The organism is Exiguobacterium sp. ZOR0005 (assembly GCF_000798975.1).
GTDB classification, from domain to species: domain Bacteria; phylum Bacillota; class Bacilli; order Exiguobacteriales; family Exiguobacteriaceae; genus Exiguobacterium; species Exiguobacterium aurantiacum.
Genome location: NZ_JTLB01000003.1, coordinates 1 through 57,671 on the forward strand (window position 1 = coordinate 1; position 57,671 = coordinate 57,671).

Here is a 57,671-nt window from a genome sequence, read left to right on the forward strand (position 1 = left end):
GGGGACCGGCGATTCATCTCCCACCTACGCTGGGCCATGCCCTGAGACGCTTAGAGGTGGGAGAATTCTCGCCTAAATCACTTAAATCTCTCGAAAGCCGAATCCTCGGCTTCTTTTTTGTAGCTTTCTGAATCGTTCTGAAGGATAATTATTATTAGCTAATAAGAATCGAGGACTTATCCATATGTGGAAAAATCGCAACGTCTGGATCATCTTGACCGGCGAGTTCGTCGCCGGTCTCGGGCTTTGGCTCGGCATCATCGGCAACTTGGAGTTCATGCAGGAGAAAGTGCCGTCTGACTTCGTCAAGGCACTCATCTTAGCCGGTGGATTGCTCGCCGGGGTCGCCATCGGGCCGCTCGCGGGTCGACTCACCGATCAAGGCTCGAAAAAGAAAATCATGCTCATCTCAAGCATCGTCCGGGCGCTCAGCGTCCTGTTCATGTTCGTCGCCATCGAGACGGGCAGCGTCCTCTGGATGGTCGTCTTCCTCGTCTTCCTGCAAGGGTCGGCCGCGTTCTATTTCCCGGCGCTCCAGGCGGCCATCCCCCTCATCGTCAAAGAACGGGAACTGCTCGCCTTGAACGGCATCCATATGAACGTGTCGACGTTGTCGCGCGTCATCGGGACGGCTATCGCCGGGATTTTGCTCACGCTCATCTCGCTCCGGGACGTGTATGCACTCTCGCTCGTCGCCTACCTGCTCCTCGCTGTGGCGACATGGTTCCTGAAGATCGACGAGACGGCCGTACCGTCCGCGAAGAAAGTCGACAAGTCGTCCGGTGGCTTCAAGGACGTCTTCCCGATCATCAAGTCAATCCCGGTCATCTTCATGACGCTCGTCATGACACTCATCCCGCTCCTCTTCATCGGCGGGTTCAACTTGCTCGTCATCAACATCAGTGAACTGCAAGACTCGACGGCGATCAAAGGCTGGATTTATACAGCGGAAGGGATTGCCTTCATGATTGGCGCGTTCGTCATCAAACGGATCGGCGAGAAGTTCTCCGTCTTCTCGATTCTATTCACGTTCTCGTTCTTGATCGGCGTCGCCCAACTCATGCTCTACTTCGCTGACATCCCGGCCGTCTCGATCGCGGCGTTCGTCTTGTTCGGCTTCTCGGTCGGCTGTTTCTTCCCGACCGCGGTGACGATTTTCCAAACACGGATGCCGAAGGACTATCACGGCCGCTTCTTCTCGTTCCGGAACATGCTCGACCGGATCGTCTTCCAAGTCGTCCTGCTCGTCACGGGCTTCTTCCTCGACTTAATCGGCTTACAACTCATGGTCATCTTGTTCGGGATCAGCTCCATCCTCATGACGGGGGCGTTCCTCGTCTATACGCGGAAACATGAACTGCATATCGAGAAAGAGGAGGCCGAACGCCTCTCTTCCTAAAGACAAGCGGTGACCGATTCGGTCACCGCTTGTTCGCGTCTTCGATTTCCCGCCACCACGTTTTCGTGTCGTTCCGTCCGTCGAGCGTGATGCGTTCGCCGATCACCGGCGTCAAGACGTCGTCTTTCGGTAAGAGCGTGACCATCTGTTCGGCCGGGTCGAACCAATCATGGAACGACAAGGTGAACGCCCCCCAGTGAATCGGGAGCACTTTGTCGGCCCGCACATCATGAAACGCCTGCGCCGTCTCATGCGGCTGCATGTGCACGTCCGGCCAGCGTTCATCGTATTGGCCACACTCGAGCGCCGCGAAATCGAACGGGCCATAAGTGTCACCGATCTCTTTGAAATGCGGGCCATAGCCACCGTCCCCGCTGAAGAACAGACGATCCGTCTCGCCGATGACGACCCACGACGCCCAAAGCGTCGCATTCCGGTCCGTGAGCGAGCGTCCTGAGAAGTGACGGGCCGGTGTACAGACGAACGTCCATGACCCGAACGTATACGAATCGCCCCAATCACGTTCGACGATGCGTTCGGCCCCGATGCCCCACCGTTTCAAGTGACTGCCGACGCCGAGTGGGACGATGAACGTCGCGACCCGGTCTTGAATCGCTTGAATCGATGCATAGTCCAAATGGTCGTAATGGTCGTGCGTGAGCAAGACGACGTCAATCTCCGGTAAGTCATCGAGTTCGAACGGCAAGTCTTCACTGAACCGTTCATTCTTCGCGAACGGGAGCGGTGACGGGCTACGGCCGAACATCGGGTCGACGAGCATCGTCTTCCCGTCCATTTGAACGAGCAGCGCCGAATGGCCGAGCCAGTAGACGCGCGTGAAGCTCGACCCGAGTTTCTCCGTGAAATCGATCGGCACGACCGGGAGCGGCTCGCTCGGTTTCCGCCGCGAGTTCACGTTCACATAGTCTCGTGTCATCGAAATCATGTCATCTGATGAGAATCGCATCGGCGTATCGAGCAAGTTACGGAACTTGCCGTTCACCAGATGCGGCGACTCGAGCGCCTTCGGCTTACGTCCGAGCGGTTTATACTGCGTGAGCACGGTACCGGTCACGGCGGCCATGCCAATCAATGAAAACAATAGCGTCTTTTTCACGTTCATCCTCTTCCCCATATGATAATGTTTGTCTCATTATACGATGAAGTAGCGGAATGCGCATGATTCTTCATTTACTGAACGTGTCGAACCTCCGCTTATGCCGCCTTTCGTTTATATGGATTCGCTTGGCTCCTGTTTGAGATCAAAGAGCCTATCCACAGTCCGAACCAACCCCCTAAGGAATTCAACAGAAGATCATCGACATTGAATCCTCGATCTATGAAACCGAACTTTGTTAAGACAAGTTGAGTCAGTTCAATGACGACCGTTGTCAGAATGACAAGCACGAGTCCCCGTCTAGGTCGAAGTTTATAAAGTGAGGTGAGATATATTCCAAGCGGAATCAGTAACAGAAAGTTATACGTAGTCAACTTGACCGAGTTCCAAAAGAACCACGACCCGCGCATACTGACCATGTACCAATCGTACACAAATCGGAACGGGACGAGTTGAACGCGATCAATCATCAGCGTTTGTGCCGGAAATTGAAGATAACCGATGGTGAGGTGAACGACTACAATCATATAGACGATCGAACTATGAATGAATGCGCGACGCCATAGGTTTGTAAATCGATATTTGTACAGATCGATGAGGAAATAGATTCCCCATCCGATTATGCCGATGAGCGTGAAGACTGGTATGGCGATATACATTGTTTGTTCTCCATTCTAATTTTCAATTGGTAATAAGATGAAAAAGTTAATTACTTTTATTACTATAATAGTTTTAAACTTACAATTCAATCGGACATCCAAAAAAAATCCTGATGCTCATGCATCAGGACTTCTGCAAAATCTTAATATCGTTGATAATGTCTTCATACGGCACGTCTTGGAAGCCCGGGTACGCTTTCACGATCTTCCCGTCCTGGTCGACGAGATAGAACCACGTCGCATGGTCGACTTGCGTCCCTTCTTCCGGTTTCCGGACGAGCGCTTTGAAGTTTTCTTGGGCGAACGCCTCAATCTCTTCTTGCGAGTAGCCCGTCAAGAACTGCCAGTCAGCCTCAGCCAAGTCGTAGTTCGCCATGAAATCTTTAATCTTGTCTGGCGTGTCGACGGTCGGGTCGACGCTGAACGAGACGAATTGGACGTCCTCCACCCCTTCTTCGACGAGCGCATCATTTAATTTTGACATGTTGAACGTCATCGGCGGACAGACCGTCTCACAGTTCGTGAACACGAAATCGGCCATCCATACCTTCCCTTTCAAATCGTCTAGACTGACCGTCTCTTCATTCTGATTCATATAGTCGAACGATTCGATATCCCAGTTGAGCGGGTCTTCGATCTCGTTGCCGCACGCGGCGAGTACGACGAACGCGCTCATGAGCGCCGCAAGTATTCCTTTTTTCAATCCATCCAACTCCTTAACGTTTTTTCACGGTGAGCAAGAGTAACGTGATGATCGTGAACGCCGTCAAAGCGAGGAACGGGATCGTCACGAACCCGAACCAATTGATGTATTGGACGTTGCACGGCACCCCTTGGGTACACGGCTTGATGTCGGCGAAACCGGGTACTTTTTGTACTAAATAATGGTAAAGTGAAATGAGACCGCCGACAATCGACAGCGGCAATACATATTTCTTCACCGAACGGTCATCTGTGAACACGGCGATGCCGAGCAGGAACACGAGCGGATACATAAAGATGCGTTGCACCCAACATAGTTCGCACGGGACGAACCCCCGGATCTCACTGAAATATAGACTGCCGAGCGTCGCCGTCAGCGAGACGAGCCAAGCTACGTAAAGCCCATACCGATTAAAGAACGATCTCATCATAAGTCGTTCTCGATCAATCGCGTGATTGCCTCATAATCGAACGGATTATCGAGGATGACGCCATTGATCATGATCGTCGGGGTGAGCCGGACGTCGTTTTCTTTGACGAGTCCGTCATCGAGGCTCACTTCTTCGAGCACGGTCGAGTTTTCACTCAAGTCCGTTTTGAGCTGTGCGACATCGACCGACGTCGTCGCTTCGGCGATCTCGGTCAACCGCTCGACCGTCACCCACACCTCATCGTGGTGCTGGCTCGCCGGTTGCGCGTCATAGACGGCCTTGTGGAAATCCCAGAACGAATCCGGGTCCTGGACGTACACCGATTCCGAGGCGAGCGCCGCTAAAATCGATTCTTGTCCATGGAAGAGGACGTTAATGTAGCTGAAACTCGCCTTGCCCGTGTCGATATAGTCTTCTTTTAGTTTTGGATAGACCGTCTCACCCCACTGTTTACAAGACGGGCACTTGTAGTCACCGAACTCGACGACCGATACCGGGGCGTCAGCGTCTCCGATCGTCGGCTGCCCGTCCGTTGAGACGTGCTCGCCTTTTGACGCCGTCTCGGCTTGGTCTTCCGGCTGGTTCAACATGACGACGACCGCCGCGATGAGCACGACTGCGACGAGTGTCAGGAGGACCAACAATTTATTCTGTTTCACTGTCTTCACCTCTATGTATTTGTGTCGTCTCCATTATAACGAAAGCGCTATCTGTTTCCACGAAATCAACCTATCTTTTTCAAAACTTCACTTCATCTCGATGCGCTTTGGCCGATGAGAAGAATGACTGTGTCCATGTAGGAGGAATTATTAATATGAAATTTGTTACGATGCGCCTCGGTCTCATCTTGGCGCTCAGCATCGCCACGCTCGTGTTTTTACTCACCGTCACGTTGACGTATACGATCAGCCAGCGCTCAGGTGCTTCGCTCGAGGAAGAAATCGGCGAACGGTTATCGATGACGTCGCACCAGCTCGTCGACAAGCTCGACTTTTACATGTGGTCGCGATATCAGGAAGTGCAGCTGCTTCAAGGGCTCGACGCCTTGAACGACCCTGACTCGAGCCAGGCGCTGCTCGACCAAGTTCAGACGAACATCCCCGCCTTCTCGTGGATGGGCGTGACCGACGCATCTGGAAACGTCGTCGCCTCGACGAACGGCATATTGGAAGGGGCCAACATCGGGGCCCGCCCCGTCTTTCTAGAAGCGCAAACCGAACCGTTCATCGGTGACGTCCACGAGGCGGTGTTACTTGCCGAGCTGTTGCCGAACCCGAGCGGCGAACCGCTTCAATTCGTCGATATTAGCGTACCGCTCTTCCGTGACGGCGCGTTCCAAGGTGTGTTGGCGACGCATCTCAGTTGGGAATGGGGCAAAGAAGTGCTCCGCCACTTTGACAGGACGCTCCACCATCAGTCTGGCTATACCGATTTGTTCGTCATGAGCGAGCGAGACAATCTCGTCTTGCTCGGACCGGACGAACTCGTCGGGAAGCCGCTCGGCTTAACACTTGAAGACGGTTGGCACGTCGTGACGTGGCCGGACGGGACGGACTATTTGACCGGCATCACCAAAGGGGAAGGCTATGACGATTACTCCGGGCTCGGCTGGAGCGTCGTCGTGCGGCAACCGGTCGACGTCGCCTTCGCCCCGGTCGCCTCGCTCGAACGGAACATCTTGTCGTTCGGGCTTATCGCAGCGCTCGTCACCGCCATTCTAGGATGGCTCCTCGCCTCGTTCATCACGCGTCCGCTCCAAAAGATAACGGAAACGGCCGCCCTCATGGAACAAGGAAAAGTGAAGACGTTCCCGCATCAATCCGGGATTCACGAAATCGAATCGCTCGCCTCCGCCCTTGAATCACTCGTGACATCGCTCACACAGGCCGAGACCGAACGCATCCATTTCGAGACGCTCGCCAACCGTGACGTCTTGACCGGGCTCGCCAACCGGACGGCGCTCCGGCATTATTTGAATGAAGCACAAACGGGTCAACACGAATACGTCTGTTTCTACATCGACCTGGACGGGTTCAAGGCAATCAACGATACGTACGGTCATGCTTCAGGCGATGACGTGCTCATCGAGATTGCTAGACGTTTAAACGAAACGTCGCTCGACAGCGCTTACCCAGTCCGGTTGAGCGGAGACGAGTTCTTCCTCTTGTTTGAACGGAACGGACGGAGCCACCGGGCAATCGCACGGATCGGAGACGACATCATCACGGCACTGTCACAACCGATCTCGTTCGAAAATGGAACGGCACGTGTCGGGGCGAGTATCGGGGCGGCGCTCTGGAGCTCGGACACGGTGCCGCATACGGCAATCGAACGGGCCGACCAGGCGCTCTACCGTTCAAAAGCGAACGGCAAAAATCAAATCACGCTCGATGAGACGCTCATCGCATAAGAGAAGGTCCATGCCGCTTGATCGGCATGGACCTTCTTGTTTACGCTTCGAACAACAACTGTTCTGGGTCTTCAATCATATCTTTAATGTGTTTGAGGAACGTCACGGCCTCACGACCGTCGACGATCCGATGGTCGTACGAGAGCGCCACATACATCATCGGGCGGTTCTCCATCGTCTCCGCGTCGATGGCGATCGGACGGAGTTGAATCGAGTGCATCCCGAGGATGGCGACTTGCGGCCCGTTCAAGATCGGTGTCGACAAGAGTGAACCGAACACGCCACCGTTCGTGATCGTGAACGTGCCACCTGTGAGATCGCTAAGCCCGAGCTTGTTGTTGCGTGCCTTGTCAGCGAGGTGGAGGATATCCTTCTCGATTTCGCCGAAGTTTTTACGATCCGCTTCACGGACGACCGGGACGACGAGTCCGTCTGGTGCCGAGACGGCGATGCCGATATCGTAATACTTCTTCAAGACGATCTCGTTCCCTTGAATCTCAGCGTTCAAGTACGGCATCCGCTTGAGTGCCGCGACGGCCGCTTTCGTGAAGAACGACATGAAACCGAGTTTGACGTCGTTGTCTTTGACGAACTTCTCTTGACGGCGTTTGCGGAGTGCCATCACCGCTGACATATCGATCTCGTTGAACGTCGTGAGCATCGCGGCCGTCTGCTGGACTTCGACGAGACGGTTCGCGATCGTCTGGCGACGGCGTGTCATTTTGATGCGCTCTTCTTCTTTGCCGCTCGCCGCCGGTTGCGGTGGTGCAGCCGGTGCTTTCGGGGCTTCTTGTTTCGGAGCCGGTTTTGACTCGTGGCTCGTCACGTCATGGACGTTAATGCGGCCGATCGGATCGCTCGTTTGAACGGCTGAGAGATCGATCCCTTTCTCACGCGCGAGCTTACGGGCTGCCGGTGTCGCGATTGGACCTTTGCCCGGACTTGCGACGTGTTCTTCGCGGCGCTCGACTTTCTTCGCTTCCCCGACCGCCTCGACTTTCGTCTCAGCCGGAGCTGGAGCCGTCTCGGCAGGTGTTTCCGTCTTCGTCTTCGTCGCGACCGCCGTACCGCCGCCTGAACCTGAACCGAGGCGGGCGATGACTTGTCCGACTTGGACCGTGTCGCCTTCTCCGGCGAGTTGTTCTTCTAACACGCCCGCTTCATCTGCCGGCACTTCGATATTGACTTTGTCTGTCTCGAGTTCGACGATGGCTTCCCCTTTTTCGACGTGGTCGCCTGGCTGTTTGAGCCACGAGGCGACCGTTCCTTCCGTAATGGACTCTGCTAACTCCGGTACTTTGATTTCGATCACAATGAGTTCCCCCTTAACTTATTTACGATCTTTTTGGTATGTGCTCGTGCCCGCCGCGCTTGAGACGGCGTCACGCGATAATGCGTCACGGATGATGCGTGCTTGCTCTTGTTTGTGGGCTGTCGGATTTCCTTCGGCCGGACTTGACCGGCGGCGACGACCGATATAACGGACGTTCAAGCGGTTCGATGTGACTGCTTCGAGGCGCGGCTCGATGTACGTCCATGCCCCCATGTTTTTCGGTTCTTCTTGTACCCAGACGATTTCTTTCGCGTTCGGATAACGGCTGATGACGTCACGAATCTCACGCACCGGGAACGGATAAATCTCTTCGACACGGATGATGTGCAAGAAGTCGAGCGACTCCTCAGACTTCATCGTCGCTTCTTGGAGATCGATCGCCATCTTCCCTGAACAGAAGACGAGACGTTCGACTTTGTCCGGCGTCTCCCCGAGACCTGGTTGCTCGACGATCGGGCAGAAGCTGCCGTCTGCCAAATCTTCGACCGGCGAGGCTGCGAGCGGATGACGAAGCAGGCTCTTCGGTGTCATGATGATCATCGGACGAACTTGTTCTGTCCCGAGCATCTTCGCTTGGCGGCGTAAGATGTGGAAGTACTGTGCGGCCGTCGAAAGGTTCGCGACTGTCCAGTTTTTCTCTCCGGCGAGTGTCAAATAACGTTCCATCCGGGCACTCGAGTGCTCAGGGCCTTGTCCTTCATAGCCGTGCGGCAAGAGCATGACGAGACCAGACTTCTGTCCCCACTTGGCCCGTCCGGCCGAGATGAACTGGTCGAACATGACTTGCGCGGAGTTGGCGAAGTCACCGTACTGCGCTTCCCACAAGACGAGCGTGTCTTGGGCGAAGACGTTGTATCCGTACTCGAAACCGAGCACCGATCCTTCCGAGAGCGGGCTGTTGAACACAGAGAACGAGGCGTTCGCCGTCGACAAATGGTGGAGCGGCGAGAACTTCTTGCCGGTCTCGACGTCGTTCAACATGATGTTGCGCTGGGCGAACGTACCGCGTTCAGAGTCTTGACCGCTCAAGCGGATCGGTGTCCCGTCCGAGATGATGGACGCATAGGCGAGCGTCTCGGCATGACCCCAGTCGACTTTTCCATTTTCCCCGAACGCGTCACGGCGACGATTGAGCACTTTTTGAAGTTTGTGGAACACGCCGAACCCTTCCGGCCATTCGAGAAGATCGTCGTTCAATCGTTTGAGTACATCACGGTCGACGGACGTCTCGACAGACGGGAAGCCTTTATGGACCGCTTCCGGCAAGACGATGTCCGCGTCTTCTTCTTCGGCCGGTACGAGGTCTCTGGCCGACTTGAGCCGTTCCTCGATCGATTGCTCGATTTTCGTCTTGTCTTCTTTCGTCATGACGCCTTCGGATTCAAGACGGTCAGCGTAGACGTGACGGACCGATTGGTGGCCTTTGATTGCTTTGTAGAGCACCGGGTTCGTGTTCATCGGCTCGTCCATCTCATTATGGCCGTAACGGCGGTAGCCGACCAAGTCGACGAGGATGTCTTTATGGAATGTGGCACGGTATTCGCTGCATAGCTTGGCGACGGCGATACAAGCTTCCGGATCATCGGCGTTGACGTGGAACACCGGGATCTCATATCCTTTGGCGATGTCACTCGCGTAACGCGTCGAGCGCGAGTCGCTCGGGTCGGTCGTGAAGCCGATCGTGTTGTTGGCGATGACGTGAACCGTTCCGGCCGTGCGATACCCTTTCAAGTTCGTCATGTTGAGTGTCTCAGCGACGATGCCTTGGCCTGGGAAGGCGGCATCCCCGTGAATCAAAATCGAGGCGGCTTTGTCGTCGTGCTGGACGGCCATCCCTTTTTCAGAGCGATCGTCTTGCGCGGCACGTGTGTATCCTTCGACGACGGCACCGACGAACTCGAGGTGACTCGGGTTGTTGGCGAGGTTCAAACGGACTTCTTTTTTCTCTTCAAGTACTTTCCGGTCGAGGCCGAGGTGATACTTGACATCCCCTGACCAACCGAAGTTGATGCCGATCGAGCCTTCTGACGGGATCAACTCTTTGTTCGGCGCGTGTTGGAACTCGGCAAAAATCATCTCATACGGTTTCCCGAGCACGTGCGCGAGGACGTTCAAGCGTCCCCGGTGCGCCATCCCGATGTTGATATGTTCCGACCCGCTCGAGATGAGTCTGCCGACCATCGCGTCAAGGAGTGGTACCATCGCGTCGAGCCCCTCGATTGAGAACCGTTTTTGACCGACGTACGTCTTATGAAGGAACGACTCGAACAGTTCTGTCTCGGCAAGGCGTTCAAACAATTCGATTTTCTCGTTCTTCGACAGTTTCGCTTTGAGCGCCCCTTGCTCGATGCGACGGCGAATCCATCGTTTCTCTTCCATGTCATCTAAATGACGGAGCTCGATGGCGACCGTGTCCGTGTAGACGTCAAGCAAGTGACGGACGAGCTCGAGCGCGTTCGCGCCGGCCTTCGGCACATCTTCTGTCAATAAGTGGGCCGGGATCTGTGTCAAGTCCGCTTCTTCTAACCCGTACCGATCGAACACAAACAAGCCGTGTTCGCGCGGGTGGTCTTTGAGCGGGTAGATGTCAGCCGCTTTATGGCCGAGTGCCCGAATGTCATTGACCAGCCGTGTCGCTGCCACGACTTTCTCTAAATCAAATGAAGCGGCGGCCGGAGTTTCTGGCAATGCCGTTTCCGGTGCCCCATGCTCGTCAAAGTAACGACGCGTCTCCGCATCGACTGATTCTGGGTCTTCCAAATATTGCTCGTACAATTCAACGATATAGCCTAAGTTTGGACCATAAAATGATTGCAACGCTTCGTGACCGTTCGACGACTCTCCCATTGAATAAATCCCCCTATCCGTTCCTATGCGCCCTTGTGTGTGAACGCTTTCATTTTAACATTAAGCACGAAGCAGTTCATCCTTCTGATTCGCACTAGATAAAGAGCCAAATCTTGCCTCTTACTCTCCCCTCCATACTACACCTTTCCAGCTCGAAAGACCCATTCAAATTCACAATTCGTCCATACTATTTCAATAAGTTTTCCTTATCGATAAAATGTGAACCGACAGCTCCGTTTCATCCATTTCAAAAAAAGGTGAAACCTTGTTTCAGTCTGCTCCGTAATACCGTTGTAAGCAAGTTGGTAAATACTCTCAACGAAAGCTAGGTGACAGCATGTTAACCGTACAAAACGTACACAAAAAGATGGGTAAGACGAACGTATTGACGAACGTCAGTTTCGAAGTCGTGCCGGGTGAGATTTTTGGGTTCCTCGGTCCGAACGGCGCCGGGAAGACGACGACGATTCGCATCATTACCGGCCTCATGCCGGCGACACATGGCTCCGTGACCGTCGATGGTTTCGACGTCGCGACCGAGCGCCAAGAGGCACTCAGCCGTATCGGGGCAATCGTCGAGAATCCGGCTTTCTATCCGTACTTGACGGGTCGTGAAAACTTGATTCATGCGATGAATTTGATTCCTGGTCTAAAGAAAGTAGATTTGAACGCTCTCGGTGCTCTCGTCGGCCTTGAGATGAAGCTCGATATGAAAGTGAAGCAGTACTCACTCGGGATGAAACAACGGCTCGGGATCGCCCGGGCGCTCTTGCATAACCCGAAAGTACTCATCTTGGATGAACCGACGAACGGTCTCGACCCGGCTGGCATCGCCGACCTTCGCCAGTACTTGCGACACCTCGCCGACCATCGCGGCATCGCCATCTTGATTTCGAGCCATCTGCTCAGCGAGATGGAAATGATCACGGACCGTTTTGCCATCATCGACCAAGGGCAAATCAAATCCGTCCAAGGCGGCGAAGGCGAACCGAAGACCGAAAGCGTCATCCTTTGTAAAGTCGACCGGGCGCATATGTCCGAAGCGCTCGATGTGGCGGCGCTCGCGTTCGATGACGTCAAGATCATCCAACAGTCGGCCGAGACGTTCATCGTTCCACGTCCGGAAGCCGACATCCCCCATTTGTTGAAACATCTCATCGACCGAGGGATCGGGGTTTATCAAATCGGGATGAAGCACGAGACGCTCGAAGAACAGTTCTTGAAATTGACGAAGAAAGAAGGAGGCACGAACAATGCGTTCATTACTAGCCAATGAGTTCATGAAGTGGCGACGGACGATCAAACCGCTCGTCGCACTCGGAATGTACACCGGGATCATCGTCTTGACGTATTTCATCGTCCGAAGCGGAAATGAGCCAGGGGATGCCGCCACGTTCGTCAACTATGCGACGATGGCCGCCATGACATTCCTCGGCATCTTCACAATCGTCTTCACGGCCGAGATGATCGGGAACGAGTTAAAGTTCGACACGTTGAAGCATTTGCTCATGAGCCCTTACTCACGCGACCGCATCCTTTTATCCAAACTCGTGGCCGCCCTTCTGATCATGCTCGTCCAATTCGTGTTTATCATCGCCGTTTCGTACGGCTTCGCCCTCACGCTGGACGGGAACTTGACGTTCGAGCAGTTCCGAAACATCTTACTGAGCGTATCGAGCGGCGTGTTCGTCATCTTCTTGACGCTCATGTTCTCGGTCGTCTTCAAGTCGGTCGGTGTCGTCATCGGGTTTACCGTGCTCGCGAACTTCCTGTCGACGATGATCGGTGGGCTCCTCATCACGTGGAAGCCGGCCATCGCCAAATGGATCGTCTTCCTGCACACGGACTTGTCCGTCTATTACCAAAGTCCCGGCTTCATGGAGACGATGGACGTGACGATTTGGTTCTCGGCGCTGTACGTGTTGATTCATATCATCGCGTTTTATATCGTCACGGCGTTCATGTTCCGCAGTAAAACGTTCGCCGAATAACGGTTAAACGGTCGGATGAAGTGGTACTTCCTATTAGAGATTAGTTTCTAGCGAGGAGGAACCTGTATGTCAAAAACCGCTTTACTCATCATCGACATGTTCAACGACTTCGATTTTGTCGGCGGGGACGACCTATTGCGTAACACGGAACCGATCGTCGACCCGATTTTGAAGCTGAAGCGCCACTTTAAAGACGCGGACTTGCCGGTCATCTACTGTAACGATAACTTTGGCCAGTGGAAAGACAGCACTGAGGACATCGTCCGTCACGTCGAGGCGTCGAAAGGGCGGGACATCGCCAAACGTATCGAGCCGGAAGACAAAGAGTACTTTATCATCAAGCCCCGCCATTCAGCGTTTTACGGGACGCAGCTCGACATCTTGCTTCGACAACTCGATGTCGAAAAGATCGTGATGACCGGTGTCGCCTCGGACATCTGCATCTTGTTCTCGGCGAACGACGGCTATATGCGCGAATATGAGCTTCATGTCCCGCGCGACTGTGTCGCCGCAGAGACAGATAAACGGAACGATAGCGCCCTCACCGTCATCCACGAGGCGCTCGGCATTCCGATCGATGACGCGAAAACGTACATCCACGACCAAAAATCGTGACAAAAGCCTCTGCTTGTTGGACACATAATCCCAACATTTCAGAGGCTTTTTTGTTTGTTTTTCAGCTATGCTGAATATATGAAGAAACAATGAAGGATGTGACAACATGTATCTCACGATTGGATTATCGCTACTCGTCTGCTTGATCGCCCTCATCTTCACGATCATGGTCGGCCTCGGCAAAGACAAATCCGAGTATAGCCAGAAAAAGAGTTGGTCAATGGTTTCCTGGATTTATATCATCTTATTGCCGCTCTCGTTTATCGGGCTCGGGCTCCTCTACTATTTCATCACCCGTTGACACGTTCATCGGGATTTTTTTATTTGACCGCGACCGCGATCCCAAACGGGTAATGACGGCCTGTCCGCTTCGGTTCAACGAGCACCCCTCGTTGATAGTAGTATTCGACTGACGTGAAGCGTTCGAACAGCGCTTCAAATTCCGTTTCCGTGAACTGATGCGCGTGAAACGGTTCATTCGTCGGCTGCCCAACGCCTTGTCCGAACGGTGTCGACAAGACAAGTGTCCCTCCCGGCTTTAACAACGCCCACACGTTTTCCATAAACCTCTCAAAATCCGCGACGTGTTCAATCGTCTCAAAGCTGACGATACAATCAAATTGACCGAGCTGTTCAGGGAGCGTCCGGTCGAGTACGTCCCCGACGACGTAGGTGACGTTCGGATGATGATAGCGACCTTTCGCATAGTGAATCGAGGTATCGGATACGTCGACGCCGACGACTTCTTTCACGGCCCCTTTTAAGTTTTTCGCGATCAGTTGTCCGCCGTAGCCGCTCCCTGTCGCGAAGTCGAGCACGCGCCCGTTCAAATACAATAATGAAAACTGATAACGGGCGATATGTTCGAGCAACATCCCGTTCATCGGGCTCATTTGATCGGGAATGACCCGTTCTCCCGTATACTCCATTCGCTTCACTCTCTCCTGTTATGACTCCTGTCATCTTACCACGTTCATTCGCGTACTGATTCAAGACAACAAAAAAAAGAGAGATGGCACTCTCTCTTTTTCATCATTCATTCTGTTCTTTAAAGCGAAGCAAGTCCGAGTAAATGATCGCGTCGTTCATCTCGAGCACTTTGTTTGCTTCTTCTTCGAGCGGTGTGCACACATCACGGTCGGCGGCGACTTCACCCGTCTCCGCTTCGTAACAAATCGACTGCGTGAAGACATGGTCTTTCGTCACAATCGTCCCGTCACGGAAGATGGCGCGGTCGTTCCGCTCCGGCGCGAACAAATCGTTCCCGAACCCGATTTGGTCCGACGTGTCGATTCCGAGCAAATGCTGGATCGTCGGGTTCATGTCGATTTGGCTGCCGACGCCGTCATGGACGACACCTTCTTCTTGTCCCGGTAAGTGAATCGCGAATGGGACTTGTTGGAGCTTCGCGACGTCATAAGGGGTGATTTCATCTTTCCCAAGCAAGTCGGCCATCGCGGCGTTATGGTTCGTCGAGATGCCGTTATGGTCGCCGTAGACGATGAAGATCGTGTCTTCCCACATGCCGTTCGCCTTCAACTCGTCGATGAACAGTCCGAGCGCGTAGTCCTGATAGGCGAGCGCTTGCGGGAAGTTGTTGAGCGTCGTCGAGTTCGTCTCGAACTTCGGCACGAGCTCATGCTCCTCACTCGGCATCGTGAACGGGAAGTGGTTCGTCAGCGTGATGAGTTTCGCAAAGAACGGCTCCGGTAACTCTTCAATCATCGGCACCGACTGTAAGAAGAACTCATCGTCGAGTAGTCCCCATTCGGTCATGTCGGCCGGGTCCCCGAGGTCGTAACTGTCTTGGTCATAAAACTCGTCGATCCCGATGTTGGCGTACATCTGGTCGCGGTTCCAGAACGATTTGTTGTTCGCATGGAACACGGCCGAGTGATAGCCGTCTTGCTTGAGACGTTCCGGCAACGCATTGTACTCGTTATCGGCGTTCGTGAAGTAGACCCCGCCACGCGGCAAGCCGAAGAGTGAGTTGTCGAGCGCGAACTCAGAGTCCGACGTCTTCCCTTGGCCGGTCGTATGGTAGAAGTTAGGCCAGAAGTGCGACTCTTCGATCAGTTTGTTCAAGTTCGGCGTGATGTACTCGCCGTTCGGTGCTTTCATGTGGTTCGTAAAGTTTTGAGCCGACTCGAACGAGACAGCGATGACGTTCTTGCCTTTATACTTGCCGAACATCTCCGGGTCCGGCGCTGCATAATTCTGACGCGTATACGATTCAATCTCCGCGAGCTCGGAACCGTCGGCCATCGCTTTTTGCGCCGACGTCTTCGTCTGGAGCATCGCGTCGTACACGTGGAAATTGAACGTCCCAAGATTTTTAACTAATAGTTCACGGTCGAACGAGCGCGTGAGCAGCTCTGGACGCTCCGTCTCGGCAAGCGCCAAGTTGAAGCCGAACATAGCGGCAGCCGCTGTGAACGTCGCGATGACACGTTTGCGTGACGCCTTGCCCGTCTCGTTCATCTTCCAAAGCAAGAACGGCAAGACGATCAAGTCTCCTAATAGAAGCAAGTCCTTCCAGGCAAGCAATGATAAAAAGGACGACGATAGCGTCTCTATGTTCGAAGACTGGAACAACACCGGGACGGTCAAAAAGTCCGTAAACTCTCGGTAATATGTCGTGTCAGCGAACAAGATGAGCGATGAAATGGCGTACAAAATATAGAGCGCCCACTTTCGCTTGTTCCCTCCGAAGAAGAAACTGAACGCGAACAAGAATAGCGTCGAACTGAGCGGATTGATCAATAAGATGAACGACTGCATCGCATTGTCAATCGGGATGTTGAAAAAGAACTGATAGGCGATGGTCGACTTCGTCCAAAGTAGCAAGGTGAACAGCCAAAACAGACGATGTGTCTGGAACGAGTTGACTGTCGCTTGCCGGAACCGAGCCATCTTTCCTTTCGATTGATTCATGGGATTCATTCAAAAACACTCCTTCATGTGTAGATCCATATAGTCAAATCGTGTCTCCACGATTGAACGCACAAACGTATGAGTCGTATTTTAACGTTCCTTTGACCTTAAATCAACCGAAGGAATGTGGGAAATCATCGCAGAGCCCGATATATATTTGACACTCCCACGGCTAAAGCCGCAAGCTCACCCTTCGGGATGAGTGGGATTCTGAAGTACTTGTGCGAGCGCAGTCCATTTCTGTTTTGCTCAAACCTTCAGATGAGGGTGTGCCATCACCCCTCCTGAGACAGACCATATAGGTTCTCAGGCTGATTGACTATTACCATCAACCACAGGTGCGTATCGGATGTTCATCGCACCGACTAAATCTCGATGTTTCTTGAATCCGCATTTACAGACATAAGTTCGGTCTTTCGCTTTATTCCGGCTTCCGCAAGAAGGACATGTCTGAGATGTGTACGCAGGGTTCACATATTCGACCTTGATTCCTTCTAACTTCGCCTTGTACTCGATAAATAGTGCCAAGCGATAGAACGACCATGTATGCAGATTCTTATTGTTTTTACGGCTTGTTCTTGCCGTCTGTCGGATGTTCGCCAATTTCTCGAGGCGAATGACAGAAATGTTGTTCTCTTTTGCGAAATCGACAATATCACGGCTAACCTTGTGATCTTTGTCTTTCATCCAACGCTGTTCTTTGTTGTTCAGCTTTTTGATTGCGTTCAGCTTCTTCTTTTGACCGAGCTCTTTTCGTTTTGCTCGAAACTTGCGTTTCATATACTTGTTCTCGCGCCCGTTTCCGAAGAATCGCACCTTGTCACGATCGGTCGATGCAACCGCTGGTACTTTTAAACCTAAATCCACACCTAGAACCTTAGAGCCGGTCTTCTCAGTAGTAAGGATTGTGACGGCAATCTGAGCAATCCACTTATTTGATTTCTTCGTGATACGAAGTGCACCCAGCTTGTTGTTCAAGAGCGAAAAGTTACGATTGTGTTTATCGACCATTTCTGCTTTAATTGGCGTTTTCTTTGCCTTTCCATCCACCATGATCGGAAGAAAGATCGACTCAAAATCGAACGAATAGTTCTGGTTGTTCCATGTGCAATAAGGTTTTTTCAAAATAGGCACGACTTTATATTTCGATTTCTTCGCCTTTTTAAATACACTCTGTGCGTCTTTAATAGCCTGATTCTTAACGGCGCTAGGCAAGGGCGAGGAGACACTCTTACTCGTTAGTTTGAGTGTCGCCTGGGCTTTCACCATGTCAGAGACAAGTCGGTTGGTCGTCTCAATGTATGTGGTCATCATCTTTTTCAAGACAACTTCCTGTTTTTTTGTTGGCTTCAGTTTAATGTTGACTGTCAGCGTTTGAGACACAGTGTCACCCCCTCGTTTTTTGTTGTTCGACATAGCGTTTGATTGTTTCGCTCGATACGTTCCCGGCAGTAGAGACGAAGTAGGAACGCGTCCAGAGGCTCGGCAAATGTTGAAGGTGAGGAAACTCCTCTCTTAACTTTTTAGATGTCACTCCCTTGATTTTTGCCATGATGTCGGCAGGGCTAAGTGTCGGCAGGGCATTAAGAAACATATGTGTATGATCTTTATCGCATTCTAAAGCTATCATATTGATATTCAGATCTTCACATATTTCAGATACAAGCTCCTTGAAACGTACTTCTACATCATTACGAAGGAATATCTTCCTTCTGTATCGAGGGCAAAATACGAAATGATAGTTGATTAGAGAAACAGTAGTATGGGTTTTTCTATAGTTGTTTTCCATAACATTATTGTATCAGTTAAACTAATTAATTGAAACAAAACCTTTCGGATACATGAAGTGTCAAAACCGGCGGTTTATTACTGCCACTCCGTATCCGACATAGCTTTCATCCAACCCCTAAAGGAGTGGGATGAAAGCTATGAAGTTCTGTAATGAAAAAACTACCGGCCGATGCGAGGATACTGAAAAACCTCCGCCCTATCCAATCCCCCTTTTTCATTGCCCTTATCCTGTTTTTTTCTTTTCGGAGGGCAATGATTCGCTTCAGGTTGACCGCGACGATGGCCATCACGCTCTGTAACGTCATGCCTTTCAGGTCTGGCGTCTTGTTGCGCGCCAGACCGTGCGGGTTCTTCAGTTGGCTGTTCTTCGCCTCGATGGTGAAGCGTTTCCGGCGATGGTCCTTGCAATCATCCGTCTACTCATAGTCGAGTTGGTCGCTGTGTTGCAGTCAGCATAGTCCGAAATGCCAGACGCGTACAGCGCCGCCCGAGGGCACGCCGACTCCCGGGGAATCAGCGGGCAAGGCGAGACCCAGCAGCGACGACGTCGCGATGCGGCTCGACGCCCGCCCCCAGGAAAGCGGCGTGCTGGACAGGGCGGCTGAAGGGAAATGAAAACAGAGGAGCGCCATCCCTGCCAGGGCGACGCTCCTCTGCTCAAAAACATTTAAAGTTTTTCAGTGCCCTCGCCGATGCCGGTAGTTTTCATTAACCGATGATGTCCATCCAAATCTTGACCGTGCTCGCTAAAATGAGGAGCGCCAAAATAAGTTGGAGCGACTTCGTCTTCATGTTCTTCCCGACACTCGCCCCGATCGGTGCCGCGATCAAGCTGGCGATGATCATGATGAAGGCCGGCTCCCACACGATTTGGTCGGTGATGATTTTACCGGCTGTCGATCCGATCGATGAGATGAAGGTGATGGCGAGCGAACTCGCAATCGCCATTTTCGTCGGAATGCGCAAGACGACGAGCATGATCGGCATTAAGATGAACGCCCCCGCTGCGCCGACGATGCCTGAGGCGATCCCGACGACGAACGCTGACCCGGCGGCGATGACTTTGTTGAACGTCACTTGATCGAGCGGGACGTTCTCGACGTTCGCTTTCGGCAGGAACATCATGACCGTCGCGATCGTGGCCAGGACGGCGTACACGACGTTAATCAAGTTCTCCGACAAGAGCGTCGACCCGTAACCGCCGATGAAACTCCCGATCAACACCGCGACACCCATATAAAGGATGAGCTGCTTGTTCAAGTACCCACCTTTTCGGTACGCGTAGATCCCCCCGATCGTCGCGAAGAATACTTGAATCGCGCTGATCCCGGATACCTCATGCGCGCTGAACGCGGCAAACCCAAGGAGCGGCGGAATGTACAATAACATCGGATATTTGATGATCGAACCGCCGATGCCGACCATCCCCGAGATGAACGATCCGATGAATCCGATTAAAAAGATGGTAATGATAAACCCTAACTCCATAAACAATCCTCCAGTTCCCTACTTGCGAGAAGTAAGTTCTATTTCTGTTCCCAGGCGATCATGCCGCCGGTCACGTCATAAATTTCAGTATACCCCCGGTCGTTCAACAAGCGTGCAGCTTGGGCGCTCCGGCTTCCGCTTCGACAGATGATATAGATCGGTTCGTCTTTCGCATAGGGCAATTCGGTCTCATTTAATGTAGAAAGTGGTGCGTTCACCGCTCCCTCGATATGCCCCCCCATCGTATTCATCCACTTCACGGACGTCAATCAATGTGATATCACTGTTTTCCAATCTATTTTGTAATGTTTCAACATCGATTTTAGTAATTTCTCCCTTATTTGATGTGAATAGTACGATTAAAAGGGTCCCAACTACTAAAAGTGACAACAACATCACGATTTTACGCATTTATTTCGCCTCCAATCTTTCTGCTTGCATTGAGTATACCTTAGGGGGTATATTAAAGCCAACGAAAGATTCTCGTTGCCAAAAAAACCTGATCAATGAAAAGGAGATTATGACCACATGAAAACCATTTCTACGACTGAACTCGAAACGTTGCTAAACGCTGATGACTCGCTCAACTTGATTGACGTTCGTGAAACGGACGAATATGCGGGCGGTCACATTAAACAAGCGAAAAACGTACCGCTCTCTGAATTCGGGGCGAAAGTCGATGAGCTTGACCGTTCGAAACCGATTCACGTCATTTGCGCGGCCGGTGGACGCAGCATGAACGCGGCGACTTATCTCGATTCGCTCGGCTTCGACGTCATCAACGTCGACGGTGGCATGATGAGCTGGACGGGTGAAACAGTCTAATTACTTCTTTATATAAAATTCAACGAAACTACTGATGTTTACAGTCAACTATTCTAGGGGGTACTTCACATGTTATTACGTTATTTCTATGATGAAAAATTAGCACAAGCTTCATATATGGTCGGTTGCCAGATGACAGGCGAGGCCGTCGTCATCGATCCGGCCCGCAATATCACACCTTACTTGCAAGAAGCCGAAAAAGAAGGCATGAAGATCGTCGCCACGGCAGAGACACACATTCACGCCGACTTCGTCTCAGGATCACTCGAGCTCGCCAAGCGCACTGGTTCGAAAGCGTACTTGTCAGATGAAGGCGACGCTTCTTGGAAATACGCGTTCGCGAAAGACATCGACTCACAACTCGTCAAAGAAGGCGACACGTTCAAAGTCGGTAACGTGACGCTCGAAGTCATGCACACACCAGGTCACACGCCAGAACATATCTCGTTCTTGCTCTACGACCGCAACCAGACGCAACCGATGGGAATCTTCACAGGCGACTTCGTCTTCGTCGGCGACATCGGTCGTCCTGACTTGCTCGAAGAAGCAGCCGGTGTGAAAGGCACGACAGCGATCGGTGCCGAGCAAATGTTCGATTCGCTAAACAAATTCAAAGCTCTTCCTGACTTCGTCCAAGTATGGCCTGGCCACGGTGCCGGCAGTGCTTGCGGAAAAGCGCTCGGCGCGATCCCAACATCGACGGTCGGTTACGAGAAAGCGACGAACTGGGCGCTTCAAATGACAGACAAAGATGCGTTCATCAAAGAGTTGACGACGGACCAACCGGAGCCGCCGAACTACTTCGCGATGATGAAGAAAGTGAACAAGGAAGGGATCGAAGTGACGAACACCCTTCCACGTCCGGAAGTCGTCGGTGCTGACCGTCTCGACAAGCTTGTGAACGACACGCAAGTCATCGATACACGTAGAGGCGAAGATTTCGCCAAAGGTCACGCCCCAGGCACGATCAACATCCCATACAACACGAAGTTCGTCTCGTGGGCTGGCTGGCTCGTCAACTTCGACGAAGACATCACGCTCATCGCGAGCGCTGACGACGTCGAGCAAGTTCAAATCGACTTACAATCAATCGGCATGGATAAACTCCGCTACATCGTTCCGGTCGAAGAGCTCGGTCAAGAGCTGTTGACGGAAACGTACACGGACGTGACGGCCGAACAAGCGATCGATTCAGCTGAAAAAGGTGACGTCTTCGTTCTTGATGTCCGTAACGCGACAGAATGGAACGCGAGCCACTATGAGAAAGCCGAACGTATCTTGCTCGGAAAACTCGCACGCGACCACGAAGGTCTCCCGACAGACAAAACGATCGCCGTCCACTGTGCGTCAGGCGTCCGTTCACGCATGGCAGCGAGTGTCCTCCAATCGCTCGGCTACAAGGATATTCAAAACATCCTCGGTGGCTATGGCGCGATGAAGACAGTCCTCAATGCAGAACAAATTCGCTAATGCTATACTAAAAACAAAGAAAGCGCCCACTCGTTTGGGCGCTTTTTCTCTAGGAGGGATCATTTGATTGCAATCGGCCCACTGAACATCCGACTCGACTTGCTCGTATTCATGGTCAGTCTGCTCGTTCTCTACATCGGCTTCAAAAAAATCGGTTTGACGGAAAAAGAGCGTGACGCGGTCCTCGGCACTTGGTTCGCCGGCTTCCTCGCTTGGAAAGGGAGCGCCATCGTGATCGGTCTGATCTCGACCGGCAGCTTGTCACTTGCCCTGTATGCGACCGGTGGAAACTGGTCGGTCGCCATCGCCGCGCTCGTCATCGGACTGTTCGTCTTTCGGCTCGACAAGCGGCTTTATGGCTATTGGACGTTGTCCGGTCTCGTCCTTTGGCTCGGTGTGACGCTTACCGTCCCGCGTTACGCCTCGCTTCCACTCATCGCTTCACCCCAGCCGCTCCACTTGTACACGGCCGGGCTCATCGTCTTATTGATTATTTTAACGTGGCGCTGGATGCGGACGCCATCGCTCGGTTTATTGGTTTGGACGGCGGTCGGGGCATCGGCCATCTGGCTCGCGAGTACGTATGTGACGACGACGCTGAACCTGTCGTGGCTCGTGCCTTTCACAGCATTGACCGCCCTTGCCGTTTACCTTGCGAGACCGTCGCGCCGCGTCGTGCAATACGGCCTCGGAGCCCTCGTCCTCCTCGCCGTCGTCAATGCGAGCTTGCCGGACGAGACGAAGACGCTCGACTCGAACACGACGGAAGCGACGGGACTGAACATCGGCCAAGTGCCCCCAAACTTCGAGTTGAGACGAACGGACGGCAGTACGTTCCGCTTGGAAGATTTACGCGGCCAGCGCGTCGTCATCAACTTCTGGGCGTCTTGGTGCCCCCCTTGCCGTGCCGAAATGCCCGACATGGCCACATTCGCCCGGTCGACGGATGAAGTGACAATCGTCGCCGTGAATACGACGACGAGTGAGCGTGACGTGATGGACGCCCAGACGTTCGTCGCCCCGTACGAAGATGCGTTCGAGGTCGTCTATGATGAGGACGGTGCCGTCGCGAACGGCTACCGCATCCAAGCGATGCCGACGACGTACGTCCTTGACGAGTCGGGTGTCATCACCGCAAAACAGTTCGGCGCCATCGACAAGGCATGGCTCGATGCCCGGACAAGATAAAAACCGCCGAAGTATTGGCGGTTTTTATCTTTGCTTCAAATACCCTTGCGTCTTTAAAAAGTCTTTCACGTCGAGCCGGGTCGGTTTCGACAACATCCGTCCCATCTGACCGGTCCACGTGTCGTTACGTTGATTTGAACCGCGTGCCGCGTAATAGTCGTGGATCGTCTCATCATAACGTGACAGTTGGCGTTTCAACTCATCCGCCTCGAGTTCATATGTATTCTCGTGATAGACGTGTTCGAACGGCAGGCGCGGCTTCTGGTCCTCGACGTGGTCCGGGACACCGACCGCGAGACCGAACAACGGCAACACCCGCTCCGGCAGACCGAGCAGTTCCTTCACGGCGAACATGTCGTTCCGGATCCCACCGATGTAACAAATACCGAGCCCCATCGATTCCGCGGCGATGACCGCGTTTTGTGAGGCGAGCGCCGCGTCGATGACCGCGACGAGCAGCTTCTCATCTGTCTCGAGCGTGGCCGTTACGGCCGCATCATGAAGTTCACCGATCAACTCGTGACGATAAAAATCGGCGCAAAAGACGAAGAAATGCCCGTTCTCGGCAACGTACGCCTGGTTCCCGGCAATCTCGGCAAGCCGAGCCTTCTTATCCGGGTCGGTCACGCCGATGATCGAGTAGGCTTGGATGAAGCTCGACGTCGAGGCACGTTGGGCGCTCTCGACGATGAGCCGGATTTGTTCGTCGGTCAAGCGCTCGTCCGTGAACGAACGGACGGAGCGGTGGTTCAATAACGTTTCGATGACTTGGTTCATGAAGCTTCCCCCTTTTTAATTATCTTGGCACAGAGGGAAGGCTTCCGACAATTGTAGAGACTTCACTCTACTTTCGAGATGACCCATGGCAACCATAAGACAGGCTCCGTCCCCACGTCTTCTTGATTACTGTATGCACAATACCGTTCCGCTTCTTTGAGCGTCGGAATGAAACCGTGCTCATTCAACCGAAACGTGAATCGTTCGGCGAAGTCCCGCTCTAACCCGTTGCACAAATACGAATGGAACGTGCCATACTCATACCCGAGCATTTCATAACCGAGAGGCCGTCCTGCCGTCTCGTCGTGTTCGTGTCGTAAAATGAACCGTTCGACACCGTATCGCTCGGGACCGTCTCCTTCCTCACCTTCTGCTAAAAAGTCAGAAACATAAGACTCAGGCAGGCAGAGCTCGATGATGTCGAGTTCGATATGAGCGAAGAAGCGGTCCCGAAATTTCTTCGCGAGTTCCATCGTCTGAAACGTTTGAGGGTATCCGAGTTCCCCCCGTTCATGGTATGACTCTACCCATTCTATGAGCATGAGAAAGTCTTCTTCGCTGAGTCGCAGCCGTTCTCGATACAGCTCCTTACTACGGTTTGACGTTCCCCAAAGAACATCAAGCGTCGGATGTTGTTCACAAATGCATGCACTCGCTGACTGGACGAACTCCGGAATCAATCGCGCGTCCATATAGTCGGCTCGTTTCGTCCGTTCGATCAGCAAATAGCCCCCACTTCGCACATTCATCTCGTCACCTCCATTCTCTAGTATACGCAAAAAAAGCAGAGCGCAAACGCACTCTGCTCCTATGCTTATTCTGTCACTTGGCTCAAGAACGGTGTGATGTCGACGTTCAGCTCTTTTGAGAGACGCTCGCCGAGGTCACGGTCCGCACGGTAGAAGTTGCAGATCAACAACAGCACCGTGTTCTCGTGGCGGACTTCTTTAATGTGGGCGACGAGGTTACGGACGAGGGCGTCTTTCTCTTCTTGCGAGTAACGGCGGTACACTTCGCCCGCTTGCCCGAAGTCGTTCGTCTTCTCGATCTTCTGACGACCGGCTACGCCTGTGAGCGGCTGTTCCGTCTCGATATAAGCCGCATCCGGTTTCGGTGCGTCCTCATAGCGGTTCGGTTCATAGTTGACCGGGCTCGTCTGCTGCTTGAACGGCATCGCGCCGTCACGCTGGTTGTTCGACACTTGTGCGAACGGGCAGTTGATCGGGAGCTGTAAGTAGTTCGCCCCGATGCGGTAGCGTTGCGTGTCCGAGTATGAGAAGAGACGACCTTGGAGCATCTTGTCTTCAGACGGTTGAATACCAGGCACGAGCACACCCGGGTTGAAGCCGACCGATTCCGTCTCAGCGAAGTAGTTGTCGACGTTTTTGTTCAATGTCATCGTTCCGACGAGTTGATACGGGATGACGTCTTCGAACCAATCTTTCGTCGCGTCGAGCGGATCGAAGTCGAAGTTGTCCATATCGGCCGGGTCGAGGATTTGAACGTATAAGTCCCACTCCGGGAAGTCGCCTTCTTCGATGGCGTTGAACAAGTCACGCGTCGCATGGTTGAAGTCTTCCGCTTGCACTTTCGCCGCTTCGTCCATCGACAAGTTTTGGATACCTTGTTTCGGAACCCAACGGAGTTTTACGTACACCGTGTTACCGAATTCGTTGACCCATTTGAACGAGTGGACAGACGAACCGCGCATATGACGGTATGACGCCGGGATGCCTTCGTCACTGAACAAGTGGATGAGCATGCTCGTCGACTCCGGTGTGAGCGACATGAAGTCGAAGAAACGGTCCGGGTCTTGAAGGTTCGTCCGTGGGTCCGGCTTAAGTGAATGGATCACGTCCGGGAATTTGATGGCGTCACGGATGAAGAAGACCGGCAAGTTGTTCCCGACGAAGTCATAGTTGCCTTCCTCTGTGTAGAACTTGACCGAGAATCCGCGCGGGTCACGGAGCGTTTCCGGTGAGCCGAGGCCGTGGATGACTGTCGAGAAGCGAGCAAAAATTGGAGTTTCTTTTCCTTCTTCTTGCAAGAAATTGGCTTTTGTATATCGTTTCATGCTATTTTTAACTTTAAAGACACCGTGTGCTCCGGCACCACGGGCGTGAACGACCCGTTCCGGCACACGCTCACGGTCAAAGTGGGCGAGTTTCTCAATTAGCTGATAATCTTCGAGAAGCGTTGGGCCGCGGCGGCCCGCAGTGATGGAGTTGGCGTTATCCCCGATTGGGACGCCTTGGTTAGTAGTTAGACGACGATGTTGATCCATATTGTTGCCTCCTCTTTATAATCATTCTTACAAAGTTAATAATATTAAAAGATAATAATTATTACAAACAAAAGAGCTCGAGAATCTCGAGCTCTTTTTTGTAATCGCTATCATTCACCATTTTTCTGTTGTTCTTTCCGGTGAATCTCTGTCACCAGCAACGCCGCGATAATTCCTCCGAGCGACCCGGCGACGATATCGACCATCGTGTCGTCGTTCCCGTTCCCTTGCATCGTCGTATTCAAGACGAGGTCGGACGTGAACTCATACATCTCCCACAGCGCCGCCCCCGCCATCGAGAAGACGACGATATAGACGAAGACGAACCGTTTCGGCATCTCGAGCCGAATGTCATCCTCGAGACGGCTGAAAAAGTCATAGCCGAGAAACGCCAAAAACACCCCGCTCAAGACGTGTAAAAACGTATCCCACCATCCGTTCGAATAAAGACCGACGATCGATCCCAAATATTGCGACGCAAACAAAAACAAAATATAGGCGACTTTCATCTTCGCGTCGAACTCGGTCTTGAACGCTTTCTCCAATAGGAACGGGATCAACCCGGACACCATCCCGGCCCCGGCGACGCTCGCGTCAAACCACGCCTCTTCGATCACCGATGTGACAAGAATGATCCCCATGAACAAAACGAAACCGAACTCTAGCATCCGTCCTCGTGTCAGTTTCATCTCACATTCCTTCCTTCCATCCGATGTCTCTTGTTCTCATTCCCGTTTCAGCCAGGAATGGAACGATTCCTCTGAAAACTTCACGCATTTGTCGAATCGCTATGACGGTCTCGGCATGACAAAAAGACCCCATCGCAAAAGCGATGAGGTCTCGTCTTATTTCTCGGCGACAAAAAAGATGCGTTCGGCGTCCGGGCCTGGCGCTTTGTCCGTGAAGTCGGCCGTTACCGATTTCACATGAAAGCCCGCCCCGATGAGCCATTGCATATACTGTCCCGGCTCATACGTCCGCTGTTCGTGCGTCTCTTCAACACGTTCATACGTCCCGTCCTCTAAGGCGACGAAGAACGTCAAGTCGTGAACGACCGAGAGCGGGGCCTCGCCCGGGTCGGCGAACCAAATGTACGAGCAGTCCTCCCCGTTCGACGCGTACGTCTTCTGGTTGAAGAGCGTCTGCATCTTGTTCGGCGAGTGGACGTCGAAGATGAACGTCCCGCCCGGCTTGAGTTGCTCATACACCGCCTCAAACGTGTCGATGACATCGGCCTCGTCCGCTAAGTAGCAGAGCGAGTCACAAAGGATCGTCACGGCATCGACTGGACTCGGCAACTCGAGCTCGCGCATGTCTTGCTGCCAAAGCGGCAACTCAACACCAGCTTCAAGCGCCTTCTCTTGGGCGACTTCAAGCATCGATTCAGACAAGTCAATGCCTAGCGTGTCGTAATGAGCGGCGAGTTGAATCGTCGCAGAACCCGTCCCGCATCCGACGTCGGCGAGCGACGCACCGTCCGGCAAATGACGCCGCACGAACGCGACCCACTCCCCGTAAGGTGCGTCTTTCATCAACTCATCGTATACGTAGGCGAACCCTTCGTACGCCATTAGCCGACTTCCACTTCGATGTGCGGCGCATCAGCCCACAGCCGCTCAAGGTTGTAGTAGTCGCGGTCGTCGCGATGGAAGATGTGGACGACGACGTTCTCGAGGTCAGCGAGCACCCAACGAGCCGTGTCCATGCCTTCGAATTTGTGAAGCGGGAGATCGTTCTCACCGGCGACGTCTTTAATTTCGCGCGCGATCGCTTCGACTTGCTTCTCTGAGTTCCCGTGGCAGATGACGAAATAGTCCGCGATCGGTGAGATTCCTTCCATGTCGAGGACGACGATGTCTTCGGCACGTTTGTCGTCCGCAGCTTTCACAATCAATTCTAGTTGTTCTTTTACAGTCATATTGACCCTCCTAAGGTGTGTTCACAAAATGGTTATACGTCTCGATCGTCAGTGGGAAAATCCGCACCGACTTGTTCAATAAATGGTGGATCGTCTGGCGCAGCGTCGCGACGACGGCTGCCTCGAGTGACGTTTCGGCCACGTCGCGCAACAGTTCGACGCCAGGATAGTTTCGGTTCGGTTCAATCGCATCGGCCACGAATAAAATCTGGTCGAGGCGCGACATCCCCGGTTCACCCGTCGTATGATTTTTGATGGCGGATACGACGGCAGCGTCCAGGTCGTAAGTGCGGTCCAACAAGACCGCACCGACCGGCGCATGGAGCAACTCGTCATCAAATTCGAGCAACAACGGGTCGAGCGGCTCGTCCAAGACGACCCGGCGCATCTCATCACGGTCAAAATATTTCGCATAGTCGTGCAACATCGCTGCCAGACGTGCCTGTTCCACGTTCTCTCCATACTTCAGCGCCAAGCGTTCAGCCGCCTCGACGACGCCGAGCGTATGGATGAGTCGTTTTTCGGGCAACGTCTGTTCAATCAACGTTCTCGCTTCTTCATACGTCATACAGTCCATGCTCCTTGATATAAGTTTCGACGTCAGCCGGCACGAGGTAGGCGACCGAGCGGTTCCGCTTCGCGCGCTCCCGGATGTCGGTCGACGAGATCTCAAGCTGCGGCATGTCGATCGTCCGGACATCGGCCCGTTTCGGAAGACGATAGCGGCTTCCGGGACGAGCGACGGCGCCGAACGTGACGAGCTGAATGAGTGTCTCGTAATCGTACCATTTCTCGAGCGCTTCGAGCGAGTCGGCACCGATCAAGAAAAAGAAAGTGTCGTCGGGATAGCGCTCACGCAACCGTTTCATCGTCTCGACCGTATACGACGGTTCTTCTCGTTCGAACTCGATCATACTGAGCTTGAAGGCAGGGTTGTCCGCGATCGCCCGTCGCGTCATCTCGATTCGGTCGTCTGCCGGACTGAACCCGGACTTATGGGGCGGGATAGCCGCTGGCAGAAACCAAATCTCATCAAGGTCGAGTTGTTCCCGCGCCTGTTCGGCAATGAGCAGATGACCGAGATGTGGCGGGTCGAACGTCCCTCCCATCAAACCGATGCGGCTCATGGAAGTTTGATTTGGCGATTTTCTTTCTCCGTCGCCTGTTTGTACAAGACGATGACTTTCCCAATGACTTGAACGACTTCGGCTTTCGTACCTTCAGCGAGCTCTCCGGCCACGTCTTTCGGCGTGTCGGCACAGTTTTGGAGCACTTGCACTTTCAACAGTTCACGCTTCTCGAGCGCGTCACTAATGTCTTTGCACATCGCTTCGCTGACACCATTTTTACCGACTTGATAGATCGGCGAGAGGTGATGGGCCTCTGAACGTAAAAAACGTTTTTGTTTACCTGATAACATTATTTCTATTCCTCCAATAAGCTCTCAATTAACTTCATTCCAACAAGTTGATCCGGTTTCACACCTGTAAAACGTTCAAACGCCAAGGCGCCTTGTCCGACGAACATGGCGATCCCGTTGACGGTTTTTCCACCGCGTTCGGCGGCTTCGCTTAAAAATGGTGTGACGAGTGGACGATATATGATATCACAAACGACGGTGTTTTGTCGTAATCGATTTAACGATAACGGGGATGACACCCCGTCCATCCCGACTGATGTCGTCTGGATGATGACGTCATACCGTGAGACGTCGACGTCTGACAGCGTGCTCGACTCGATGCCGAACTCGTCTGCGAGACGCTCGGCCCGGCTCATCGTTCGGTTCGTGACCGTGACATTTCGCGTCGGTAACGCATGGATGATCCCACGCGCCGCTCCACCCGCCCCGATGACGAGCACACGGCCCGTCCAGTCGGTGTATGGGTCGAGTGCGGTCACGAGACCAATGCCGTCCGTGTTTGCCCCGATTAAACGACCGTCTCGTTTATAGACGGTGTTGACGGCGCCAGCCGACTTGGCTGCCTCCTCTAAATCGTCTAGCAACGGGATGACCGCTTCTTTGTACGGGATCGTCACGTTGAATCCGTCAAAGTCCCCGTCTCGCATCGCTTGAAACAACGGTGCGAGCTCGGCTGTTGTGACATCGATCGCCTCATAGCGCCCGAAAAGCCCAGACGCCCTCAGCCACTGCTCGTGCAGGACGGGAGAGAGCGAATGAGCAATCGGGTGACCGATGACGGCCAGTCTCATACGAGCGCCTCACGCAACGTGACGGCAACTCCTTTTGGGGCCCAAGCAGCGATACGGCCGCCTTTGCCGTGAATGGCGACCCAACCGAGTCCGCTGAAGACGATATCCGTCTTGACGCCGTCACGGAGACTGAACTCGTGACGAACGAGCGGAGGCAATTTTTCGAGCGTCTTCTCGTTCGGCGGGTTGAGCATTTTGCCGATATGGTTCTCGTACAACTCGTCCGCTTTGTCGAGCTTCGTACGGTGCGTCTTCAACTCGTTCGACATGTAGACGACGAATGACCGTTTGTTGCCTTCCATGTAGTCGAGACGGGCGAGTCCGCCGAAGAAGAGCGTCTGCTGCGGGTTCAATTGGAACACGTGCGGTTTGATCTCTTTTTTCGGGGTGATCGTCTTCAAATCTTTCGCATCGACGTAATGGGCCATTTGGTGGCGGTTGATGATCCCTGGCGTGTCGTAAAGGTTCGCATCGTCATCGAGCGGGACGTCAATCAAATCGAGCGTCGTTCCCGGGAAATGGCTGACCGTGATGATCGCCTCGTCCTCTTCGCCGAAACGCTTGATGATCTGGTTGATGAGCGTCGACTTCCCGACGTTCGTGCAACCGACGACGTAGACGTCTTTGCCTTTACGGTAATATTCGATCTTCTCGGCGAGCTCGTCGATGCCGTGCCCTTTTTTGGCACTGATCAAATGGACGTCGACCGGGTTTAAGCCGAGTTCTTTCGCCTCGCTCTTCATCCAGTTCGCCATCCGGTTCGGGTTGACCGATTTCGGCAACAAGTCGACTTTGTTTCCGACCAAGAGGACCGGATTGGATCCGACCGAACGTTGGAGTCCCGGGAGCCAGCTCCCATTGAAGTCGAAGATGTCGACGATTTTAATGACGAGCGCCTCGCGCGCGCCAATCCCGTTCAAGATGCGCAAGAAGTCGTCATCTGTCAGTTCGACGTCTTGAATTTGGTTGTAGTGTTTCAATTTGAAGCATCGTTGGCAAATGACGATCTCGCGATCGAGTGCCGATTTCGGGGCATACCCGACACCAGCCGGGTCTTCCGTTTGAATGAGAACGCCGCAACCGGCGCAATAACGTTTTGTTTCTTCCATAGCGTTGTCTGCTGTCATTTAAGTTTCCTCTTCTTCATTCGCTGTAGCGCCTCGCCGCTACTCCTGAAGCGTTAATTCCGACGCCTTACGCGCCGTACAAGGACAGCCTCCTTCTTCCTGTGCGTTCGAGGTCCTTATTCATCTTTTTTATGTGAATCTTCGGAACGCGAGTGCATCGCTTCCCCGATTTTCTCAGCGACAGCCACTTTGGCCCGCTTCGCATCGACGGCGATCTCCTCGACTTTCTTCGTGTTCAATACGTACTTCCCGCGGCGCTTCATGTGCGCGAACACGACTTTCTCGAGCATACGGTTGAACTTCGTGACGAGACCGTCCGTCTTGACGACAGGTTCGACGTGGATGACGTGGATGCCGGCCATGTTGGCGCCGAGCACGTCCGTGAACAGTTGGTCCCCTAAGAAGATCGCTTCCTTCGTCGAGTAGCCGTATTTGGCGAGCGCCTGCTTGAACCCTGACGGCAATGGCTTTTTCGCGCGCGACACGTAGTGAAGACCGAGCGGTTCCGTGAACGTTCGGACGCGGTTCTCGTTGTTATTCGACACGACGATGACATCGAGTCCGTGTGATTTCACTTTTTCCAACCATAGCAAAAGAAGCTCCGGTGCGTGCGGGACGTCCCAGGCCACGAGTGTATTATCAAGGTCCGTCAAGATGACGCGGACACCACGGTCTTTCAATTCTTCAAGGTCGATGTCAAAGACTGACGCGACGAACTGTTTCGGATAAAGTCGATTAAACACGTTTGAATTCCTCCAATTATCTAAAGCGATTCAACTACTCATACAAGTATTGATATCCCTTCTATGGTAAACGAAAACCGACCAAACGACTAGTGTATCGTTTGGCCGGAAAGAAAAAGTTTGTGAATTAGCCGTTTTGGATCGTTCCGATCGCTTCACCGAGTCGGACCGGACCGATTTTTGACGAGTCAATCGCGACCCTCCCTTTCTCGAAGCAAAGGACGACCGTCGAGCCGAACGAGAAGTAGCCGACTTCCTCGCCTTTCGCCACTTCAGACGCGTCATGCGTCCACTCGATCGTGTTGACGTTCAAGGCGCCGACCATGACGTGCTCGTACACGCCGGCCGCACTGTCAAAGCGTGTGACCCGGCGATAGTTGCGCGAGAGCGGACGGACCGTCTCCGTCAAACCGATCTCATTGACCGGGGCCGATCGATCGCCGAGCTCATAATGGCTGAGCACGCGCCCGGCGAGCGGGACGTGGACGCGGTGATAGTCGCGCGGGCTCAAGTAAAGCACACACACCGTGCCGCCTGCGTAACGACGCGCCTCTTGCTGAGAGCCGAGCAACTCGGCGAGCGTGTAGGACTGCCCTTTCACCTCAAAGCGGCTATCGTCTGAGATGTCCGTGACGATCGACAATTTCCCGTCGCACGGGGAAACGATGGCGTCGGCGCGTTCATCGATAGGACGGACACCGTCTTTCAAGTGACGCGTGAAGAAGGCGTGCAAACTCGGATACGTCGCGATCGGATCTTTCGCTTCCTCGAGATCGATCGCATACAGTTTAGCAAATGAAGGGATGAGCGGACGGCTGATCGGTGACTCAGCGAACGACCGGAGCCGTTTGGCGATGAACGGCGAGGCGTTCAGTTCAAACAACGTCTGGTAGAAACGACTTTTGATCACTGTTCGCCCTCCTCGTTTTTAAAGAACGTCTCATATTGTTGCTCAGAGACGGCTCCTTCGATGCGCCCTGTCTCTTGACCGTCCTCGAATCGGATGACGGTCGGGGTGCCGTTAATGCCGTATGTCGTCCAGACGTTATGGTCGGCCAAGTTGATCGAGACGGCATCGTACTCTTCAACGAGAGGCTCGACGTATGGTTTCACTTGTTCACAGTACTCACAGCCAGTCTGCCAGAAGTAAACGACGACCTCTTCTTCTTCCGAAATCTTCGTCTCCAGCTCTTCTGCCGTGACGGCGTTGACGCCTTCCTCTTCGTTCGCGTTGTTCAAAAAGAACAACAGCCCGATACCGATGACGATGATGGCACCGATGATTGCGAACGTGATAAAGTTCGCGCGTTTTGCATCATTTTTCATAGTTGGTTCCTCCTTCAGATATAAAAAGAACTGACTCAGATGTGAGTCAGTTTGATTGTGAACGCCTTACTTCTCTTGAGCGACGTCGCTGATCCCCATATCGCGGTTAAGCGTATCCAAGAGTACGATAAAGATTGTGATGACCACGCCAAACGCTGTCGCGAGCATCGCATTGAATGGCACGCCATCGACAGCAGAAATGATAAAGATTGCTGTGTTCGAAAGCAAGATCGCCCAGAACAATGTGACTAAATAACGCATCGAAAGTCCCCTCCATCTCACAGATGATTCATGAAAAATCCATACGACCTTAGTATAGCATTGTTACCATAGAATGTGCGACCTCGATTGTATATTCTTTCCGTTGAAACCGGAAGTATGATACCGTCAGAGAAACAGCACATCGAAGAAAAGAGGATGACTTATGTCACGTTATTTAATCGCAGTTGATTTAGACGGTACGTTGTTACGAGACGACAAGACGATCAGCGACCGGAACATCCGCGCGCTACAGGCGGCTCGGGAGGCGGGTCATGAAGTCATGATTGCGACGGGACGTCCCCAACGCCACTCGATCATGTACTACGAACAGCTCGGCTTGACGACGCCTTTGATCAACTTCAACGGAGCGCTCGTCCACCATCCAAAAGACACGTCTTACGCGGTGACTCACCGTCCGATCCCGCTCAAGACGGCACACGATATCATCGAAGAAGTGTCAGAGACGAGAGCACATAACATCGTCGTCGAAGTGACCGACCACGTCTATTTCCATAAAGATCCGCAAGAGTTTTACAGCCCTTACGCCGAACGGGCGCTCAGCGTCACATCAGGCGACTTGCTCAAACATTTACAGGAAGAGCCGACATCGCTTCTCATCCATGCGACGAAAGAGCACGTCGACCACGTCCGTTCGCGCTTGAACAAAGTTCACGCCGAGGCCGTGTTGAACCGTCAATGGCGGATGCCCGAGCACATGATCGAGGTCATGAGCCAAAACACGTCGAAAGCACTCGGCCTTCGTGAAGTGTCGAAACACTTGAACATCAACCGGAAGAACATCATCGCCTTCGGTGACGAGGAGAACGACCTCGAGATGCTCGACTACGTCGGGACCGGTGTCGCGATGGGCAACGCCATCAGCCAGTTGAAAGCTGTCGCGAACGAAGTGACCGCCTCGAACATGGACGACGGGATCGCCATCTACCTCGAAGAAAAACTCGGCATCAAAGCATAATCTCCACACCGTCTGTGCATGCAGTCGGTGTGTTTTTGCGTTCAGCTCTAAAAATCGGTCAAATAAAGCGCCACAAATAGTCGTCAAAAATCTTAGTCATGACTTTCGGGGTGTTCGCGATGTACACCTTGATTTGTTCCGCATTCGAGTCGACTGGATTCGCGTCGCGTTCATCCGTCGGGAAATCTGAGATGCCTTTGATGATGATGCATTCGACGTCATTTATCTTGCAGATATATGCGATGGCCCCTGCTTCCGTATCTGCGATGGTGATGCCGTGTTCCTTCAGTTCCAAATAGTCGTTCCACATCACAACCGCGCGATCGGCCGTCGCGATGGTACCGCTCAAAAAATCGTCTCCGTAATTCGCTATCCCAAGCTCGACGATAAACGATGGCTTGATGAGCGGCTCCACTTCCTTGACCGTGCAATCGTATTGAACGGCGCGATGAGGCACAAAAATATCCAAGTCAGTGTATGTATCGTCGATTCCGGCACACGTCCCAGCCACGATTATTTTTGCTAAATTGAAGCGAGACATCATATATTGATTGGCACCGACCCCATTCGCTTTCCGCACACCGGTGCTGTAGAAAATAAGTTCGACGTCATCAAGCGTCCTCTTGAAATACTCGCCATACGGGTAACTGAAACGCTCCTCGTCTTTTACATCATAATAGTCCAATGTCGCGTCATATTCCCACTTCGTCGCAATACTGACTCCGATCATCACGCAACCGCCCCTCTATCATTCTTATTGCTAACTATACAATAACCCCCGCCGAATACTCAGCGGGGGTTCATTTTAGCGTCGGAACGCGCCTTCGACATCTTCGGTCGGGACCATGTTGATGAAGACGGTCGGGTCGGCATCCTTACAGATGCGCGTGATTTCACGCACTTCGTGGCGTTGGGCGACCATCATGAGCGTCGCCTTCTCGACTTTCGAGTATGTGCCGATCGCCGGCATGAGCGTGATGCCGCGGAAGACGTGCTGGTGCAATTCTTTCGTCACTTCATCCGGGTGGCTCGTGACGATGAAGAGCGTCTGCCGCTGCGTGTTCGTATAGATCTCATCGATGACTTTCGATGTCACATACAAGAAGACGATCGTGTACAGCGCCGTCTGCCATCCGAATAAAGCACCGGCCCAGAGCGCGATCATCATGTTCATAAGGAACAAGTAGACGCCGACCGAGTTGTTCGTAAACTTCGCCAAGATGAGGGCGACGATATCGAATCCACCCGTCGAGGCACCGAAGCGAATCGTGATCCCCGAACCGATCGCAAGCAAGACCCCGCCGAACACGGCGTTCAAGAGCGGGTCGTCCGAGAGGAGCTGCGATTGTGGAAGCACGCGAATGAACACGGTGACAGCCGCGACGCTGATGAGCGTATGAATCATCATGTTCTTGCCGAGCATGAAGTAACTGACAATCAACAACGGCACGTTTAAGACGAAGAACCAAATCCCTTCCCCAAGCTCAAACGGTGTCCCCGCAAACAGTTGCGTAAAGATTTGGGCGAGCCCTGTAAATCCGGTCGAGTATACCCCCGCCGGGATTAAAAATAATGTCATGGATAATGCAACGAACACTCCCCCAATAATCGAAACGATTCCGATGCGAGCATGTTCTTTAACGGCTTCCGTCAAGTTTTGTCTCCCCTTTCAAAAATAGCTAAGAATCAAGATAACATAGATTCCAGGCGCTGCCTATCATTAAAATAAGCCAATCTGTAGACGGTGCCGAATAAAAAACAAGCCGGCCGAAGCCGACTTGTTGCGAGCACACATTTGATTACGCTTTCACCGTTTCGACAGTCACCGCTTCGTTCGCCGGTACCGTGACGACATTTCCGTAGACGCGGATGTCGACAGCTGTACCGCCGTTCTGCTTGATCGTCACGTGGTCACGTGTCGATGAGATCGTCAAATGATGGCCGCGCCAGAGCATGTTGAACGAGTAGCCGTTCCAATCTTTCGGAATCATCGGGCTGAACGTTAGCTCATTGTCGAGCGCGCGCATCCCGGCGAAGCCGTGGACGATCGACATCCACGAACCGACCATCGACGTGATGTGTAAGCCGTCTTCTGTGTCGTTGTTATAGTTGTCGAGGTCGAGTCGGGCTGAACGTTGGTATAGTTCGACCGCTTTGTCCTCATAACCGACTTCGGCCGCAATGATCGAGTAGACGCAAGGCGATAGGCTCGACTCATGGACCGTACGCGGTTCGTAGAAGTCGAAGTTCGCCTGTTTCTGCTCAAGCGTGAAGCGGTCGCTGAACGTATAGAGACCTTGGAGCACGTCCGCCTGTTTGATGAAGTTCGAGCGGAGGATGCGGTCCCACGACCAGTTCTGGTTGAGCGGCAAGTGTTTCGGATCGAGGTCTTTCACTAAGATCTGCTCTTTATCCATGAAGCCGTCCTGTTGCATGAACACGTCAGGAACGAGGTCGTCTTTCGGATAGTACATCTTCGTTTGGATGTCGTTCCACTTCGCGATCTCCTCATCCGATAGACCAAGCGTCGCCACGAGTTCGTCAAGACGAGCCGGCTCCGCTTCTTTCAAGTAGTTGTATACTTCTTGCGTGTACTCGAGCGTCCACGCGGCGATCAAGTTCGTGTACCAGTTGTTGTTGACGTTGTTGTCATATTCGTTCGGACCTGTGACGCCTAGGATCATATACACGTCTTTGTGTGGCACAAAGTTGACGCGGCTCGCCCAGTAACGCGAGATTTCGACCAATACTTCAAGTCCGTATTTGCCAAGGTATGACTTGTCGCCCGTGAAGTTCGTATAGTTGAAAATCGCATGGGCGATCGCACCGTTCCGATGAATCTCTTCGTGCGTGATTTCCCACTCGTTGTGGCACTCTTCCCCGTTCATCGTCACCATCGGATAGAGGGCACCTTCCATCCCGACGTTTTTCACCGAGTTCTCTTTCGCTTGCGGCAATTGGTTATGGCGATATTTGAGCAAGTTCCATGACACTTCCGGTTTGGCTGTCGCTAAATAGAAGTGGAGGCAATACGCTTCTGTATCCCAATACGTCGCACCGCCATACTTTTCACCGGTGAACCCTTTCGGTCCGATGTTGAGACGTGAGTCTTCACCCGTGTACGTTTGATACATATTGAAGATGTTGAAGCGGATGCCTTGCTGCGCCTCGGCGTCGCCATCAATGCGAACGTCAGCATCTTCCCAGCGCGCGAGCCAGGCGTCGGTCTGCTCGGCAAGCAGCGTCTCGAATCCTTTTTCAAACGCCGCCTCGACGCGTTGCATCCCTGCCGATTGCAGTCCATCGATCTCGTAGTCACGGTTCGTGACGACCGATACGTATTTATACGCCGTTGCCGTTTCACCGGCCGGCGCCGTCACCGTGAACTTGTTCGCGACGAACAGGTCGGTCGCTTCGAGCACTTCACAGCGCGCGCCTTCGACGTCTGCGATCATCGAAGCCGTCACGTGCCAATCGAGCTTTTTCGTCTTCGTCGTGACAAAACCGAAACGCTCTTCGACACCGTGTTCGACTGGCAACCAGAACTTCTCATCATAGTTCGAGTCCTCGTTGACGACGTCACCGTCCAAGTATGGCGTAAACTCGATTTTCGCCTCGTAGTTGATCGGCGTGACGTTATAACGAATCGCTAAGATTTCTTTATCGACGATCGAGAAGAAACGGACGACTTCCACTTTCGTCTCTTCCGTCCCGTTCAACAATGTGAACGTCCGCGTGAGGACGCCACGTTGCATATCGAGCTCGCGCTTGAATTCTTTCACGTCCCATTTCGCCAAGTCGACCGCTGTCCCGTTAATGGCAACACGAAGTCCGATGACGTTTGTTGCGTTCAACACTTTTGCGAAGTATTCCGGATAGCCGTTCTTCCACCAACCGACGCGCGTTTTGTCCGGGTAATAGACGCCTGCCACATAAAACCCTTGGTGCGTGTCATTCGAGTAATCTTCCTCGAAGTTCCCTCGCATCCCCATATGCCCGTTACCGAGCGAGGTGATCGATTCGGCGAGACGGTTCTCTTTCGGGTGAAGCCCTTCTTCCGTTACTTTCCATTCATCGACTGCAAACAATCGTTTCATCTGTCTGCCACTCCTTTTTCTCTACAAGGCTACTCCTCGATAGACAACGGAATCATGCAACCGTTTGTCTATGAAAGCGCTGTATTTCAATCTCACCTCTCATTTTACACGACTCAACGAAGAATGCAATCGTTTGCATAGAACTTTTTCTTTCTTTTTTTCCTCACAGTTTACGGCAGACAAAAACGGCTTCGAGTTCCCCCGAAGCCGTTCCAAATCAAACGTCGCGATCGCGGCCGAACGCCGCATTGCCTTCATGCCCTTCAAACGCCGGGTTGTCCCCGTCGTTGAAGCCGGTATCCGGTTCATCGAGAATGAGCGCATAACCACCGCTCATGATGTCTCCGTACGCCTTGTTCACGTCATCGTCCGCGAGTCCGAGGTCGAGGAGCGCTCGTTTCACTTCTTGCTCGCCTTCAGCGACGCCGGCAAACTTTTGCAGCCATGAAGCTGAAGCCTCTTCCACTTTCGCATCGGTGTTTCGTTTGACGAGCGATACGTTATCCTCGTCTCGCACGACGACGAACAAGTCCTTCTCGTCATAGCCATCATGGTTCAACTGATCAATCTTCGAGACGAGGGCCGCCTCGTCTTGGTACGTGTCAACAAATCGTCTTCTGCTCATTATGTCTCATCCTTTCGCTTTGTAAGTGATGAATCGATGTCGATGCGGGCATCGCCTTCCTCCCGGACCTCGATCTCTTCTTTGCGCAACGTCTCCGTGACCGTTTCGACGTCTTCTCGCACGTGCTTATGCACGATGATCTCCTCGACGACGACAGGTCGCTTGACGATGAACGCTCGCTCTTCGATGACTTGAATCCGAAGGTGATCGCCTTCGTCGATCGTCCGGATGCCCGGTCGGTCGAAGTCATAGTCTTCAATCTCTTCTAGCGAGCCGTCTTTGCGCTCTACGTGTAACTGTTCCCTCCGAATCGGGATTTCAATCTCTTGATCGGTCTCGGTGACACGTTTGTTCACGACGAGCTCACCGGTTTGGACCGCTTGCTTCTTCACGTCGAGCCGTTCCTCATGCAGGGCGAGCGTTTGTTCTTCGGTGTCTGTCGCTTGTTTTCGACGGGTCGCTGTCGCTGCTTCGAGCCGTTCGCCTTGTTCCGCGTCGACGTAGAGGAACAACTTTCCTTGCTCGATCGCCTGGGCGAACGTCTCCTGTCTTTCAGGCGTCAAGCGCATACTGCCGAGCCATCGCTCGACCGGACGCTCGCTCGATGTGACGAGCGAAGCGATCGCCTGCGGGTCGTCGGCGACGAGAACGTATAGATTCGATTGACGTTTCACGGCCTCTCCCGTCTCTTTACGTTTGACGAGCACGAACATGTCTCCTTCGTCGTAACCTTCTCGTTTCAAGTCGACCGTCCGCGCGAGCAACGCCGTGGCATCGTCGAACAGTTCAGAAATGATGGCTTGTCTCATGTCTCATTCCTCCTAAAGTATGTCGTAAAAAAAGGATGGTCCCTTTAGAGAGAACCATCCTTCTTCAGGTACTTGGTCAAATTAGAGGCGGTCGCGGTCGTCACGGCGTGTGTGGTCACCGTCACGCTTGCGGAGGTCATCTTCACCCTCGATATGGGCTTCTTCCTTCCGGACTGTCTCCCGTACTGTTTCAGTATCCTTCACTTTTTCTTTGCCGACGACGATCTCTTCCGCGACGACATCTTTCTTCGTCACATCGACACGTTCTTCCGTCACAGGGACACGAATCTCGTCACGTTCGTTCTTCGCATCGAACGAGTGGTCTGTCGCGGCGCGGTCACCGTCGACTGGACGTCGCTCGACATACACTTCGTCACGCTCGACTTCGACATCGATGCGTTCTTCATGCTCGACGACGTCTTTCTCGACGCGAACCTCGCCCGTTTGGACGCGCTCTTTGTTCACTTGTAGACGTTCTTCATGCAACTGCAACTTCTGCTCGTCCGTCAAGTCGGTGCGGTTACGGATATCCTCGTCCATGTCGTGGTGACGCGTCGAGTCATGATGCGATCCCGTCGCGTCAAGACCTGTTCCGGCTGCTCCGACACCTGTACCAATCGGGTCACGAGCCGTCATGTTTCCAGCCTCGTTCCCTTCTGAACCGTAGCCTGCTGACGTACGTCCTTCGAACGTATCGTTCCGTCCGTTATCGAGGACACCATCGTCCGTATCAAGCAAGAGGACGAAGCCGCCGTTCTCGATATCTGAATGGTGGCGTGCCGTCTCTTCTTCTGAGAAGCCGAGTTTGTCGAACGTGTGACGAACTTCGTCTGCACCGTCCGCGACTCCGAAGAAGCGATCAAGCCATGATGCTTTTGTTTCTTTTACTTCTGCACCCGTTTCGCCACGAACCATTGAAAGGTTCGATTTATCTTTCACAACGACGTACAAGTCTTCTTCACGATGACCTTGAGCACGGAGCTCATCAATTTTTGACACGAGTTCTGACTCCTGATAGTAAGTTCCTACGTAACGTTTGTTATCCATGATTGTATCTCCCTTTCAAATTCTTTATTTTTTTGGTTATTGGCTGGGCTGATTCGTTATGTTCTACCATCCTGCCGGTAATGTATGTGTTCCCTTGCAACTCCGTTTCATGCATTTCTTTCATGATTGTAATCTGTTTGTAACGTTGTGACTTTTGTCCGATTGTAACGCCTTCTATTATATGCATGAAAAAACCTCTCATCCGAAGACGAGAGGGTTACGAATTATTCAGTCGGTTGTCCGGCCTTTTTTTGTCCGCACGACTGTCTGACGACGAGATAGTGCGGCACGATGACGCGTTTTCCGTATGGCGGCGCACTGTCCCCGATCTGTTCGATTAAGCAGTTCGTCGCCTCAAACCCGAGGCCGAAGATGTTGATCTCGACCGATGTGAGCGGTGGATTCGAATGTTCGGCGATGTAGACGTTATTGAAGCTGACGACGGCGACGTCCTCAGGAATCTTTAGCCCCATCTCGCTGAGCGTGCTGATGACGCCGAGCGCCATCATGTCATCGCTGACGACGACGGCTGTCGGCGGTTCTTCAATGTGTAGCAACTCGCGAACGGCCTTCGCGCCGCCTTTTGTCATGAACTCGGCGCGGGCGATATAATCTTCACGCACCGGGATACCGGCTTCCATGAGCGCCGTCGCATAGCCGTTGCGGCGGTCTTGCGTGACGGCGAGTTTATCCGAGCCGCCGATGAAGGCGATGCGACGATGACCGAGATTGTACAAATGTTTCGTCACTTCCCGGCCGGCCAAGTAATTGTCCGTATCGACGTAGGTGATCGACGAAGCGTCCCCGAACGGCTTCCCGACCACGACGAACGGGAATTTCGTTTGACGTAAATACTGAACGACTTTGTCGTCTTCGCGCGAATAGAGGACGATGACGCCGTCGACCCGACGCCCTTGTACCATCTCGATGACGCCCGACAACACCTCTTCTTCGGTGACCCCTGTCGTCATGTAGAGCGAGTAGCCGTTCTGATGCGCTTTCGTGCTGATTCCGCGGAGCACTTCCGGGAAAAACGGGTTTTGCAGCGTTTTCGTCGCCGCGCTCGGCATGACGAGACCAATCGACTGCGTCGAGCGGTTGGCAAGACTTCTCGCGTGGATGTTCGGATGGTACCCGAGTTCCTCCATCGAACTGCGCACGCGTTCTTTCGTTTTTTGACTGATCCGTGGACTGTTCGCGATGACGCGAGACACCGTCGACGGTGCGACGTTGGCGTGTTTCGCGACATCTTTAATCGTGATTTGCATGGTGCTCCCCCCTGCTTCCGTTAGTTCTAAGTTCCCTGACATCGATCAATTCGCGCTGCGGCGCCGCTTCCACATCACAAGTCCCGTCAAAAAGATTGGGATAGCGATGACGAGCAGGCCAATCGTCCACATGTTCACTTCCGATTCCTCGACGATGTAGGCGTTCGCGCTCTCACCGGCAAGTTTGATCGTGAACGTGCCACGTTTTTCAGTGACGAGTTGTGAGAACAGGAGACCGCGAAGGCGTGTGTCTTCACCGACTTCGCTTACCTCGAATTGAATCTCTCTGTCTTCTCCGTTCATATTGATGGCATATAAGGCGACATCATCGCCATTCCGGCGCTCGAACACGGCCATCCCGTCTTCGGACGCGAGCATTCGCTGTTCACCGGTTGCGAACACCGGATATTCGGCGCGCATCCGGTTCATCGTCGCGACGTATGCTTGCAAGTCCTCATTTCCAGGGAAATCGGTCATGTCGCGGTTCGCCGGATCGGCGCCACCTGTTTGGGCATTCTCCGTCCCTTGAAAGACGATCGGCATGCCTGGTGACGCATACAGGGCGAACAACCCGAGTCGTAAACGGCGTTCAGCCGACTCGGCGCCGCCACGTTCAGCGACATGCATGAATCGTTCCACGTCATGGTTGTCGAGGAACGTCGCCATTTGGTTCGGGTCGTTGAAGAACGTCTGAGCGTAGCTTGCGGCGACATCGATCTCGTCGACGTTCGCCTGCTTTTGCGCCATCGTCTTGGCGACGCGGTCATAAAACGTAAAGTTCGTGATGCTGTTGAAGCCTAGGTCATCATATTCGGCGACATACTGCGGATTCGGGTCGAACACTTCAGCCAACAAATAGAAGTCAGGATCGACTTCTCGGACCGCTTCGACAAATTCTTCCCAAAACGGCTTGTCGACGTGACGGACCGTATCGAGGCGATAGCCGTCGATGCCGGTCTCTTCAATCCAGTACGTCGCTGCCTCGATCAAGTAGTCTTTCACTTCCGGGTCTTCGGTTTTAAAGTCCGGCAAGTCAAAGAGCCAATGTGTCTCGACTTGTTCTTGATCGTTCCATAAAACGATCGGTAACTCGTCATGGAACCAGTCTGGCTTCTCTTCGACCCAAGGATGACCCGGGCCGACGTGGTTGACGACGAAATCGAGGATGACTTTCATGTCTCGCTTATGCGCCTCGTCGACGAGTTCCTGTAAATCTTCTTTCGTCCCGAACTGCGGGTCGATCTCATAAAAATCTTTAATCCAATAGCCGTGGTAGCCGTCCGGCATATTCTCAAACACCGGCGTCAACCAGATGGACGTGAAACCGAGCGACTCGATGTAATCGAGCTTTTCAATGACGCCTCGAATATCTCCGCCATGGAAGGCTTTCGGGTCATTTTTGTCGACTTGGTCGTTGTTATCGGGATTTCCGTCAACGAACCGGTCGACCATAATAAAGTACATGCGTTCTTGTTCCCATGTTGCTGCTTCTTTCGCTCCGACAGTTGTAGGAAACAAAAGAAGCGACAGGAGAACGAGCACGACGCCTCGCCTCATATCGCTTCCCCCTTAAGTGAGTATTATCCTTTCGTACCACCCGCAGTGAGACCCGAGACGAAGTAGCGTTGGAACATGAAGAACAAGAGTACGATCGGGAGGGCCGAAAGGACGGCGCCTGCCGCGAACAACGTGAAGTTGTTGTCGAACTGTCGAGAAATCATGTTATAGAGACCAACCGCAAGTGTCTGTTTCTCCGGTGAACGAAGGACGAGCGATGCCAAGATAAAGTCGTTGAACGGGCCCATGAAGTTGAACAGGGCGATCGTTGCGACAATCGGCTTCGCGAGCGGCAAAATAATTTGCCAGAAGATACGAAGGTGACCGGCACCATCCATCCGAGCGGCTTCATCGAGCTCTTTCGGAATCGTATCGAAGTAACCTTTTGCGAGATACGTGTTCATCGGAATCGCCCCGCCGGCGTACAGCAGGATGAGCGCCGTATGCGTGTCAAGAAGACCGAGCATGTTCAGGAGCACGTAAATCGCGATGATGGCAACGAATTGCGGCACCATTTGCAAGACGAGGAACAAGATGAGCGAGTTCTTCCGTCCGACGAAACGATAACGCGAGAATACATAACCGGTGATCGTAACGAGAATGACCGCGAGTGCCATCGTGATGAAGGCAATCTTCAATGTATTCACATACCATAAACTATAATCCGAAATCGTTAAGTCAAACAAGTTTTTATAGTGAATGAGCGTCGGATTGTCCGGAATGATTTTCGACGTGATCGTACGTCCCGGGTTGAACGACGTCCCCACTACCCAAAGCATCGGATAAAGGATGATGATCGACGCCAACGTCAAGATGACATAAGAGAGCGCCAGATTGATTCGTTTTTGTTTTTTCATATCAAATCATATCCTCGTCTTTGAAAGATTTTGTCCGACGGAACTGGATGACGGCAAGTGTCATGATGAAGAATGACAAGATGAGCGTGATCGCAGCCGCAAGTCCGTATTGCGGGTTGGCACCGAGAGACAATTTGTAAATCCATGAGATCAAGATGTCGGTACCGCCGGCCGTCTGTCCTGGCACAGCTGGTCCCCCACCGTTGAAGAGATAAATCAAGTTGAAGTTGTTGAAGTTGAACGTGAACTGCGTGATCAAAATCGGTGCTGTTGCGAACAAGAGCATCGGCAACGTGATCAAGCGGAACTTGTCAAAAATACTCGCGCCGTCAATCGTCGCGGCTTCATACAAGTCACCCGGGATCGACTGCAACACACCCGTCATGAGCGTCATGATGAACGGGAAGCCTAGCCACCACTGAATCAAGATGAGCGCGCTTCGCGTCGCCGTCGGGTCCGTCATCCAACTGATCGGGTCAAGCCCGAACGCCGGGAGGATCGTTGTATTGAACACACCGAACGATTCGTTGAACATCGAACGGAAAATCAAGATCGTGATGAACGCCGGTACGGCCCATGACAAGATCAAAATCGAACGGAACAAGCGACGGAAACGGAGTCCTTCTTGGTTCAACAGAACCGCAAGGAAGATCCCGATCGCGATGACACCGACCGTTGAAGCGACCGTCCAGACGAGCGTCCAACCGAGGACGCTGACGAACGTATCACGCCAGATGTCGATTTGGAAGATGCTCGTGAAGTTGCTGAATCCGATCCACTCGACGAGTTTCGCCGGTGGTGCGTTATTGTAGCGGTAGTTCGTGAAAGCAATCAAGAACGTGAAGATGAGCGGTAAAACGACAGTGAAGACGAGCAAGATGAGTGACGGGATCAACATCAAGTATGGGAATCCGTGGTCACGTAAGTTGCGAAGCTGCACTTGGAACGATGGCACGTTTAGGTGCTGATCACGAATGCGACCGACTCGGTATGCGTCACGAATGTTCCAGATGTAAAACGCAATCCCGAAGAACAGTAAGATTAATGCGACAATACCTTCTACCATCAAGAAGATGGAGTGGTCGTTACGAGGTCCTGCTACTTCGCCAAGCGTGATCAATCCCCAAAGGCCACCACGGTCGCCAGGTCCTGCGCCCGCGCCTTTGAAAAAGAGATCGTAGTTTACTGCGAAATAAGACATAATGACGATAAAGAAAGCGATCGCTTTCGCACGTTGATTGTTATAAAACTGTCCGGCTCCCGGAATGATCGAGAGTAATGCGGCGTTCCGGGCATGGTTGGTCGGTTTGTCCGGACGTTGATCCGGCGTGTTCGGTTTCGGAATTGAAGCCATCCTCAATTTCTCCTTTCAATTTGAGCAAATCAATCGAGCAAGCGTTTGCTCAATTCTAGAAAATGAGGGGGAACGCCAGTTGGCGTACCCCGTCATTTCAGTTCCTTATTGGTTGTTCGCTTGGATTTGTTGCTCGATGACTTTCACAGCATCGTCAGCTGATTTTTGTGCATCTTGCTTGCCAGTTGCAACGAGCTGAAGTGCTTGTGCCATTGGCTCCCAAACTTGTCCCATTTCAGGAATGTTAGGCATTGGGATCGCGTTTGTCGCTTGATCGAATACCGCTTTCGCTACTTCGTTCGACGTGATTGTCTCGTTCGTCTCAAGAGCAGCTACTGGTGGGATCTCGTTGTAAGCTTCAAACATCTTCAATGCGTTCTCTTCGTTCGTGAGTTCTGCGAGGAACATTTCAGCCCACTCTTGGTTCTCTGTGTAAGCAGAGAGCGCATACGTCTTCACGCCCATGAACGTCTTGATTGGCTCACCGTTTGGAAGTGTCGGCATTGCAGACGCTCCGAGGTTGACGCCGGCATCTTGGTAACCAGCTACGGCCCATGGTCCGTTCATGACTGTGTGTGCTTTCTTCTCAGTGAAGAGTTGGTCCATCGCTTGGCCACCAGACTCGCCGATCAACCCTTTAGGGAAGAGACCTTCTTGGTACCATTTGCCGATGTACTCGAATCCTTCAACCGCGCCTTCGTTGTTCAAGCCGATGTCAGCCGGGTCGAGCGCGCCGCCATCTTCCTTGAATACGTAACCGCCGAAGCCAGCGATGACGCCGTGTGCGAAGTAGAAGTTATCCCAAAGACCGAGGAAACCGTATTCGCCGTCACCTTTCACATCGTTCGACAACTCGTACAACTCATCCATTGTCGCAGGTGCTTCAGATACTAAGTCCTTGTTGAACATGAGAACTGGTGTTTCAACTGATTTCGGGTAACCGTAAGCTTGGCCATCGAACATGACAGCTGATTTCGAAGCATCTGTGAACGCATCGAGTGCGCCTTCGTCAGCAAGCGGATTCAAGTGACCTTGGTCAGCGATCGTTCCGATTTGGTCATGCGGTACGAGGACGATGTCTGGACCTTTACCGGCCGGACCATCAAGGGCGAGCTTGTCTTTTTGGTCTGTCATCTGTACTTCGACGACTTCAACTTTTACGCCATGCTCTTCTTCAAACGCTTTGGCAACTTCTTTCGTTGTTTCCGACTTTTCAATATCTTCCCAGATTACGATTTTTTCTGGCTTGTTCTCGCTAGAAGAACCGCCTTCATTCGTCGAACCGTTGTCCGTACCGCCACCACATGCAGCAAGTGCACCGAATGCGAATACTGCTGTTGAAAGTCCTGCTACCATCTTTTTCATCTTCATGATGAAAAACCTCCCCAAGGAAATTAGTATGGTCAGATTTGCGCAACCGCGCTGAACGACTGATTTTATTCAACTCCGCTACGAAATCAGTCGCTCAGTGAAAACGTTTGCATCCTCACCTCAATTTTTATTATACAGTTGTGTAAGCGTTTTACAAGTCTTTTTTTTAGGATTTTTTCTTGCCGTTAACCCATTTATCTCTTTTTTAATTTTTTGTCGTCGTTTCTTCAATAATTATCGTGATGTACGATTGACAAAATGTAAACGCTTTATTAACCTTTGCTTGAGCAAACGTTTTCGCAACTGTTGTTTCATTTCAGAATCGACAGTGTAAAATGGTTATATCCCCAATAGAGAAAGGAACGATTTCACTTGATCAAAGAAGCTATTTACCATCGCGCCATGTCCCCTTTCGTTTACAAGTATGACCGAGAGACGATTCACATTCGTTTTCATACAAAAAGAAATGATATCCAATCGGTTGACTTAATTTGGAACGATCCTTACGACTGGCACTCGGAAGATCCGGCCATGTGGAACTTCGACCCGGACAAGCCGAGCTTCTGGCGGACGTTCGAGACACCGATGGAAAAAATCGGCCACGATGACCAATACGACTATTGGTTCATCGCCGTCAAGCCTCCTTTCCGTCGTCTCCGCTACGGTTTCCGTCTTCATGACGGTAATGAGACGGCCGTATTCACAGAGAAAGGCTGGTTCGAAGACAAACCGCTCGACGATACCGGTTACTACTTTTGTGTCCCGTTCATCAACCCGATCGACATCTTCCACGCCCCGTCTTGGGTGAAAGACACGGTATGGTATCAAATCTTCCCGGACCGCTTCGGAAATGGTGACCCGTCGCTCAATCCAGAAGAGACGCTTCCATGGAACAGCACCGAGCCGACAATCACAAACTTCTTCGGTGGGGATTTCCAAGGGGTCATCGACCATATCGACCATCTCGTCGACCTTGGCATTACCGGTATTTATTTCTGCCCGATCTTTAAAGCGACGACGAACCATAAGTACGATACGCTCGATTATATGGAAATCGATCCTCAGTTCGGGACGAAAGAGAAATTTAAAGAACTCGTCGATTTGCTTCATGCGAATGGCATCAAAGTCATGCTTGACGCTGTGTTCAACCATGTCGGTTACCATCATCCGTGGTTCCAAGACGTCGTCGAGAACGGTTCCCACTCGGAGTATCGGGATTGGTTCTACTTGCGCGACTTCCCGATCGAGACGACGCCGAAGCCGAACTACGACACGTTCGCGTTCGAGAAGAATATGCCAAAAATCAACACCGAGCATCCTGCGCTCAAAGCTTACTTATTAGAAGTCGCCCGTTATTGGGTCGAGGAGTTCGGCATTGACGGCTGGCGTCTAGACGTCGCCAACGAAGTCGACCACGCGTTCTGGCGAGACTTCCGTCGCACCGTGAAACAAGCGAACCCGGACGCCTACATCCTCGGTGAGATTTGGCATGACGCCCAACCTTGGCTTCAAGGCGATCAGTTCGATGCGGTCATGAACTACCCGTTCACGAACGCGAGCTTGAACTATTTCGCGCTCGACCGGACGACGGCATCACAGTTCCGCGACGAGTTGACGCGCGTCGAGATGATGAACACGATGAACGTGAACGAAGTGACGTTTAACTTGATCGACTCTCACGACACGCCGCGTGCCCTCACCCGGGCGAAAGGCCATAAAGGCAAGTTCAAACTCCTCATGACATCGATGCTCACGTATACGGGCAGTCCATGTATTTACTATGGAGATGAGATCGGACTCGAAGGTGAACAAGACCCGGGCTGCCGCCGCTGCATGCCATGGGACGAAGAACAAGAAGACCGTGAGTTGTTCCGTTTCACGAAGAAATTGATTCAACTGCGTAAAGATCACCCGGTACTTGCCAATTCAGGCACGTATCGCTTCAACCTTGTCGATGACGAAGACAACGCCCTCATCATCGAGCGTTGCACGAAAGACGAGACGTATTTGATATACTTCAATAACTCAGACACGACGTCGGTACTCAACCCGCTCGGCCATACAGGAAGCGCTTACGACTTGCTCAACGACCGCGATTTGAACTCGCTCGAAGTCGAACTTGCCCCGTACGGAACAGCGATTTTGAAGATGAAATGATATTCCTCAAACACCTGCTTCGGCGGGTGTTTTTTTTGTTGAAAATAATTTACCAAATCCCTTTCTTTTTCATTTCAAAAGGAGTAACATGACATTTGTGAATTTTAAATCGTAAATATTTCATAGAGAGAATTGTAGAAACAAGGGAGAATACACATGCCGAACAAAGACACCGAACAGCTCAGTTTATTTAAAATATCGTGGCCGATTTTCATCGAGCTCGCGCTCCATATGGGGACCGGGATCATCGCCACGCTCATGCTCGCCCATTATTCCGATGCCGCCGCCTCCGCGGTCGGGGTCGCCAACCAACTGTTGAACGTCTTCTTGATCGTCTTCAGCGTCACCTCGGTCGGAGCGACCATTTTGATCGGTCAAGCGATCGGTGCCGGCCGGATGAAGAAGAGCCGGGACTTCGCTCGTTCCGCCGTCAGCCTGAACATGTGGCTCGGCGTCGTCATGGTGACGGTCGTCTTCTTGTTCGGTGAGACGTTCCTTCGTCTCTTCGGTTTGTCCGACGAGCTGTTCGCTCACGGTCTGTTGTTCTTACAGATCGTCGGTCTGTCCCTTTTCACCGAAGCGCTCATCATGGCATTGAGTGCCGTGTTGCGTAGCCACGGTATGACGAAACATGCCATGCTCGCGACGCTCCTCATCGACGTCATCACGGCGATCGGGGCGATGCTTGCCGTCACGGGCTGGTTCGGCCTGCCGGTGACCGGCGTCGCTGGTGTCGCTTGGGCCATCGTCATCGCCCGCTTCGCGGCGATGGTGCTCTTGTTCTGGATCGTCAAACGACGTCTCATGCTCCGTTTCCCGATCAAAGAATTGATTCGTCCGCAAGGTGACGACATCAAGGCGCTCCTCCAAATCGGAGTGCCGTCCGCCGGTGAGAACTTGTCATATCAGTTCTCCCAAATCATCATCACCGGGTTCATCGCCACGATGGGAGAAGCGTCCCTGGCCGCCCGTGTGTACGTCATGAACTTGTCGATGCTCGCTTTCCTCTTCACTGTCGCCATCGCACAAGGGACACAGTTGCTCATCGCCCGGGACATCGGCGGGAAACGGTTCAAGGAAGCCTACACTCGTGCCGTCCGGACGCTGAAGATCGCCATGTTCTCTTCACTCGTCGCGTCGCTCGGCCTCGCCGTCTTCGGGAAGTCGTTGCTCGGCTTGTTCACCTCGAACCCGGATATTATCGCAGTCGGCATTCCGATTTTATGGGCGACGCTCATCCTCGAGCCTGGCCGTGCCATGAACATCGTCTTGATGGGCTCGCTCAAATCGGTCGGCGACGTCCGGTTCCCCGTCATGATCGGGATCGCCTCGATGTGGGGCGTGGCCGTCGTCTTCAGCTACGTGTTCGGCCTCCAAATGGGGCTCGGCATCCTCGGCATTTGGCTCGCCTTCTCACTCGACGAGTGGTTCCGCGGCTTCTTCGCCTTCCGTCGCTGGAAGTACGGGACGTGGCAACAGAAAGGGTTCCAGTTCGAAGCGAAACCAACTTCATAAAAAAGAGAGCGGCTATCCGCTCTCTTCCGGCTGCAGACAAGATTTGTCTGCGGTTTTTTTATTTTTTGCGAGGTAAACCGTTCTGCTAATCCGACTGCCTATTGTGTTACTTCTTCGTCAAGAAGGCGTGCATCGCTTGCCGATGGATGTCGGTCTGTCCGCATTTTCGTTGCCACTGAATCTCTTCTTCGAGCCCCGCTTCGAACGATTCGGCACGGAACAGCGCCTTCATTCCTTCAACGGCGACCGGCGATTGTTTCGCGAGCGCCTCGGCGTACTCGGTCAACGCTTTCGTGTAGACGTCATCTTCGACGAGCTCTGTGACGAGACCGAACCGTTCCGCTTGTTCCGCGTCGATCGTCCGCCCGCTCCACATCCAGCTAAGGGCAAGGTCAGGGCGCATCAACCGCTTCAAGTGATACGGTCCGCCCGCATCCGCGACAAGCCCGATTTTAATGAACGCCGAACTGAATTTCGTCGAACGGGCCACGATGCGCACATCGGCGGCAAGCGCGAGACTGAGCCCCGCACCGGCGACGACCCCATGGATGCCGGCGATGAGCGGTTTCGGGCATGACGCGAGCGCACGTACGAGTGGATGGTACACGTCTTCTAAATACGTCCCGTAATCGGCATCGCTCTCAATCGTCAAGTCTTGGCCGGACGAGAAGGCCCGCCCTTCCCCAACGAGCACGATGACGCGCACGTCCTCGTCAGCCACAAGATCCTGCATCGCCTCGGCCGCTTCCTTCAAAAGCGTCTCGTTTAACGCGTTCAACTTTTCGGGCCGATTCCATTTGAGCCAGCCTACCCCGTTATGGCGCGTGATTTGAATCGTTTGCATGTTCAACGTCCCCCTTTTAATAAATGAATCACTGTTCATTTCGCTATTCCCCATTCTGTCTCCTTCCTGTCACGAAAACTTTGCGAGTTCGATTGCCCGACACTGCCACTATTTGCTATTCTTAGAGGAGTCATTCATGGAAAGGGTGGGCTTGATGCAACTGACGAACGCCGCTCGGCAATTGAAGCAACGAAAGATCCCGTTCACGTTCCATACGTACGACGTGGATCCATCTGACGTCTCAGCCAGTCACGTCGCCGCGTCGATGGGCAAGCCTCTCAACCAATTATATAAAACGATTTGCCTCGAGAATGAACAAAAGCGCCACGCTTTCTTCCTCATCCCGGGGGATATGGACGTCGACTTGAAAGCGGCGGCGAAAGCATGGGGAGCGAAGAAAGCCTCTCCGGTCCCAATGAAGGAACTCGAGGCGCTCACCGGATACATCCGCGGGGGCGTGTCACCAATCGGGTCGAAAAAACCGTTCCCGGTCTTCTTGCACGAAAGTGCCAAACAGAAAGAAACGATCATCATCTCAGCCGGAAAACGCGGCGCCCAACTTGAACTTACCCCAGACGACCTGCTACGTTTCATGAACGGTCGCTGGTTCACTCAATGAAAAAGATGGAGGCAATATTATGTGGAAAGAAAGAATCCGGTCCTGGGTTCCTAACTCGTTTACGTTCGGTAACTTATTTTGCGGCGTCATCGCCATCGTTTACGCCGCACGGGGCGATTTCTCGAACGCGACGCTCTTGATCATCATCGCGATGATGCTCGACAGTCTCGACGGTCGGCTCGCCCGCATGCTTGGGGTGGCGGGCGACTTCGGGAAAGAACTCGATTCACTCGCCGACGTCGTCACGTTCGGCGTGGCTCCGGCCTTGCTCGCCTATTACACGTTCTTCATCGACTACGGCAACTACGGCCTATTCTTCGCCGCCTTGTTCCCGTTATTCGGAGCGTATCGTTTGGCCCGCTTCAACTTGTCAGCGACAAACGTGACGGCAAGCTATTTCTCAGGTGTTCCGATCACAGCTGCGGGCGGACTCCTCGCCGTCGTTACGACGTTCGGCGATCGCGTCAGCGAACTGCTCACGCCAATCTTCTTCACCGGCCTCGCTCTACTCATGGTCAGCCGCGTGCGGATCCCGAGTTTCAAAGACGTCCCGTTGCCGCGCCACTCGTTCATCATCACGGTCAGCCTCGTCTACTTGACGTATATGATTTTCGCAAGATGGAAGGAATGGCCGTCGTTCTGGTTCATCGCCGTTCCGTTCTACGTTCTGTTCATCGCCTTCTCGTTCGTCAAAAAACGAAAAAGTATGGCAAACTGACGAGCTCCTACAACAGGAGCTCGTTTTTTGTGCACGCATTCATTAGACGCCAGGTAGAAACCTCTTTAGAATGGTAAGAGAGGTGATGAAATGAAAGTTTATCCATGGATTTGGAAATGGTTTGTCGTTTGGTATGGGATCGGCCTCATCTTGGTCGGTTTCGATTTACTCCCGAGTTGGCTCGAATGGGCGAACCCGGTGTTTTTATGGCTTGCCGGTGCCATCGGGGGCTGGGTCATTGCGGACGGGGTCCGTCACGCCCGCTACATCGTCCCGTTCATCTTTTTCGGATCGATCGCCGTCGAGACGCTCGGCGTCAAAACGGGATTCCCGTTCAGTGAATATTTGTACGCGGAGGCGTTCGGGCCGACCGTCTTCGGCGTCCCGATCACGATCGGCGCGGCTTGGCTCGCCGTCATCGGGGCAAGCTTCGCCGTCGCTCGCTTGCTCAACTTCAAACGCCGAACGCTCTGGCTCGTCCCGTTCCTCGCCGTCTGGCTCGACATGGCGATCGATCCGGTCGCGGCGAACGTGAAAGGCTATTGGGAATGGGCGAACGATGGCTTATATTATGATATCCCGACACAAAACTTTGTCGGTTGGTTCGGTTTGTCACTCATCTTTTCTTGGCTCCTCGATCGGTATGAAGTCGAGGCCGAACCGCTCTTGTTGACGCACGGACGCTATTTGTTCGTCATGCTGCACGCCTTGTTCGGTGTCACGGCGGTGAATGCCGGCTTATACGGTATCGGCGCGCTCAGCATTGTGACGGCCGGGGTCATCTTCATCGAACGGAGGGTCCGACATGATCGAAGCGAACAAAAAGAAATGGTTCAATGATGTCTTTTCCGTTTTCGTCAAAGAGCGTCAAATCCGTCCGTTCTTCCATACTGTCTACGTGCGCGCCGATGACGTCCCGACGCCTGGCTTATTCCTTGCGACCCACAGCTCGTGGTGGGACGGGCTCATCTTATTGATGTTGAACGAACATTACTTACGTCATGACGTCCATGTGTTGATGGATGAGGACGGCTTGCGCCGTTTCCCATTCTTCCGCCACTTAGGTGCATTCTCGATTAAGAAAGGAAAACTGTCCGACGTCCGCGCGTCACTCGCCTACGCCGGATCATTGTTGAATGACGGCAAGTCGGTCTGGATGTTCCCACAAGGACGTGAGTACCCTCAAGAACATCGTCCGCTCGAGATCGGCACCGGGGCGACGATGCTGCTCACGAAACCGGACGTGCGACTATGCGCGATTTATTATGCGTTCGAATCACACGCCGCACCGGTCGTCTATGTCCGGTTTCGCAACCACCGTGTCGTTTCGGATACACGCAGGCTACAAAAACAAGAGCTCGCCGAGGCGCTCGAAAGATTGTACGACGACACGCGGGCTGACGTGATCTCAAAATCTGATCGCTACGTCGCACTGTTTCCGCCAAAGCGCAGTCTCGCCGATTGGACGGAGCGTCTGCTCGAGATCGCGAGGGGACGCCGATGATCATCTTCTCGCTCACCCTGCTCATGCTCGTCTTCACGCTCGTCAACTTACTTTTTTTACGACCGCTCACAGCACCGGTGTCCGCCCAGGCCACCGCCGTCTGTATCCCGCTTCGTAACGAAGAGCGGAATGTGCCGAAATTGATCGCAAGTTTGAAAGCGGCCCTGCCGGCAGGTTGTCACGTCTATTTATACGAAGATCGTTCGGAAGACAAGACGTATGAGGTGCTCCTCCGTGAAATCGATAACGACGAACGCTTCACTATCTTCCGCGGTGTCCCGCTCCCGAAAGGCTGGGCCGGCAAAGTGCACGCCTGTCACCAGCTCGCGTCACGGACGGCCGAACCGTTTCTTCTCTTCCTCGATGCCGACGTGACGATCGACCGCTCGTTCATCGGCCGCATGCACGGGACGCTCATCCGCGAACAGGCCGTCTTCTTGTCCGGCTTCCCTCGCTTCCCGACTCCGACTTGGCTCGGCAAACTGCTCATCCCGATGCAACACGTCTTGATCGCCCAACACTTGCCGCTGTTTTGGCGAAAAGTGCGTCACCCCGCTTTCGCGGCCGCGAACGGGATGAACGTCCTTGTCGAACGGAAGAGTTATGACGACGTCGGCGGCCACGCCTCGATCCACGACTCGTTGATCGATGATATCGACCTATGCCGGGAGTTCAAACGCCGAAAAAAAGTGACATCACTCGTCCAAGTGTCGCCTTACATCACGTGTGACATGTATGCGACGAATGAAGAAGTGTGGAACGGGTTTTCAAAAAACGTATTCAAGGGAATGAATGAATCAGTGGGCATCGCCCTTTATTTCTTTATGTATTACGGTATCCAGTTGTCAGCGTTTGTTGCGCTCCTCTTCCGACCGGATCTCCTATCGCTCGGAGGGGTGCTATTCGTCCTCCTCGCCAGACTCGCCATCGACTTGAAATCCGGCGGACGATTTTTTTGGCTCCATCCGTTCAGCCTCATCGCTTACTTGGCTCTCTTGTCGAGCGCGGTCATCCGAAAATGGAGACGACAACCGATTACATGGAAAGGCCGAATGTACCCTTAGAAAAACGTTAGGAGGCAGAAAGCCATGAAACAGATTGCCATCATCGGAGCCGGCCTCGGTGGCCTTAGCGCCGCCGTCACGCTTGCGGCTCGCGGTTACGACGTGACCGTCATCGAAAAAAATGAACACGTCGGGGGCAAATTGATGCCCGTCATCACGGACAACCACCGGTTTGATTTCGGTCCGAACACGATCACGATGCCGGATGTGTTCCGTTCCGTCATCCGAAACAGCGGGGCCAACCCGGAAGATTACTTCGAACTCATCAAACTCGACACGCATACGGTCAATCATTTCCCGGACGGGTCGACGCTGACGTTCCACTCGGGACGCGAACAGATGGAAGAAGAGATTCGGCGTTTGACCGGGGACAAAGCCGACAAGAACCAACTCGCCGAATACTTAGACGAGGCCGAAAAGTTGTTCGATATCGCGAATAACCGCTTCTTCACCCGAATGGAGACGAAGATGGATACGGGCCTCTGGGCGGACATGATGAAAGTCCACCCGCTCACAAGCCTGCACTCACTCCATAAAAAATACTTTAAGGACCCGCGCATCATCCAAGCGCTTGACCGCTACGCGACATACATCGGCAGCAGCCCGTATGTGACGCCGGGCACGTTCGCGCTCATCTCTCACCTCGAGCTGAACGACGGCGTCTACTATGCGAAAGGTGGAAATTGGACGATCGCGAAAGGTTTCGCCAAACGGGCGAGCGAGCTCGGTGTCGAGTTCAAACTCGGTCACGAAGTCACGAAGATTGAAGTGTTGAACGGAAAAGCCCACGCCGTCGTCATCGATGACGAGGAAGTGTTGTCGTGCGACGCGGTGCTGTTGAACGGTGAACTGCTCACCCAATATCCGCGCCTCGTCGAAACGCAACATCGTCCCTCGTTCCCCGTGCCAACACGGGACACGGTCGAGCCGTCTGTCTCGGCGTTCGTCATCATGGTCGGACTCAACAAGCGCTTGAACTTGGCGCACCATAACGTCTATTTCTCAGACGACTATGAGGCCGAGTTCCAGGCACTGTTCGAAGAAGAACGTTACGCTGACGAACCGACGATCTACATCTCGAACTCTTCTTACACCGACCCGGCGATGGGCGAGGGTGGTGACAACTTGTTCATCCTCGTCAACGCCCCGGCCCATTTGACCGACATCGACGCCGAGACGTATGAACATCTGATCCGCCGTCGCCTCCGCCAGTTCGGCGTCGAGTGGGACGATGCGGACGTCATGTATCACCGTCGCGTCACCCCGCACGACTTGACGCGTGATTTTTATGCGTATTACGGGGCGCTTTATGGGACGTCTGCCAATTCGAAAAAAGGTGCGTTCTTCCGTCCGTCGGCACGGTCCGAAGACGTCTCGAACATCTGGTTCGCAGGCGGTTCGACCCATCCTGGCGGTGGTAGCCCGATGGTCACGCTTTCAGG

Annotated in this window: 60 protein-coding genes (1 of these 60 running past the window's edge); 18 read left to right on the plus strand and 42 right to left on the minus strand. The window is 53.0% G+C overall.

Translation table 11 applies throughout. From position 1 onward, the window contains the following. The first annotated feature begins 184 nt into the window (after positions 1-184). Positions 185-1,399: an MFS transporter gene (locus L971_RS00150; RefSeq protein ID WP_029335718.1), complete on the plus strand. Its 1,215-nt coding sequence runs from the start codon at positions 185-187 to the stop codon at positions 1,397-1,399. A gap of 22 nt (positions 1,400-1,421) precedes the next feature. On the opposite strand, the gene L971_RS00155 is transcribed toward L971_RS00150, so the two are convergent. The 5 genes from L971_RS00155 to L971_RS00175 form a co-directional block, all read right to left on the minus strand. After that, positions 1,422-2,516, minus strand: a complete 1,095-nt coding sequence (locus L971_RS00155; protein WP_231557534.1) for an MBL fold metallo-hydrolase — start codon at positions 2,514-2,516, stop codon at positions 1,422-1,424. Between the two features lie 98 nt (positions 2,517-2,614). Beyond that, complete coding sequence (locus L971_RS15270; RefSeq protein ID WP_047373734.1) at positions 2,615-3,175, minus strand: VanZ family protein; 561 nt, start codon at positions 3,173-3,175, stop codon at positions 2,615-2,617. Between the two features lie 124 nt (positions 3,176-3,299). Further along, a complete protein-coding gene (locus L971_RS00165) occupies positions 3,300-3,851 on the minus strand; it encodes an SCO family protein (protein ID WP_174233479.1) in 552 nt (183 codons plus the stop codon). 40 nt (positions 3,852-3,891) lie between these two features. Next, positions 3,892-4,308 (minus strand): disulfide oxidoreductase, encoded by a 417-nt coding sequence (locus L971_RS00170; RefSeq protein WP_047373736.1) that lies wholly within the window; start codon positions 4,306-4,308, stop codon positions 3,892-3,894. Then, positions 4,305-4,967, minus strand: a complete 663-nt coding sequence (locus L971_RS00175) for a DsbA family protein (protein WP_024371879.1) — start codon at positions 4,965-4,967, stop codon at positions 4,305-4,307. Before L971_RS00175 ends, L971_RS00170 begins: the two co-directional genes overlap by 4 nt. 155 nt (positions 4,968-5,122) lie before the next feature. Between L971_RS00175 and L971_RS00180 the strand changes: the two genes are divergently transcribed. Beyond that, the gene (locus L971_RS00180) at positions 5,123-6,718 is read left to right on the plus strand and encodes a diguanylate cyclase domain-containing protein (RefSeq protein WP_047373738.1); all 1,596 of its coding nucleotides are present in this window, start codon (positions 5,123-5,125) and stop codon (positions 6,716-6,718) included. A gap of 40 nt (positions 6,719-6,758) precedes the next feature. Here L971_RS00180 and odhB read toward each other — a convergent pair whose 3' ends face one another. Continuing rightward, the gene (gene odhB, locus L971_RS00185; RefSeq protein WP_024371877.1) at positions 6,759-8,030 is read right to left on the minus strand and encodes a 2-oxoglutarate dehydrogenase complex dihydrolipoyllysine-residue succinyltransferase; all 1,272 of its coding nucleotides are present in this window, start codon (positions 8,028-8,030) and stop codon (positions 6,759-6,761) included. Between the two features lie 18 nt (positions 8,031-8,048). Then, positions 8,049-10,898 carry a 2-oxoglutarate dehydrogenase E1 component gene (locus L971_RS00190; RefSeq protein WP_047373740.1) on the minus strand — a complete coding sequence of 950 codons (2,850 nt, stop codon included), beginning with the start codon at positions 10,896-10,898 and terminating at the stop codon, positions 8,049-8,051. 337 nt (positions 10,899-11,235) lie between these two features. On the opposite strand from L971_RS00190, the gene L971_RS00195 reads away from it, so the two are divergent. The 4 genes from L971_RS00195 to L971_RS00210 all read left to right on the plus strand — a co-directional run bounded on the left by L971_RS00195 (position 11,236) and on the right by L971_RS00210 (position 13,805). Beyond that, the gene (locus L971_RS00195) at positions 11,236-12,174 is read left to right on the plus strand and encodes an ABC transporter ATP-binding protein (protein ID WP_024371875.1); all 939 of its coding nucleotides are present in this window, start codon (positions 11,236-11,238) and stop codon (positions 12,172-12,174) included. Next, complete coding sequence (locus tag L971_RS00200; RefSeq protein WP_047373741.1) at positions 12,152-12,889, plus strand: ABC transporter permease; 738 nt, start codon at positions 12,152-12,154, stop codon at positions 12,887-12,889. The genes L971_RS00195 and L971_RS00200 overlap by 23 nt, the downstream gene beginning before the upstream one ends. A gap of 66 nt (positions 12,890-12,955) precedes the next feature. Further along, entirely contained in the window at positions 12,956-13,504 is a 549-nt protein-coding gene (locus L971_RS00205; protein ID WP_047373743.1) for a cysteine hydrolase family protein, read from the plus strand. Between the two features lie 106 nt (positions 13,505-13,610). After that, positions 13,611-13,805 (plus strand): hypothetical protein, encoded by a 195-nt coding sequence (locus L971_RS00210; protein ID WP_024371872.1) that lies wholly within the window; start codon positions 13,611-13,613, stop codon positions 13,803-13,805. Between the two features lie 19 nt (positions 13,806-13,824). Here L971_RS00210 and L971_RS00215 read toward each other — a convergent pair whose 3' ends face one another. The 8 genes from L971_RS00215 to L971_RS15005 form a co-directional block, all read right to left on the minus strand. Beyond that, positions 13,825-14,433 carry a bifunctional 2-polyprenyl-6-hydroxyphenol methylase/3-demethylubiquinol 3-O-methyltransferase UbiG gene (locus L971_RS00215; protein ID WP_047373746.1) on the minus strand — a complete coding sequence of 203 codons (609 nt, stop codon included), beginning with the start codon at positions 14,431-14,433 and terminating at the stop codon, positions 13,825-13,827. A 103-nt stretch (positions 14,434-14,536) separates the two neighbouring features. Beyond that, positions 14,537-16,447, minus strand: a complete 1,911-nt coding sequence (locus L971_RS00220) for an LTA synthase family protein (protein WP_024371870.1) — start codon at positions 16,445-16,447, stop codon at positions 14,537-14,539. A gap of 297 nt (positions 16,448-16,744) precedes the next feature. Next, positions 16,745-17,821 carry an RNA-guided endonuclease TnpB family protein gene (locus L971_RS00225; RefSeq protein WP_024371869.1) on the minus strand — a complete coding sequence of 359 codons (1,077 nt, stop codon included), beginning with the start codon at positions 17,819-17,821 and terminating at the stop codon, positions 16,745-16,747. Between the two features lie 4 nt (positions 17,822-17,825). Next, positions 17,826-18,227: an IS200/IS605 family transposase gene (tnpA, locus tag L971_RS14880; protein ID WP_024371868.1), complete on the minus strand. Its 402-nt coding sequence runs from the start codon at positions 18,225-18,227 to the stop codon at positions 17,826-17,828. Between the two features lie 106 nt (positions 18,228-18,333). Continuing rightward, positions 18,334-18,606, minus strand: coding sequence for a hypothetical protein (locus L971_RS15275; RefSeq protein WP_081977025.1), 273 nt, complete (start codon positions 18,604-18,606; stop codon positions 18,334-18,336). Between the two features lie 331 nt (positions 18,607-18,937). After that, positions 18,938-19,717, minus strand: coding sequence for a sulfite exporter TauE/SafE family protein (locus L971_RS00240; protein WP_024371866.1), 780 nt, complete (start codon positions 19,715-19,717; stop codon positions 18,938-18,940). Between the two features lie 38 nt (positions 19,718-19,755). Beyond that, positions 19,756-19,935 (minus strand): rhodanese-like domain-containing protein, encoded by a 180-nt coding sequence (locus L971_RS14890; RefSeq protein ID WP_197053147.1) that lies wholly within the window; start codon positions 19,933-19,935, stop codon positions 19,756-19,758. Continuing rightward, complete coding sequence (locus L971_RS15005; protein ID WP_052200197.1) at positions 19,907-20,128, minus strand: hypothetical protein; 222 nt, start codon at positions 20,126-20,128, stop codon at positions 19,907-19,909. Before L971_RS15005 ends, L971_RS14890 begins: the two co-directional genes overlap by 29 nt. Positions 20,129-20,245: 117 nt before the next feature. Between L971_RS15005 and L971_RS00250 the strand changes: the two genes are divergently transcribed. The 3 genes from L971_RS00250 to L971_RS00260 all read left to right on the plus strand — a co-directional run bounded on the left by L971_RS00250 (position 20,246) and on the right by L971_RS00260 (position 23,200). Continuing rightward, positions 20,246-20,542 carry a rhodanese-like domain-containing protein gene (locus tag L971_RS00250; RefSeq protein ID WP_047373750.1) on the plus strand — a complete coding sequence of 99 codons (297 nt, stop codon included), beginning with the start codon at positions 20,246-20,248 and terminating at the stop codon, positions 20,540-20,542. A 69-nt stretch (positions 20,543-20,611) separates the two neighbouring features. Further along, positions 20,612-22,012 carry an MBL fold metallo-hydrolase gene (locus tag L971_RS00255; RefSeq protein WP_047373752.1) on the plus strand — a complete coding sequence of 467 codons (1,401 nt, stop codon included), beginning with the start codon at positions 20,612-20,614 and terminating at the stop codon, positions 22,010-22,012. Between the two features lie 63 nt (positions 22,013-22,075). Next, positions 22,076-23,200, plus strand: a complete 1,125-nt coding sequence (locus L971_RS00260) for a TlpA disulfide reductase family protein (protein WP_047373754.1) — start codon at positions 22,076-22,078, stop codon at positions 23,198-23,200. Positions 23,201-23,224: 24 nt separating this feature from the next. Here L971_RS00260 and nfsA read toward each other — a convergent pair whose 3' ends face one another. The 15 genes from nfsA to L971_RS00335 form a co-directional block, all read right to left on the minus strand. Next, on the minus strand, positions 23,225-23,977 hold the full coding sequence (nfsA, locus tag L971_RS00265; protein ID WP_024371861.1) for an oxygen-insensitive NADPH nitroreductase: 753 nt from the start codon (positions 23,975-23,977) through the stop codon (positions 23,225-23,227). Positions 23,978-24,039: 62 nt separating this feature from the next. Then, the gene (locus L971_RS00270; protein ID WP_024371860.1) at positions 24,040-24,726 is read right to left on the minus strand and encodes a hypothetical protein; all 687 of its coding nucleotides are present in this window, start codon (positions 24,724-24,726) and stop codon (positions 24,040-24,042) included. Between the two features lie 65 nt (positions 24,727-24,791). After that, on the minus strand, positions 24,792-26,261 hold the full coding sequence (locus tag L971_RS00275) for a catalase (protein WP_024371859.1): 1,470 nt from the start codon (positions 26,259-26,261) through the stop codon (positions 24,792-24,794). 110 nt (positions 26,262-26,371) lie between these two features. Next, a complete protein-coding gene (locus L971_RS00280) occupies positions 26,372-26,950 on the minus strand; it encodes a hypothetical protein (protein ID WP_231557536.1) in 579 nt (192 codons plus the stop codon). 156 nt (positions 26,951-27,106) lie between these two features. After that, the gene (locus tag L971_RS00285) at positions 27,107-27,832 is read right to left on the minus strand and encodes a class I SAM-dependent methyltransferase (protein ID WP_024371857.1); all 726 of its coding nucleotides are present in this window, start codon (positions 27,830-27,832) and stop codon (positions 27,107-27,109) included. Further along, on the minus strand, positions 27,832-28,179 hold the full coding sequence (rsfS, locus tag L971_RS00290) for a ribosome silencing factor (protein ID WP_024371856.1): 348 nt from the start codon (positions 28,177-28,179) through the stop codon (positions 27,832-27,834). The genes L971_RS00285 and rsfS overlap by 1 nt, the downstream gene beginning before the upstream one ends. Before the next feature lie 10 nt (positions 28,180-28,189). Continuing rightward, complete coding sequence (gene yqeK / locus L971_RS00295; RefSeq protein ID WP_029335754.1) at positions 28,190-28,747, minus strand: bis(5'-nucleosyl)-tetraphosphatase (symmetrical) YqeK; 558 nt, start codon at positions 28,745-28,747, stop codon at positions 28,190-28,192. Then, positions 28,737-29,306 (minus strand): nicotinate-nucleotide adenylyltransferase, encoded by a 570-nt coding sequence (locus tag L971_RS00300; protein WP_047373757.1) that lies wholly within the window; start codon positions 29,304-29,306, stop codon positions 28,737-28,739. Before L971_RS00300 ends, yqeK begins: the two co-directional genes overlap by 11 nt. Next, entirely contained in the window at positions 29,303-29,599 is a 297-nt protein-coding gene (yhbY, locus tag L971_RS00305; protein ID WP_024371853.1) for a ribosome assembly RNA-binding protein YhbY, read from the minus strand. The genes L971_RS00300 and yhbY overlap by 4 nt, the downstream gene beginning before the upstream one ends. A gap of 5 nt (positions 29,600-29,604) precedes the next feature. Continuing rightward, complete coding sequence (gene aroE / locus L971_RS00310) at positions 29,605-30,390, minus strand: shikimate dehydrogenase (RefSeq protein ID WP_047373758.1); 786 nt, start codon at positions 30,388-30,390, stop codon at positions 29,605-29,607. Further along, entirely contained in the window at positions 30,387-31,499 is a 1,113-nt protein-coding gene (gene yqeH, locus L971_RS00315) for a ribosome biogenesis GTPase YqeH (protein WP_024371851.1), read from the minus strand. The genes aroE and yqeH overlap by 4 nt, the downstream gene beginning before the upstream one ends. A gap of 134 nt (positions 31,500-31,633) precedes the next feature. After that, complete coding sequence (locus L971_RS00320; protein WP_047373760.1) at positions 31,634-32,260, minus strand: YqeG family HAD IIIA-type phosphatase; 627 nt, start codon at positions 32,258-32,260, stop codon at positions 31,634-31,636. 127 nt (positions 32,261-32,387) lie between these two features. After that, complete coding sequence (locus L971_RS00325; RefSeq protein WP_051151422.1) at positions 32,388-33,170, minus strand: phosphatidylserine decarboxylase; 783 nt, start codon at positions 33,168-33,170, stop codon at positions 32,388-32,390. After that, a complete protein-coding gene (locus tag L971_RS00330; protein WP_024371848.1) occupies positions 33,167-33,586 on the minus strand; it encodes a co-chaperone YbbN in 420 nt (139 codons plus the stop codon). Before L971_RS00330 ends, L971_RS00325 begins: the two co-directional genes overlap by 4 nt. Positions 33,587-33,652: 66 nt before the next feature. Next, positions 33,653-33,847 carry a YjzD family protein gene (locus tag L971_RS00335; protein WP_024371847.1) on the minus strand — a complete coding sequence of 65 codons (195 nt, stop codon included), beginning with the start codon at positions 33,845-33,847 and terminating at the stop codon, positions 33,653-33,655. Between the two features lie 163 nt (positions 33,848-34,010). Here L971_RS00335 and L971_RS00340 point away from each other — a divergent pair, with 163 nt between their 5' ends. Next, entirely contained in the window at positions 34,011-34,823 is an 813-nt protein-coding gene (locus L971_RS00340) for a Cof-type HAD-IIB family hydrolase (protein WP_024371846.1), read from the plus strand. Positions 34,824-34,881: 58 nt separating this feature from the next. Here L971_RS00340 and L971_RS00345 read toward each other — a convergent pair whose 3' ends face one another. From L971_RS00345 to L971_RS00400, 11 genes are all read right to left on the minus strand, one after another. Next, the gene (locus tag L971_RS00345; RefSeq protein ID WP_047373761.1) at positions 34,882-35,553 is read right to left on the minus strand and encodes a permease; all 672 of its coding nucleotides are present in this window, start codon (positions 35,551-35,553) and stop codon (positions 34,882-34,884) included. 75 nt (positions 35,554-35,628) lie between these two features. Further along, complete coding sequence (locus L971_RS00350; RefSeq protein ID WP_024371844.1) at positions 35,629-36,477, minus strand: YitT family protein; 849 nt, start codon at positions 36,475-36,477, stop codon at positions 35,629-35,631. Positions 36,478-36,622: 145 nt separating this feature from the next. Next, entirely contained in the window at positions 36,623-38,920 is a 2,298-nt protein-coding gene (locus L971_RS00355; protein ID WP_024371843.1) for a glycoside hydrolase family 65 protein, read from the minus strand. A 217-nt stretch (positions 38,921-39,137) separates the two neighbouring features. Then, a complete protein-coding gene (locus L971_RS00360) occupies positions 39,138-39,545 on the minus strand; it encodes a general stress protein (protein WP_024371842.1) in 408 nt (135 codons plus the stop codon). Beyond that, the gene (locus L971_RS14755) at positions 39,545-40,354 is read right to left on the minus strand and encodes a YsnF/AvaK domain-containing protein (protein WP_052200198.1); all 810 of its coding nucleotides are present in this window, start codon (positions 40,352-40,354) and stop codon (positions 39,545-39,547) included. The genes L971_RS00360 and L971_RS14755 overlap by 1 nt, the downstream gene beginning before the upstream one ends. An 81-nt stretch (positions 40,355-40,435) precedes the next feature. Continuing rightward, positions 40,436-41,401, minus strand: a complete 966-nt coding sequence (locus L971_RS00370; protein ID WP_024371840.1) for a DUF2382 domain-containing protein — start codon at positions 41,399-41,401, stop codon at positions 40,436-40,438. 224 nt (positions 41,402-41,625) lie between these two features. Then, positions 41,626-42,669: a LacI family DNA-binding transcriptional regulator gene (locus L971_RS00380; protein ID WP_024371839.1), complete on the minus strand. Its 1,044-nt coding sequence runs from the start codon at positions 42,667-42,669 to the stop codon at positions 41,626-41,628. A 45-nt stretch (positions 42,670-42,714) separates the two neighbouring features. Beyond that, positions 42,715-44,226, minus strand: a complete 1,512-nt coding sequence (locus tag L971_RS00385; protein ID WP_047373764.1) for an alpha-amylase family glycosyl hydrolase — start codon at positions 44,224-44,226, stop codon at positions 42,715-42,717. A gap of 23 nt (positions 44,227-44,249) precedes the next feature. Next, positions 44,250-45,083: a sugar ABC transporter permease gene (locus tag L971_RS00390; RefSeq protein ID WP_024371837.1), complete on the minus strand. Its 834-nt coding sequence runs from the start codon at positions 45,081-45,083 to the stop codon at positions 44,250-44,252. Between the two features lies 1 nt (position 45,084). Next, positions 45,085-46,437 (minus strand): carbohydrate ABC transporter permease, encoded by a 1,353-nt coding sequence (locus L971_RS00395; RefSeq protein WP_024371836.1) that lies wholly within the window; start codon positions 46,435-46,437, stop codon positions 45,085-45,087. A 105-nt stretch (positions 46,438-46,542) separates the two neighbouring features. Further along, positions 46,543-47,808, minus strand: coding sequence for an extracellular solute-binding protein (locus L971_RS00400; protein ID WP_024371835.1), 1,266 nt, complete (start codon positions 47,806-47,808; stop codon positions 46,543-46,545). Positions 47,809-48,180: 372 nt separating this feature from the next. Between L971_RS00400 and L971_RS00405 the strand changes: the two genes are divergently transcribed. After that, entirely contained in the window at positions 48,181-49,965 is a 1,785-nt protein-coding gene (locus L971_RS00405; protein ID WP_047373767.1) for a glycoside hydrolase family 13 protein, read from the plus strand. Positions 49,966-50,121: 156 nt separating this feature from the next. Further along, positions 50,122-51,480, plus strand: a complete 1,359-nt coding sequence (locus L971_RS00410) for an MATE family efflux transporter (protein ID WP_024371833.1) — start codon at positions 50,122-50,124, stop codon at positions 51,478-51,480. Between the two features lie 106 nt (positions 51,481-51,586). On the opposite strand, the gene L971_RS00415 is transcribed toward L971_RS00410, so the two are convergent. Continuing rightward, a complete protein-coding gene (locus tag L971_RS00415; RefSeq protein WP_047373769.1) occupies positions 51,587-52,324 on the minus strand; it encodes an enoyl-CoA hydratase/isomerase family protein in 738 nt (245 codons plus the stop codon). Between the two features lie 154 nt (positions 52,325-52,478). Here L971_RS00415 and ybaK point away from each other — a divergent pair, with 154 nt between their 5' ends. The 6 genes from ybaK to L971_RS00445 all read left to right on the plus strand — a co-directional run. Continuing rightward, positions 52,479-52,943: a Cys-tRNA(Pro) deacylase gene (gene ybaK, locus L971_RS00420; protein WP_024371831.1), complete on the plus strand. Its 465-nt coding sequence runs from the start codon at positions 52,479-52,481 to the stop codon at positions 52,941-52,943. Between the two features lie 19 nt (positions 52,944-52,962). Then, entirely contained in the window at positions 52,963-53,661 is a 699-nt protein-coding gene (pssA, locus tag L971_RS00425) for a CDP-diacylglycerol--serine O-phosphatidyltransferase (protein WP_024371830.1), read from the plus strand. Between the two features lie 90 nt (positions 53,662-53,751). Further along, a complete protein-coding gene (locus L971_RS00430) occupies positions 53,752-54,501 on the plus strand; it encodes a carotenoid biosynthesis protein (RefSeq protein ID WP_024371829.1) in 750 nt (249 codons plus the stop codon). After that, complete coding sequence (locus L971_RS00435) at positions 54,467-55,165, plus strand: lysophospholipid acyltransferase family protein (protein ID WP_047373771.1); 699 nt, start codon at positions 54,467-54,469, stop codon at positions 55,163-55,165. Before L971_RS00430 ends, L971_RS00435 begins: the two co-directional genes overlap by 35 nt. After that, entirely contained in the window at positions 55,162-56,229 is a 1,068-nt protein-coding gene (locus L971_RS00440) for a glycosyltransferase family 2 protein (protein WP_024371827.1), read from the plus strand. Before L971_RS00435 ends, L971_RS00440 begins: the two co-directional genes overlap by 4 nt. Positions 56,230-56,253: 24 nt before the next feature. Further along, positions 56,254-57,671: the 5' portion of an NAD(P)/FAD-dependent oxidoreductase gene (locus tag L971_RS00445; RefSeq protein ID WP_047373773.1), read on the plus strand. 49 nt of this gene lie beyond the right edge of the window; the window shows 1,418 of its 1,467 coding nt (coding positions 1-1,418); the start codon lies at positions 56,254-56,256; its stop codon lies off the right edge, out of view.

Bases quoted from the DNA above. Each gene is read 5' to 3' on its own strand.
- L971_RS00150 (WP_029335718.1), top strand. From the start codon at position 185: ATGTGGAAAAATCGCAACGTCTGGATCATCTTGACCGGCGAGTTCGTC.
- L971_RS15270 (WP_047373734.1), bottom strand. From the start codon at position 3,175: ATGTATATCGCCATACCAGTCTTCACGCTCATCGGCATAATCGGATGG.
- L971_RS00165 (WP_174233479.1), bottom strand. From the start codon at position 3,851: ATGAGCGCGTTCGTCGTACTCGCCGCGTGCGGCAACGAGATCGAAGAC.
- L971_RS00170 (WP_047373736.1), bottom strand. From the start codon at position 4,308: ATGATGAGATCGTTCTTTAATCGGTATGGGCTTTACGTAGCTTGGCTC.
- L971_RS00180 (WP_047373738.1), top strand. From the start codon at position 5,123: ATGAAATTTGTTACGATGCGCCTCGGTCTCATCTTGGCGCTCAGCATC.
- L971_RS00190 (WP_047373740.1), bottom strand. From the start codon at position 10,898: ATGGGAGAGTCGTCGAACGGTCACGAAGCGTTGCAATCATTTTATGGT.
- L971_RS00195 (WP_024371875.1), top strand. From the start codon at position 11,236: ATGTTAACCGTACAAAACGTACACAAAAAGATGGGTAAGACGAACGTA.
- L971_RS00200 (WP_047373741.1), top strand. From the start codon at position 12,152: ATGCGTTCATTACTAGCCAATGAGTTCATGAAGTGGCGACGGACGATC.
- L971_RS00205 (WP_047373743.1), top strand. From the start codon at position 12,956: ATGTCAAAAACCGCTTTACTCATCATCGACATGTTCAACGACTTCGAT.
- L971_RS00210 (WP_024371872.1), top strand. From the start codon at position 13,611: ATGTATCTCACGATTGGATTATCGCTACTCGTCTGCTTGATCGCCCTC.
- L971_RS00215 (WP_047373746.1), bottom strand. From the start codon at position 14,433: ATGGAGTATACGGGAGAACGGGTCATTCCCGATCAAATGAGCCCGATG.
- L971_RS00220 (WP_024371870.1), bottom strand. From the start codon at position 16,447: ATGAATCCCATGAATCAATCGAAAGGAAAGATGGCTCGGTTCCGGCAA.
- tnpA (WP_024371868.1), bottom strand. From the start codon at position 18,227: ATGGAAAACAACTATAGAAAAACCCATACTACTGTTTCTCTAATCAAC.
- L971_RS00240 (WP_024371866.1), bottom strand. From the start codon at position 19,717: ATGGAGTTAGGGTTTATCATTACCATCTTTTTAATCGGATTCATCGGA.
- L971_RS15005 (WP_052200197.1), bottom strand. From the start codon at position 20,128: ATGCGTAAAATCGTGATGTTGTTGTCACTTTTAGTAGTTGGGACCCTT.
- L971_RS00250 (WP_047373750.1), top strand. From the start codon at position 20,246: ATGAAAACCATTTCTACGACTGAACTCGAAACGTTGCTAAACGCTGAT.
- L971_RS00255 (WP_047373752.1), top strand. From the start codon at position 20,612: ATGTTATTACGTTATTTCTATGATGAAAAATTAGCACAAGCTTCATAT.
- nfsA (WP_024371861.1), bottom strand. From the start codon at position 23,977: ATGAACCAAGTCATCGAAACGTTATTGAACCACCGCTCCGTCCGTTCG.
- L971_RS00270 (WP_024371860.1), bottom strand. From the start codon at position 24,726: ATGAATGTGCGAAGTGGGGGCTATTTGCTGATCGAACGGACGAAACGA.
- L971_RS00275 (WP_024371859.1), bottom strand. From the start codon at position 26,261: ATGGATCAACATCGTCGTCTAACTACTAACCAAGGCGTCCCAATCGGG.
- L971_RS00280 (WP_231557536.1), bottom strand. From the start codon at position 26,950: ATGAAACTGACACGAGGACGGATGCTAGAGTTCGGTTTCGTTTTGTTC.
- L971_RS00285 (WP_024371857.1), bottom strand. From the start codon at position 27,832: ATGGCGTACGAAGGGTTCGCCTACGTATACGATGAGTTGATGAAAGAC.
- rsfS (WP_024371856.1), bottom strand. From the start codon at position 28,179: ATGACTGTAAAAGAACAACTAGAATTGATTGTGAAAGCTGCGGACGAC.
- yqeK (WP_029335754.1), bottom strand. From the start codon at position 28,747: ATGACGTATGAAGAAGCGAGAACGTTGATTGAACAGACGTTGCCCGAA.
- L971_RS00300 (WP_047373757.1), bottom strand. From the start codon at position 29,306: ATGAGCCGCATCGGTTTGATGGGAGGGACGTTCGACCCGCCACATCTC.
- yhbY (WP_024371853.1), bottom strand. From the start codon at position 29,599: ATGTTATCAGGTAAACAAAAACGTTTTTTACGTTCAGAGGCCCATCAC.
- aroE (WP_047373758.1), bottom strand. From the start codon at position 30,390: ATGAGACTGGCCGTCATCGGTCACCCGATTGCTCATTCGCTCTCTCCC.
- yqeH (WP_024371851.1), bottom strand. From the start codon at position 31,499: ATGGAAGAAACAAAACGTTATTGCGCCGGTTGCGGCGTTCTCATTCAA.
- L971_RS00330 (WP_024371848.1), bottom strand. From the start codon at position 33,586: ATGAAAAATGATGCAAAACGCGCGAACTTTATCACGTTCGCAATCATC.
- L971_RS00335 (WP_024371847.1), bottom strand. From the start codon at position 33,847: ATGCGTTATTTAGTCACATTGTTCTGGGCGATCTTGCTTTCGAACACA.
- L971_RS00340 (WP_024371846.1), top strand. From the start codon at position 34,011: ATGTCACGTTATTTAATCGCAGTTGATTTAGACGGTACGTTGTTACGA.
- L971_RS00345 (WP_047373761.1), bottom strand. From the start codon at position 35,553: ATGATCGGAGTCAGTATTGCGACGAAGTGGGAATATGACGCGACATTG.
- L971_RS00355 (WP_024371843.1), bottom strand. From the start codon at position 38,920: ATGAAACGATTGTTTGCAGTCGATGAATGGAAAGTAACGGAAGAAGGG.
- L971_RS00360 (WP_024371842.1), bottom strand. From the start codon at position 39,545: ATGAGCAGAAGACGATTTGTTGACACGTACCAAGACGAGGCGGCCCTC.
- L971_RS14755 (WP_052200198.1), bottom strand. From the start codon at position 40,354: ATGAGACAAGCCATCATTTCTGAACTGTTCGACGATGCCACGGCGTTG.
- L971_RS00370 (WP_024371840.1), bottom strand. From the start codon at position 41,401: ATGGATAACAAACGTTACGTAGGAACTTACTATCAGGAGTCAGAACTC.
- L971_RS00380 (WP_024371839.1), bottom strand. From the start codon at position 42,669: ATGCAAATCACGATTAAAGATGTCGCGAAACACGCCAACGTCGCACCG.
- L971_RS00385 (WP_047373764.1), bottom strand. From the start codon at position 44,226: ATGAGGCGAGGCGTCGTGCTCGTTCTCCTGTCGCTTCTTTTGTTTCCT.
- L971_RS00390 (WP_024371837.1), bottom strand. From the start codon at position 45,083: ATGAAAAAACAAAAACGAATCAATCTGGCGCTCTCTTATGTCATCTTG.
- L971_RS00395 (WP_024371836.1), bottom strand. From the start codon at position 46,437: ATGGCTTCAATTCCGAAACCGAACACGCCGGATCAACGTCCGGACAAA.
- L971_RS00400 (WP_024371835.1), bottom strand. From the start codon at position 47,808: ATGAAGATGAAAAAGATGGTAGCAGGACTTTCAACAGCAGTATTCGCA.
- L971_RS00410 (WP_024371833.1), top strand. From the start codon at position 50,122: ATGCCGAACAAAGACACCGAACAGCTCAGTTTATTTAAAATATCGTGG.
- L971_RS00415 (WP_047373769.1), bottom strand. From the start codon at position 52,324: ATGCAAACGATTCAAATCACGCGCCATAACGGGGTAGGCTGGCTCAAA.
- ybaK (WP_024371831.1), top strand. From the start codon at position 52,479: ATGCAACTGACGAACGCCGCTCGGCAATTGAAGCAACGAAAGATCCCG.
- pssA (WP_024371830.1), top strand. From the start codon at position 52,963: ATGTGGAAAGAAAGAATCCGGTCCTGGGTTCCTAACTCGTTTACGTTC.
- L971_RS00430 (WP_024371829.1), top strand. From the start codon at position 53,752: ATGAAAGTTTATCCATGGATTTGGAAATGGTTTGTCGTTTGGTATGGG.
- L971_RS00435 (WP_047373771.1), top strand. From the start codon at position 54,467: ATGATCGAAGCGAACAAAAAGAAATGGTTCAATGATGTCTTTTCCGTT.
- L971_RS00440 (WP_024371827.1), top strand. From the start codon at position 55,162: ATGATCATCTTCTCGCTCACCCTGCTCATGCTCGTCTTCACGCTCGTC.